40 protein-coding genes, 4 pseudogenes and 1 riboswitch are annotated in these 48,378 nt (G+C 40.2%); of the genes and pseudogenes, 12 read left to right on the top strand and 32 right to left on the bottom strand.

What is annotated here, in order from left to right:
* Positions 1-107 precede the first annotated feature (107 nt).
* A complete protein-coding gene (locus JCM10596_RS19050; RefSeq protein WP_025028495.1) occupies positions 108-725 on the top strand; it encodes a hypothetical protein in 618 nt (205 codons plus the stop codon).
* Between the two features lie 110 nt (positions 726-835).
* A complete protein-coding gene (locus tag JCM10596_RS19045; RefSeq protein ID WP_025028494.1) occupies positions 836-1,225 on the top strand; it encodes a hypothetical protein in 390 nt (129 codons plus the stop codon).
* A 675-nt stretch (positions 1,226-1,900) separates the two neighbouring features.
* Here JCM10596_RS19045 and JCM10596_RS28220 read toward each other — a convergent pair.
* From JCM10596_RS28220 to spoVAE, 12 genes and pseudogenes are all read right to left on the bottom strand, one after another.
* Positions 1,901-2,584, bottom strand: coding sequence for a putative bifunctional diguanylate cyclase/phosphodiesterase (locus JCM10596_RS28220; RefSeq protein ID WP_051541384.1), 684 nt, complete (start codon positions 2,582-2,584; stop codon positions 1,901-1,903).
* Positions 2,581-3,597 (bottom strand): sensor domain-containing protein, encoded by a 1,017-nt coding sequence (locus JCM10596_RS28215; protein ID WP_051541383.1) that lies wholly within the window; start codon positions 3,595-3,597, stop codon positions 2,581-2,583. The genes JCM10596_RS28220 and JCM10596_RS28215 overlap by 4 nt, the downstream gene beginning before the upstream one ends.
* A gap of 161 nt (positions 3,598-3,758) precedes the next feature.
* Positions 3,759-4,370 (bottom strand): orotate phosphoribosyltransferase, encoded by a 612-nt coding sequence (gene pyrE / locus JCM10596_RS19035; RefSeq protein ID WP_025028493.1) that lies wholly within the window; start codon positions 4,368-4,370, stop codon positions 3,759-3,761.
* The gene (pyrF, locus tag JCM10596_RS19030; protein WP_025028492.1) at positions 4,370-5,104 is read right to left on the bottom strand and encodes an orotidine-5'-phosphate decarboxylase; all 735 of its coding nucleotides are present in this window, start codon (positions 5,102-5,104) and stop codon (positions 4,370-4,372) included. The genes pyrE and pyrF overlap by 1 nt, the downstream gene beginning before the upstream one ends.
* Positions 5,094-8,308, bottom strand: a pseudogene (carB, locus tag JCM10596_RS26485) (carbamoyl-phosphate synthase large subunit). Before carB ends, pyrF begins: the two are co-directional and overlap by 11 nt.
* Positions 8,295-9,412 (bottom strand): annotated as a pseudogene (locus tag JCM10596_RS26480) (carbamoyl phosphate synthase small subunit). The pseudogenes carB and JCM10596_RS26480 overlap by 14 nt, the downstream one beginning before the upstream one ends.
* A gap of 1 nt (position 9,413) precedes the next feature.
* Positions 9,414-10,712, bottom strand: a complete 1,299-nt coding sequence (gene pyrC, locus JCM10596_RS19015; RefSeq protein WP_025028491.1) for a dihydroorotase — start codon at positions 10,710-10,712, stop codon at positions 9,414-9,416.
* Between the two features lie 20 nt (positions 10,713-10,732).
* A complete protein-coding gene (locus JCM10596_RS19010) occupies positions 10,733-11,653 on the bottom strand; it encodes an aspartate carbamoyltransferase catalytic subunit (RefSeq protein WP_025028490.1) in 921 nt (306 codons plus the stop codon).
* 238 nt (positions 11,654-11,891) lie between these two features.
* Positions 11,892-13,199 carry a solute carrier family 23 protein gene (locus JCM10596_RS19005; RefSeq protein ID WP_025028489.1) on the bottom strand — a complete coding sequence of 436 codons (1,308 nt, stop codon included), beginning with the start codon at positions 13,197-13,199 and terminating at the stop codon, positions 11,892-11,894.
* A 40-nt stretch (positions 13,200-13,239) separates the two neighbouring features.
* The gene (pyrR, locus tag JCM10596_RS19000) at positions 13,240-13,785 is read right to left on the bottom strand and encodes a bifunctional pyr operon transcriptional regulator/uracil phosphoribosyltransferase PyrR (RefSeq protein ID WP_025028488.1); all 546 of its coding nucleotides are present in this window, start codon (positions 13,783-13,785) and stop codon (positions 13,240-13,242) included.
* A 271-nt stretch (positions 13,786-14,056) separates the two neighbouring features.
* Positions 14,057-14,761: a DUF421 domain-containing protein gene (locus tag JCM10596_RS18995; protein ID WP_025028487.1), complete on the bottom strand. Its 705-nt coding sequence runs from the start codon at positions 14,759-14,761 to the stop codon at positions 14,057-14,059.
* Positions 14,762-14,797: 36 nt separating this feature from the next.
* A pseudogene (spoVAE, locus tag JCM10596_RS26475) lies at positions 14,798-15,153 on the bottom strand (stage V sporulation protein AE).
* Between the two features lie 110 nt (positions 15,154-15,263).
* On the opposite strand from spoVAE, the gene JCM10596_RS18985 reads away from it, so the two are divergent.
* Positions 15,264-15,980, top strand: a complete 717-nt coding sequence (locus tag JCM10596_RS18985) for an endonuclease/exonuclease/phosphatase family protein (protein WP_025028486.1) — start codon at positions 15,264-15,266, stop codon at positions 15,978-15,980.
* A gap of 43 nt (positions 15,981-16,023) precedes the next feature.
* On the opposite strand, the gene spoVAD is transcribed toward JCM10596_RS18985, so the two are convergent.
* The 12 genes from spoVAD to JCM10596_RS18930 all read right to left on the bottom strand — a co-directional run bounded on the left by spoVAD (position 16,024) and on the right by JCM10596_RS18930 (position 28,076).
* On the bottom strand, positions 16,024-17,058 hold the full coding sequence (gene spoVAD, locus JCM10596_RS18980) for a stage V sporulation protein AD (RefSeq protein ID WP_025028485.1): 1,035 nt from the start codon (positions 17,056-17,058) through the stop codon (positions 16,024-16,026).
* Between the two features lie 4 nt (positions 17,059-17,062).
* A complete protein-coding gene (gene spoVAC, locus JCM10596_RS18975; RefSeq protein ID WP_025028484.1) occupies positions 17,063-17,539 on the bottom strand; it encodes a stage V sporulation protein AC in 477 nt (158 codons plus the stop codon).
* A 13-nt stretch (positions 17,540-17,552) separates the two neighbouring features.
* Positions 17,553-18,209, bottom strand: a complete 657-nt coding sequence (locus tag JCM10596_RS26470) for a DUF421 domain-containing protein (protein ID WP_051541382.1) — start codon at positions 18,207-18,209, stop codon at positions 17,553-17,555.
* A gap of 13 nt (positions 18,210-18,222) precedes the next feature.
* Positions 18,223-18,411: a DUF421 domain-containing protein gene (locus JCM10596_RS28210; protein ID WP_051541381.1), complete on the bottom strand. Its 189-nt coding sequence runs from the start codon at positions 18,409-18,411 to the stop codon at positions 18,223-18,225.
* A 61-nt stretch (positions 18,412-18,472) separates the two neighbouring features.
* Complete coding sequence (locus JCM10596_RS18965) at positions 18,473-18,682, bottom strand: DUF1657 domain-containing protein (protein ID WP_025028483.1); 210 nt, start codon at positions 18,680-18,682, stop codon at positions 18,473-18,475.
* Between the two features lie 115 nt (positions 18,683-18,797).
* On the bottom strand, positions 18,798-20,612 hold the full coding sequence (locus tag JCM10596_RS18960; RefSeq protein WP_025028482.1) for an ABC transporter ATP-binding protein: 1,815 nt from the start codon (positions 20,610-20,612) through the stop codon (positions 18,798-18,800).
* The gene (locus JCM10596_RS18955; protein WP_025028481.1) at positions 20,612-22,366 is read right to left on the bottom strand and encodes an ABC transporter transmembrane domain-containing protein; all 1,755 of its coding nucleotides are present in this window, start codon (positions 22,364-22,366) and stop codon (positions 20,612-20,614) included. Before JCM10596_RS18955 ends, JCM10596_RS18960 begins: the two co-directional genes overlap by 1 nt.
* Positions 22,367-22,500: 134 nt before the next feature.
* Positions 22,501-22,854, bottom strand: coding sequence for a hypothetical protein (locus tag JCM10596_RS18950; protein ID WP_025028480.1), 354 nt, complete (start codon positions 22,852-22,854; stop codon positions 22,501-22,503).
* Positions 22,855-23,012: 158 nt separating this feature from the next.
* Positions 23,013-23,591, bottom strand: a complete 579-nt coding sequence (locus JCM10596_RS18945) for a glycerol-3-phosphate responsive antiterminator (protein WP_034681772.1) — start codon at positions 23,589-23,591, stop codon at positions 23,013-23,015.
* Between the two features lie 16 nt (positions 23,592-23,607).
* Entirely contained in the window at positions 23,608-25,110 is a 1,503-nt protein-coding gene (gene glpK / locus JCM10596_RS18940; RefSeq protein WP_025028478.1) for a glycerol kinase GlpK, read from the bottom strand.
* A gap of 94 nt (positions 25,111-25,204) precedes the next feature.
* Positions 25,205-26,029: an MIP/aquaporin family protein gene (locus tag JCM10596_RS18935; RefSeq protein ID WP_025028477.1), complete on the bottom strand. Its 825-nt coding sequence runs from the start codon at positions 26,027-26,029 to the stop codon at positions 25,205-25,207.
* Positions 26,030-26,387: 358 nt separating this feature from the next.
* Entirely contained in the window at positions 26,388-28,076 is a 1,689-nt protein-coding gene (locus JCM10596_RS18930) for a glycerol-3-phosphate dehydrogenase/oxidase (RefSeq protein ID WP_025028476.1), read from the bottom strand.
* A 334-nt stretch (positions 28,077-28,410) separates the two neighbouring features.
* Here JCM10596_RS18930 and JCM10596_RS18925 point away from each other — a divergent pair, with 334 nt between their 5' ends.
* From JCM10596_RS18925 to JCM10596_RS18900, 6 genes are all read left to right on the top strand, one after another.
* On the top strand, positions 28,411-30,105 hold the full coding sequence (locus JCM10596_RS18925) for a methyl-accepting chemotaxis protein (RefSeq protein WP_025028475.1): 1,695 nt from the start codon (positions 28,411-28,413) through the stop codon (positions 30,103-30,105).
* A gap of 107 nt (positions 30,106-30,212) precedes the next feature.
* On the top strand, positions 30,213-31,463 hold the full coding sequence (locus tag JCM10596_RS18920; protein ID WP_025028474.1) for an MFS transporter: 1,251 nt from the start codon (positions 30,213-30,215) through the stop codon (positions 31,461-31,463).
* Positions 31,464-31,626: 163 nt separating this feature from the next.
* A complete protein-coding gene (locus JCM10596_RS26465) occupies positions 31,627-32,169 on the top strand; it encodes a TetR/AcrR family transcriptional regulator (RefSeq protein ID WP_051541380.1) in 543 nt (180 codons plus the stop codon).
* Positions 32,170-32,253: 84 nt separating this feature from the next.
* Positions 32,254-33,108 carry an ABC transporter ATP-binding protein gene (locus JCM10596_RS18910; protein WP_025028473.1) on the top strand — a complete coding sequence of 285 codons (855 nt, stop codon included), beginning with the start codon at positions 32,254-32,256 and terminating at the stop codon, positions 33,106-33,108.
* A complete protein-coding gene (locus tag JCM10596_RS18905; RefSeq protein WP_025028472.1) occupies positions 33,105-33,809 on the top strand; it encodes a fluoroquinolone export ABC transporter permease subunit in 705 nt (234 codons plus the stop codon). The genes JCM10596_RS18910 and JCM10596_RS18905 overlap by 4 nt, the downstream gene beginning before the upstream one ends.
* A gap of 38 nt (positions 33,810-33,847) precedes the next feature.
* Positions 33,848-34,537, top strand: a complete 690-nt coding sequence (locus JCM10596_RS18900; protein ID WP_025028471.1) for an Rv2686c family ABC transporter permease subunit — start codon at positions 33,848-33,850, stop codon at positions 34,535-34,537.
* A 17-nt stretch (positions 34,538-34,554) separates the two neighbouring features.
* Here the strand turns inward: JCM10596_RS18900 and JCM10596_RS18895 are convergent, their stop codons facing one another.
* From JCM10596_RS18895 to JCM10596_RS18860, 8 genes and pseudogenes are all read right to left on the bottom strand, one after another.
* Positions 34,555-35,382: a PRD domain-containing protein gene (locus tag JCM10596_RS18895; RefSeq protein ID WP_025028470.1), complete on the bottom strand. Its 828-nt coding sequence runs from the start codon at positions 35,380-35,382 to the stop codon at positions 34,555-34,557.
* Between the two features lie 81 nt (positions 35,383-35,463).
* Positions 35,464-36,893, bottom strand: a pseudogene (nagE, locus tag JCM10596_RS26460) (N-acetylglucosamine-specific PTS transporter subunit IIBC).
* A gap of 182 nt (positions 36,894-37,075) precedes the next feature.
* On the bottom strand, positions 37,076-37,525 hold the full coding sequence (locus JCM10596_RS18885; protein WP_025028469.1) for a PTS sugar transporter subunit IIA: 450 nt from the start codon (positions 37,523-37,525) through the stop codon (positions 37,076-37,078).
* 100 nt (positions 37,526-37,625) lie between these two features.
* The gene (locus JCM10596_RS18880) at positions 37,626-38,996 is read right to left on the bottom strand and encodes a PTS fructose transporter subunit IIC (RefSeq protein ID WP_025028468.1); all 1,371 of its coding nucleotides are present in this window, start codon (positions 38,994-38,996) and stop codon (positions 37,626-37,628) included.
* Positions 38,997-39,009: 13 nt separating this feature from the next.
* A complete protein-coding gene (gene pfkB, locus JCM10596_RS18875; protein ID WP_025028467.1) occupies positions 39,010-39,969 on the bottom strand; it encodes a 1-phosphofructokinase in 960 nt (319 codons plus the stop codon).
* The gene (locus JCM10596_RS18870; RefSeq protein WP_369345671.1) at positions 39,966-40,751 is read right to left on the bottom strand and encodes a DeoR/GlpR family DNA-binding transcription regulator; all 786 of its coding nucleotides are present in this window, start codon (positions 40,749-40,751) and stop codon (positions 39,966-39,968) included. Before JCM10596_RS18870 ends, pfkB begins: the two co-directional genes overlap by 4 nt.
* A gap of 363 nt (positions 40,752-41,114) precedes the next feature.
* Positions 41,115-42,890 carry a phosphomethylpyrimidine synthase ThiC gene (gene thiC, locus JCM10596_RS18865; RefSeq protein ID WP_439644867.1) on the bottom strand — a complete coding sequence of 592 codons (1,776 nt, stop codon included), beginning with the start codon at positions 42,888-42,890 and terminating at the stop codon, positions 41,115-41,117.
* A gap of 127 nt (positions 42,891-43,017) precedes the next feature.
* Positions 43,018-43,133, bottom strand: a riboswitch (TPP riboswitch).
* 97 nt (positions 43,134-43,230) lie between these two features.
* Complete coding sequence (locus tag JCM10596_RS18860; RefSeq protein WP_234410566.1) at positions 43,231-44,925, bottom strand: formate--tetrahydrofolate ligase; 1,695 nt, start codon at positions 44,923-44,925, stop codon at positions 43,231-43,233.
* 279 nt (positions 44,926-45,204) lie between these two features.
* Between JCM10596_RS18860 and JCM10596_RS18850 the strand changes: the two genes are divergently transcribed.
* The 3 genes from JCM10596_RS18850 to JCM10596_RS18840 all read left to right on the top strand — a co-directional run bounded on the left by JCM10596_RS18850 (position 45,205) and on the right by JCM10596_RS18840 (position 48,214).
* On the top strand, positions 45,205-45,756 hold the full coding sequence (locus JCM10596_RS18850; RefSeq protein ID WP_025028463.1) for a hypothetical protein: 552 nt from the start codon (positions 45,205-45,207) through the stop codon (positions 45,754-45,756).
* A gap of 192 nt (positions 45,757-45,948) precedes the next feature.
* Positions 45,949-46,527, top strand: coding sequence for a hypothetical protein (locus JCM10596_RS29625; RefSeq protein ID WP_025028462.1), 579 nt, complete (start codon positions 45,949-45,951; stop codon positions 46,525-46,527).
* 31 nt (positions 46,528-46,558) lie between these two features.
* Positions 46,559-48,214 (top strand): glycosyl hydrolase family 18 protein, encoded by a 1,656-nt coding sequence (locus JCM10596_RS18840; protein ID WP_025028461.1) that lies wholly within the window; start codon positions 46,559-46,561, stop codon positions 48,212-48,214.
* The last annotated feature ends 164 nt before the right edge of the window (positions 48,215-48,378 follow it).

Here is a 48,378-nt window from a genome sequence, read left to right as displayed (position 1 = left end):
CTAGGAAGGATAATTCTAGTAATATACGGCCGTATCTACTTTATACTAGTTGAAACCGACCTTTGAAAATTAGTTCTATTTTATATCTAAATAAGGAGTGAGTTATTTTGGTACAAAAAAAACTACTATTAATTATGTTAATGATAGCTCTTGTTTTTTCAACAACATCATCAATAACACTTGCTGAAGAAATTAACAAAGAACTTTCAACAGAAAAAAATATAGACTTTAAAGAATATACAGTAAATTATAATGGAGTTGAATTTGCTAGTGATTTCGAATTAACCTCTGAGGATATAGAATTTATATACAATATAGCTTTGAACAACAATAAAGAAGATGAGCTTTCAATAAATTCAGTTGATGGTGGTGGAAATTCAGGTACGATTACATACGGACCATTCGAAGATAAAATAGACAATAGTGGTATAAGAGTTTTCATTGACACTGTGGTTGCCCGCATGATGAAATATCTTAAACTTCCAGCAAAGGTTACCGAAAAGTTTTGGAGAAATTGGGCCTTTAATCATGTAACTGGATGGGCTTCAGGAAGCGTTGCACCTGATCACTATGTTAAACATTGGTTATGGGAAAAATTTGAATATCCTAATAACAGTAGTTGTAGAAGCGAGTATAATACTATAGTTTTCTATGACCAAGATTTTACTTTTACTAAACCTAAAAAAGTAGAAGTGCTCTGGGTAGCGACAAATTGCAAAAGATAAATAAGGTAAAAGTATATTAAATTTAACTAAACAAACACTTTGCGTAACAACAATCGACGCTAAGTGTTTGTTTAACTTTAGATCTAACTCTTTTAAATGGAGCTGATAATATGATTAAGAAAACTCTACTCCTGTCCTTTAAAACCATCTTACTTGTTGGCATAGCCATTATCTTTATCAACGATTTTTTTCCACAATATATCTTAAATCAGGTGTTATCGAATAAATTAACGGCTATATTAATGATTGCTTTTGCTCTTATATTTTCATTACTTCCAATTTCGTGGGAAAGAAAAACAGAAAAAGAAGAAATAATAGATTCTATTAAGTCTGATGTTTTGTTACTTCTATATATTGTAGCGTTAGCGGTCATCTTAAATTTACTAGGAGGGACGTCTCAAGTAGGGATTACGTTTAAAAATCCAATAGTTCTCCTTATTTTATTATGTGCTTTTGGAGAAAATATAAGGAAGGTACAAAAGTTAAAAAAATTGCGCTGATTATAGGGTGATGCTTACATCATCTTCTCTCTCATTTTTTAGGAAAATATACTTTTTTTGTAGATGGCCGAATCAATTTCATAATGCATTTTATTAAAAATGCTTGTAAGAGGAGAATTTTTATTACGAGGTTTATAAAAACTTAGGCAGTCTGATCAGTAGTTTGTAACTTAAGGTGGATACGATAACACGCTAGTGAATCTGAGTCAATAATTTGGACACAAAAAAGTTAAGTTCTAAGCAATCAGCTTACAGTGGTCTTCAACAGCCTGTGAAGCCCTAAAACCAAGGCGATCAGGTATTCTCTTTCTGCTATACCATCCTTAAAATAAGCCCCATCTTAGATTGCTGTGTTTGACAGGCGTTCTTTAATGCTCGAACCACTATATCCGTTGTCATTGTACGCTAAAATGAATACCCTACTATTTTATAGGTATATAAGTTTTAGCAGCTGGATACTTACCTCTTCGTAGTCACAATGGTCTTTCCTTTTTTCATTTTTGCGAACTTAATTTTACGTTATCGGGTTATTCAAAATGTTTCAAAAACACAAAAGGCCATCCCACATCATTCGCCTCATAGCCGCACTGGGATAGCCTTCTTTCTTTTCTTTTTAATTGTTATAATGCCCAACCTTGTCCACTTTTTCTCTGGCAATTCAATCTGTCTTCCCACTCAAGCAGTGCCCTTGTCCTGACAATTGCATTGCCAATTCTTCAAAAAAAGCTTTAACTCATCCATACAGACCGGCTTACTAAATAGATAGCCTTGCATTTTCATACAATCCTTCGAGAGAAGAAAATCTAGCTGTTCTTGCGTTTCAACACCTTCAGCAATGACATTAAGCTTAAGGCTATGCGCTAACCCAATAATCGCTGTTGAGATTAATCCATCGTTATATTGAGATGCAATATCGCGAACAAATGAACGATCGATCTTGAGCGTATCAATTAATAGATTACGCAAATAGCTTAAAGAGGAATAGCCTGTCCCGAAATCATCAATCGCAATGTGAATCCCCATTTCTTTTAGCTGTTTGATTTTCCTTAAGGTTTCATCCACATTTTCGATGATCACACTTTCTGTTAATTCAATTTCTAAGTATCTTGGGTCTAGTCCTGTTTCTTCTAAGGTTTGCTTGACCATATCGACAACATCTACTTGCTGAAATTGAGTAGAAGAGAAATTAACGGCAACTCTGATTGGAGGATAGCCTTCATCCTGCAAAGCTTTATTTTGTTTACAAGCAGTAGCGAGTACCCATTTACCCAGCGGTACAATCAAGCCTGATTCTTCAGCTAGCGGGATAAATTCCGCAGGTGAAATCATACCTCGCTGTGGATGCACCCAACGAATCAAGCTTCCATACCCATGATTTGTTTCGTTGTGAAATCTACTTGAGGTTGAAAATAGAGAATGAATTCATTCTGCTCTATGGCTTTTCTAATGCTGCTTTCCATGGACAGCTTTTCAAAGGAGCGTTTATTCATCGATGGATTATAAAATTGATAATTATTTCTCCCTAACTCCTTCGCCCGGTTCGTCGCAATATCTGCGTGCCTGACAAGAGAATCTATATCCTCTCCATCATTGGGAAACAAGCTTATTCCGATACTCGCTGATAAATGGAACTCATGTTCATTGATCACCCATGGTTCCTCTAAGCAGGTTAAGATTTGCTTCGCTTTCTTTCCAGCGTCCTCAGAGCTATCCAAGTTGTCCAAGAACATGATAAACTCATCTCCACCAAATCGCGCAAGCGTTTCATTCGATTCCAAGAATGCAGATAGACGATCCGCTAAGCCAAGCAGAATTTGGTCTCCGATTTCATGCCCTAAGCTATCGTTTATTTTCTTAAAGCGATCTAAATCAATAAATAGAATCGCAAATTTCTTTTTCTCTTTTTTCGCTCTCAAATAAATGGTATTCAAGCGATCTAAAAATAAGAAACGATTAGGTAAGTTGGTTAATTGGTCATGATAAGTGATATGATCAATTAATTGCTCAGCTCTTTTTTGTTCGGAAAAATCTTCTACAATGGCAAGCCCACCCGTAATTTGGTCATTTTCTTTTATCGGAGCAAACTTCACATTTAGCGGGATGGTCTTGTTAGAAGTAATGGTCCTATACTCACCATTAAAATGACTAATCTCTCCAGAAAGTACCTTCTTTATACAATACACCACTCGCTCATCAGGTAATTCCAATAAGTTAAGCCCGATTATTTTTTGTTTAGGAGAATTTAATATTTTTTCAAATCCTTCATTACAAACAGTGATGATCCCATCCCTATTAAAATGAAATACACCAACAGGAATATGTTCAATAAGCAATTCATATAGAGCTTCCGTTTTTGATTGTTTCTCCTGCATGATTTGGCCTCCTAAAAAATAGGGAATGTACAGTAACGAACTTTAGCCCATATTCTCATTATCGGCTTATAACTTCAAAATGTTTACTAAAAAACTAAAAACTATAGAGTGCATTAAGAAATATTTTCTAATGCATCCTATAGTTCTATAAAAAAGGTTTTTTATGTATGAAAAGGATTCCACTTTTGAAGCTGAGATAATTCCTCTTCCGTCAGCTTTCCTTCTTCTTGTGCTACCTTGAGCAGCTCTTGGTACGAGGTTAAGGTAACATATGAGGATTTTATCTCATGAAATGCTTGCTCTGCTTGCTGAAATCCATAGGTGAATATCCCAACAACCCCTAAGACCTCTGCTCCAGCTTCTCTTACTGCCTGAACCGCCGCTATAGAGCTTTTGCCCGTGGAGATTAGATCCTCAATGATGACTACCTTATCTCCTGGTTCGATTTTCCCTTCAATTTGGTTTTGCTTTCCATGCCCCTTAGCACTGGAGCGAATATAACTCATTGGAAGTTCAAGTAGATCAGCCACCCAAGCCGCATGAGGGATGCCAGCCGTAGCCGTTCCAGCAATCACCTCAGCCTCTGGATGATGTTGTTTGGTCAACTCAGCCAACCCTTGAGCAATTTCTCTTCTTACAGCAGGATAAGCCAGAGTTAGTCTATTATCTGTATAGATAGGGGATTTTATCCCCGAAGTCCACGTAAAAGGGTCCTGAGGTTTTAGCTCGACAGCCCCTATTTCAAGTAAATGCTTGGCAATTCTTTGTTTCATCATCTGCTCTCCCCCTCGATTTGTTTCAAGATTTCAGCATACATTTGGGCAGGATCGGCTGCTTTCGTGATCGCTCTCCCGATCACCATATAATCCGTTCCTAATTGAGCCGCTTCCTGAGGAGTAGTCACTCGTGTTTGATCATCTAACGCTGTTTCCTTTGGACGTATTCCTGGTGTGATTGTTAGAAAGCCCTGACCAAGAGATTCCTTGATCAACGTGATCTCTAATGGAGAACATACTACCCCATCCAATCCACTTTTTTGAGCTAGATTGGCATAATGTAAGACCGCCTGCTCCATTTGTCCAGAAATGCCGATCTCCTGATTTAGTGTTTCTTGACTTGTACTTGTCAGTTGTGTCACCCCAATCAGCAGAGGCTTTTTCTGCCCTGGTATTAACGCCTGTTCTATCCCTTCAACAGCTCCCTGCATCATTTTGATCCCACCAGCACAATGAACATTAAACATATCGACCCCTAGACGAGTCAAGGATTGAGCAGCTCCCTTTACCGTATTCGGAATATCATGCAGCTTTAAGTCTAGGAAAATAGAAAACCCTCTTTCCTTGAGCTTATAGATGAGCTGAGGTCCTGTTTGATAATAAAGCTCCATCCCTATCTTTAAATAGGGATGGTATGGCTCCAGAATGTCAACGAGTTGTAATGCTTTCTGTTCATTTGGAAAATCTAAGGCGACAATGACTGTGCTCCTGCTCTTGATATTACTTTCCATGGAGAACTGGCTCCCTTGTTTCAAAGCTGGGCATGGATCGAGTAGAGAAGGTAATAGATTCTAATACTCTTAGCATAGCTCGAGCCGTATCGAGTGAGGTAAAGACAACAACGCCATTCTCTACAGCCTCACGTCTAATTTTAAAGCCATCTCTCGCAGGCTGCTTTCCTTTGGTTAGTGTATTGATAATAAAACTAACCTTCCCACTACGAATCACATCTAGCAAGTCTGGTTTTTCTTCACTAAGCTTGTTGACTCGCTGAACAGGGATTTGCTCCTGCTCTAGACGATGTGCTGTGCCTGATGTCGCCCATATTTTAAAGCCTAATGAGTGGAAGCGGTGAATTAATTCAATGGCTTCTTCTTTGTCTTTGTCTGATACCGTTACTAAAACAGAGCCATGAGTCGGAATATTCATCCCTGAGGCAACGAGCCCTTTATAAAGTGCTTTCTCTAGATTCACATCGCGCCCCATCACTTCTCCGGTAGATTTCATTTCCGGTCCAAGAGTGATATCAACTTGTCTTAATTTAGCAAAAGAGAATACAGGTACCTTGACTGAAACAACAACATCCTCTGGATGATACCCTCCCTTGTATCCTAGGCTCTTTAGACTCTGCCCTAAAATGACCTTAGTTGCCAAATTAGCCATTGGAATACCCGTAATTTTACTTAAGAAGGGAACGGTTCTTGACGATCTAGGATTTACTTCTAGCACATACACTTCTTCCTTATAGATGACAAATTGGATGTTTAGCAACCCCTTAATCTCTAAACCTAAAGCAAGCTTGGTTGTCATCTCGATAATCAGATTCTTTACTTTAGAGCTGAGAGTCTGTGGAGGGTAGACAGCAATAGAGTCACCTGAATGAACCCCAGCTCTTTCGATGTGCTCCATAATTCCTGGAATGAGAACTTCTTCCCCATCACAAATGGCATCCACTTCAACCTCTTTGCCTAGAAGGTAACGATCGATCAGAACAGGGTGCTGAGGATTAATCTTAACGGCATGCTCCATATACCCTAAAAGCTCTTCCTCTGTGTAGACAATTTCCATCGCTCTTCCGCCAAGAACATACGATGGACGAACAAGAACAGGGAATCCTAAGCCCGTTGCTGCTTCAACCGCTGCTTCAACAGATGTTACGGTTTTTCCTGGAGGTTGAGCAATATTCAATTGCTTCAAAAGCTTTTCAAATTTCTCTCGATCCTCAGCAGCATCAATATGAGCTAAATCGGTTCCAAGAATACGAACTCCTTCTTTTTCTAAAGCCTCTGTCAGGTTAATGGCGGTTTGTCCGCCAAATTGAACAATCACTCCATAAGGCTGCTCCTGTTCGATTACATGCAATACATCTTCCACATATAACGGTTCAAAATATAATTTATCGGAGGTACTAAAATCGGTAGAAACAGTTTCTGGATTATTATTAATAATGATCGCTTCGTACCCCGCTTCTTTGATCGCCCAGACGGCGTGGACAGTAGCATAGTCAAATTCGATTCCTTGTCCAATTCGAATCGGTCCTGAACCTAAGACCACTACCTTTGGTTTGCCTGTGGACTCGACCTCATTCTCCTCTTCATAGGTTGAATAATAGTAGGGGGTTGCCGACTCAAACTCAGCCGCGCAGGTATCCACCATTTTATATACAGGACGAAGCTGAAGATTCTTGCGCAGACTCCTTACCTCTGCCTCTGTTGTTTCCCATAGTTCAGCAATGATACGATCCGTAAAGCCCTTCTTCTTGGCTTCTTCTAATAATTCAGCATCAAATCGGAACTCTTTAAGCGATCTTTCCAATTCAACCATCTTAGAAAACTTATGCAGGAAAAACAAGTCGATTTTGGTCCATTCCCAAATCTCATGAATGGTATATCCTCGGCGTAATGCCTCTAAAACAGCGAATAATCGTTCATCATCAGCTTCGATACATTTCTCCTTAAGCACTCGATCCTCAAGGGTTTTCAATTCTTTTAACTGCAAATGATAGGCTCCCGTTTCTAACGAACGAACCGCTTTTAACAAGGACTCTTCTAGGTTTCGACCAATCGCCATTACTTCACCTGTTGCCTTCATTTGTGTACCTAATCGACGATTGGCAGACTCAAACTTATCGAAGGGCCAACGAGGAATCTTAGACACAACATAGTCTAAGGCTGGTTCAAAGCTAGCATACGTACGTTTAGTTACAGGATTAATTAGCTCATCTAAACGGTATCCTACCGCAATCTTAGCTGCCATCTTCGCAATGGGATAGCCTGTTGCTTTAGAAGCCAGAGCAGATGAACGGCTGACACGAGGATTGACTTCTATTAAGTAATATTGGAAGCTGTCTGGATCTAAAGCAAATTGAACATTACAGCCTCCTTCGATTTTTAGAGCACGAATGATTTTAATCGCCGAAGAACGCAGCATTTGGTATTCACGGTCAGATAAGGTCTGGCTTGGAGCAACTACGATACTATCTCCTGTATGAATTCCCACTGGATCAATATTCTCCATATTACAGACGACGATACATGTATCGTTAGCATCCCTCATCACTTCATACTCAACTTCTTTGAATCCTGCAATACTTTTTTCTAACAAGCATTGGGAAACAGGAGAATATTTTAATCCACTCGCTACGATCTCTCGTAGCATATCTTCATCCTTGGCGATTCCTCCTCCTGTACCTCCAAGAGTATAGGCAGGACGAATAATGACTGGATATCCTACTTGTTCCACAAAAACAAGAGCTTCTTCAATGGAATGAATGATTTCACTTTCAGGAACAGGCTCCTGTAATTCATTCATAAGACCACGGAATAGGTCACGGTCTTCAGCGTTCTGTATAGCTTCCAAATCGGTTCCCAGCAATCTAACATTCTCTTCTTCTAACACTCCTGCTTCTGCTAATTGAACTGCCATATTTAACCCTGTTTGCCCTCCAAGTGTAGGCAGGATTCCATCTGGTTTTTCTTGTCGAATCACCTGAGTAACAAATTCGAGTGTAAGCGGCTCGATATACACTTTATCTGCGATATTTGTATCCGTCATAATAGTGGCTGGATTGCTATTAACGAGGACAACCTCATAGCCTTCTTCTTTCAAGGCTTGGCAAGCTGGGTACCTGCATAGTCAAATTCGGCAGCTTGACCAATGACAATAGGTCCTGAACCAATAACTAAAATCTTTTTGATATCATTAGATCTTGGCATGAGTTTTTTCCCCTTTCTCTATATGAGCCTCTACTAATTCCATAAATTCATCGAATAAATGATTGCTGTCAAAAGGTCCAGGTGCTGCTTCTGGATGGAATTGAACTGAAAATGCAGGGAAGTCCAGATGTTTTAATCCTTCAATCGTTTTATCATTGACTGCTAAATGGGTCACCTTTAGGCGCGTTCCTTCCAATGAGTCCCGACGAACGGCATATCCGTGATTCTGTGAAGTAGCATTGTCACGTCTTTTTCTACATCAATGACAGGGTGGTTAGCCCCTCTATGACCAAACTTCATTTTTTCTGTATCAGCGCCACAAGCTAGGGCAAATAATTGGTGACCTAAACAAATTCCGAATAGGGGGAACTTCCCCATAATTCCTTTGATCATCTCAATCGCTTCCCCAACATCCTTAGGATCACCAGGTCCATTGGAAAGGAGCACTCCATCAGGACGCAAACGAATGATTTCCTCTGCTGTAATGTTATACGGGACGACTCTGATATCGCAATGACGATTGGTTAATTCTCTAAGAATTCCTGCCTTCGAACCAAAGTCCACCAGAACTACTCTATGCTTTCGACCTGGGCAATGAAACGAGTTTTTGGTCGATACCTTAGCTACTTGATCTGTCATTAGCGGAAGCTCTTTCATTTGTTGAACAAGCGACTCGACGTCTTCTACTGTGTTACCTGAGATAATCATCCCTTTCATCGTTCCTTGCTCACGGATGATTTTAGTTAATTTTCTCGTATCGATATCATAAATACCTGGGATTCCATATTCCTTTAACAACTCATCCAAGGTGGTTTCTGTTCTCCAGTTGTTTGGAAACTCGCTATGCTCTTTTACTATAAAGCCGTGAATATAGGGAGCAATTGACTCAAAATCATCTCGATTGATCCCATAGTTCCCAATGAGTGGATAGGTCATAGTAACAATTTGACCACAGTAGGATGGATCAGAGAGCACCTCCTGATAGCCTGTCATGCCTGTATTAAAGACAACCTCTCCCATTGTACTTGTTGAAGCTCCAAAGGATTTCCCCTTCATCACCGTTCCATCCTCTAGGACTAGATATGCATAATTACGTTCACTCATGTTATACTAACTCCCTTCTCTTAAACCCTTCTGCTTCACTCCAGATGATGTTGCCTCCAACCACAGTCATAATCGGCCAGCCTTGACATTTCCAGCCTTGGAATGGAGTATTGGATGCTTTAGAGGCAAACGTTGCGGCGTCAATTTCTCTTTCTGCTTCTAAATCGACAATTGTTATATCTGCCACCGCTCCCTCTGTTAACCTACCGGAAGAAAGACCAAACAAGTCGGCTGGCTTGGACGTCATTCGTTCAATCAGTCCTGTAAGTGATAAGACTCCAGTTTTTACAAAATGGGTGTACAATAATGGAAAGGCAGTTTCCAGTCCAACAATTCCAAATGGAGCTAATTGCATTCCCTTTGCTTTTTCCTCCGCTGTATGGGGGGCGTGATCTGTTGCAATGATGTCAATGGTGCCATCCAATAATCCTTCTATCAGCGCTTCTCGATCTGCTTTTGCTCGTAATGGCGGGTTCATTTTGAAATTAGGATCAAGTCCAGGAATATCATCTTCTGTGAGTAATAAGTGGTGAGGACTAACTTCGGCAGTCACTGAGATTCCAGCTTTTTTTCCTTCTCGGATTAGACGTACTGATTCTTTGGTGCTCACATGGCAGACATGGTAATGAACCCCTGTTGCTTCTGCTAATAGGATATCTCTACCTATGTGGATTGATTCAGCTTCTGAAGGAATGCCTTTGATTCCATGCCTTCTGGCAAACTCTCCATCATGGACAGCTCCACCGATTAATGTGTCATCTTCACAGTGTGCTACAACTGGTAAACCAAGGTCTCTTGCCATCTGCATTGCTTGTTTCATCATCAAGCTTGATTGGACACCTACACCGTCATCTGATACAGCTACAATCCCTGCTTCTTGCATGGCTCTAAAGTCCGTATGCTCTTTTCCTAGTTGATTGAGTGTAATCGCTCCTATGGGAAGGACATGAACATATCCTTCCGTCTGACGTTTGTCATGGACAAATTGAATTCGTTCTTTCGTATCTAAACAGGGTCTGGTATTGGGCATACAAGCGATCGTAGTGAATCCGCCTTTTGCCGCCGCTTTTGTCCCTGTTTCAATTGTTTCTTTCGCTTCTCCTCCTGGCTCTCGTAAATGAACATGCATATCAATAAACCCTGGAAAAATCCATTTCCCTTGGCAGTCAATCACTTGATGTCCTTCCATAGATAAGCCTGAACCTTTTTTGACAATTCGATCCTCTTCAATCAAAAGGTCTAAGATAACAGGCTCTCCACAATGATTTAACATAAATCCTTCCTTTAATAAGATTCCCATTTCGTATCACTCCCCATTTTTTAGATCAACATTTCTTTCTTGGATGGTATTAGAGCCTTCTCTAGTACAGCCATTCGGACAGCCACACCATTCGATACCTGTTTAAAAATCCTTGATTTAGGAGATTCAATTAAGCATGAGGCGATCTCGACATCACGATTAAAAGGAGCAGGGTGCATGATAATCGCTCCTTTTTTCATAAATTTTGCTCTTTTTTCTGTCAATCCATATAAGTTATGATACTCATTTTGACTGATATCAAGTCCTCGATCTTGATGACGCTCATGTTGGATACGCAGCATCATAACGACATCAGCCTCTCCGATCGCATCCTCTATGGGCAGCCAGGTACTTCCTTCACGAAGCTCTGGATCATACGGTTTGTAGGCATCTGGACCAGACAAAATTACCTCTGCCCCGAGCTTTTTTAAGCCATAAAAATTAGAGCTTGCCACTCGACTATGCTTGAGATCACCAATAATAGCGACCTTCAGACCCGCGATCTTCCCAAACTCCTGCTTCATTGTCAGCATATCTAATAATGCCTGTGTGGGATGCTCCTCATTCCCGATTCCGGCATTAATCAGCTTGACTTGCAGGCGCCCCTGTAGATCCTCTAACAGACCATTCTGAGAATGGCGGATCACAGCGGCTTCTACTCCCATTGATTCAATGGTTTTGATCGTATCGTATATCGTTTCACCCTTCTGCGTGCTGGAGCTGGACTCTTGAAAATTTAAGACATGAGCCCCTAATCTTTTTTCTGCTACCTCAAAGGAAAATCTTGTTCTTGTGCTATTTTCGAAAAATAAATTGACAACAAATCGGTTTTTTAAGATGTCGATGGAGGATAATGGCTCGTTGATAAATTCCTGTGCTCTTGTTAGTATCTGTTCAATTTCAAGTGCCTCTAGATTCTTTAATCCAATTAAACTTGTCATATCATCGCCCGTCTCCTTTTTCTAAATCATTGTTACTCTTATTGTTCATTTCTTCTGACAAAAAAACACCTTACCGCAGGTGGTAAGGTGTAGACGAGTCCCTTGTAAAAAGGACATAGCTATAGTGCTCTCTGTTTCTGCTGTTCTCAACAGTACATACTCATAGAAAACACTCTTTTCACCTTACCAGCCTCTCTGGACTGTCTGTTAAAGGTTCTATTATTCGATTGTCATCACACTATTTCGTCGGAGCCCCTACTAAGTCATCTGTAAACATTGGCTTTTGCCCATAGGATACATCCTTTTCAGGAAGAAAGAGATGCAAAACGATCCCTAAGATAGTGGCTGTTGCCATCCCTGAAAAACTCACCACTTGTTGTTGATTCAAAATCGTCGTTCCAATACCTGAAACTAAAATGACAGAGGCAATAATAAGGTTACGCTTATGAGTAAGGTTTACCTCTGAATCGATAAGAACTCGTAGTCCTGAGGAGGCGATTAATCCAAAAAGGAGAATAGTCACTCCTCCCATGACAGCCACAGGAATCGTGGTGATAAAGGCATTAATCTTCCCACTAAAGCCGAAGAAAATGGCTAGGACAGCAGCTCCTCCTACAACATACACACTAAACACTCTGCTTAAAGCGAGAACCCCTACATTTTCTCCATAAGTCGTATTAGGAGGACCACCCATAAAGGCAGCAAGCGTTGTAGCAATTCCATCACCTAATAAGGTTCGATGGAGTCCAGGGCGTTGTAAAAGATTACGGTCCATCACTTTACTTATTACCATCATATCTCCTGTATGTTCTACTAAGGTAACAAGGGCAACCGGCATAATAATGGCAACGGCTGTCCATGAAACCACAGGCGTCACAAATTCAGGTATCGCAAACATGGACGCTTCTCTTACTAAATTGAAGCTGATCTCACCTATAAAGAACGCTGTAATATATCCTCCAATAATTCCAATCAGGATAGGAATAAGTCCGAAAAATCCTCGGAAGAAGATCGCACTGACAATCGTAATGATTAAAGTAATACTGGCAATGAGTAGCTTCGTTTGGTCAAAAATAGCCGTTCCATCTTCTAGCTTGGTCACGACCGCCATATCTAAAGAGATACTTGCCAATCCTAATCCAATGACCATAATCACGGGTCCAATCACAATCGGGGGGAAAATCGTTTTCAGCCAGCCTACCCCAAATCGAACGATCAATAGAGAGATCACACCATACAAGATCCCTGCAAATAGAGCTCCAAACATGGCTTGTCCTACACCCTCTGTTCCAACAACCGTAGCTAATGGGGCAATAAAGGCAAAGGAAGAGCCTAAATAGGCTGGTACCATTCCTCGTGTCACAACTAAGAAGGCGAGCGTTCCAACCCCACTTGCAACCAACGCCACGGCTGGACTAATACCGACTAAGAAGGGAACCAGTATCGTTGCTCCAAACATCGCAAACAAATGCTGTAAGCTCAGAGGCAGCCACTGCGCTAACGTAGGTCTTTCATGAACATCTAAGACCATTTTCTTTTGATCCATATTGACTCCACACCTTTCCTGCTCTTTCCTATGTACGATCCTATCCTTGATATAAGTCAACCTGATCGATTTTATCGACCTCTTGCATCTGCACAGCGATTTTTTCATGTTTGGAAGTAGGCACATTCTTCCCGACAAAATCAGGTCGAATCGGCAATTCGCGATGACCTCGATCAATGAGGACAGCCAGTTGAATTACCTGAGGTCTGCCATGATCAATCAAGGCATCAAGGGCTGCTCTCACAGTCCTTCCTGTATACAACACATCATCCACAAGAATGATCTTCTTCCCTGTGATATCAACAGGTAGCTGTGTTCCCTGTAGCAATGGATTTTCATCCTCCGTGCGATAAGTCAAATCATCACGATACAAGGTAATATCTAACTCACCTACTGGAACTGTGATCCCTTCAATTTCATGAATCTTTGTGGCTAACCGCTCAGCTAAATAGATTCCACGAGTTTTAATCCCTACTAACACACAATCCTCTACACCCTTATTTCGTTCAATAATTTCATGAGCAATTCTCGTCATCGCTCTCCTAAATGCATCTTGATCAATAATAGTTCGAAGCTGCTCCTTCATAGCCTATCACCTCAACTTTGGATTATTCTTCTTCCTAGCTTATTCTTTGTTTTTTTGCACAAAAAAACCTCTTGTCGCTGACAAGAAGTTTTGCGTACACAAACAAACATGTGAATCTAGGATCAAACAATATCACTGATCAACTAGTACACATACCGTGCTCCGTAGTTCCTTGTCAGCCTCTCTGGACTGATTTAAAGGGGTCTATTCACTTGCATTAAGTATGCCATCATTGTCGAATGAAGTCAATCCTTTTTGTTTATCCCACGCTTTATTTTCTACTGGTGAAAATATTTCCACCCTCATCCATCGTCATCAAGAATACTTCTCCCACACTGTTAAATCCTTTCTTTTTAATCTGATTCTCAAGCCAACTGACTGTCCCCTTTTTTTCTAAGTTCTTGTGCACGATTGCACCATCCATGATAAGGACACTTGGATACCCTTTGATCGGGCGCTCAGGTAATAATAGATCTGTGGAGGTAACCGGTTCTGCCTGGCTTTTTTTGATCACACTAATCTGCCCGTTTGATTCTAGGATAGCGTAATCCACAGTAGAAAGGTCAGAGGCGTTACGCAGACGGAGATCCATCATTAATGATTCTATTGTCACCTTGGTTTTTTTCAGTTGTTTATGTAAGATTCGCCCCCGTTCTATTAATATAATCGGCTCATCCTCAATCACTCTCCTAAACCGCGGAGTTTTTAAGGCGATGTAGGCTAGGGAGAGATGGATACAAGAAATAAGTGCTGCTGCCGCTAGAGGACCTTTCAAAGGAAGCTCACCAGTGGAGAGAGGCTCCCCTAGAACATCCCCAATAATCACACCAAATAAAAAGTCTAAAGGGTTAAGTGCCCCTAAGGATCTCTGTCCTAAAACCTTAAGAATAATGAAAATATACAGATAAACAATAACGGCTCTGATGAGAAAACCTGTAACTGATAGATGTTCTGACCCCGTCCAAAAATCGAACATATTCGTGAATCTCCTTTCAATGTTTCTTTTGGGGAGTTATCCTTTTGGTTTAAAAACTAATGAGGCAAAAAAACCAAAAATAATTGCCGCAGAAATACCAGCACTGGTTACTTCAAAAATTCCTGTTATAATCCCTACAATTCCATGGCGTTCTGCTTCTGCCATGCACCATGAACCAAAGCATTACCAAAGCTCGTAATAGGAACCGTTGCTCCGGCTCCTGCAAAATCAATTAAAGGTTCATACAAGCCCAAGCCATCCAAAATCGCCCCTAAAATAACCAATGTACTCATCGTATGGGCTGGAGAAAGCTTCAAGATATCAAACATGATCTGTCCTAACATACAGATCAGACCACCAACAACAAACGCCCAAAAAAAAGTACCTGCCATGCTTTATATCCCCTCTGCTTTCCTAAATGTTCATCCTTTAATATGGCGCTTTCTTGTTTTAAATATGTAAGGAAGGAAATACTCGATAGTAGAAAGAGAGGGGACTTGTTATGGAATTTAGGGTAATGACCTTTAATATTCATCATGCGAGAGGACTTGATGGTTGCGTCAGTCTTGAACGAGTATTGAGGCTGATTCGTTCAGCCGGCCCCCTCGATCTTATAGGTCTAAATGAAGTAGATGTCTGCTATGGAAAAAGAAGCGGGTGGCTAAATCAGGCAGAGTATTTTTCTCAGGAGCTCAAGATGGATTATCTTTTCTCCCCTTCGATCTCTTCTACAACTGGCTATTATGGAAACCTCCTTCTATCTAAGTACCCGATACGAGAAGGGAAGACTCACCTAATAACAGGGGCATATGCAGAAAACAGATCATTTATTGAATGTGAAGTCAAGATCAATCAACACTTTATCAAAACCTATGTGACCCATGTAAGCTTAAGTTCAGTTACACAGGCTATACAAATGAAACAACTCTCTCATCACATTTTAGAGGATCAATTAGAGAATAAACATGTGCTTCTCATGGGGGACTTTAATTTTTCACCCTCACACTTCTATTATCAAAAGCTAACGAAACAATTAAAGGACGTATGGAAGACTCTTCATCCGAACAAAAAAGGAGCTACCTTCCCTTCGGTCTGCTCCTTTTTTCGATTTGATTATATTATGATTACCCCAACCATGGAAGCCACTTCAGCAACCTTGATCAAAAATTCAAGAATCGCATCAGATCACTTGCCACTCGTAGCTACTATAAAAATCTAATCTGTTAACCAACTATCAGATCGTTTCATCGACTATAGGGAATTCAGGAAAGAAGTGTTTCATCAACTTCAATGGCTACTGCATGACAAATACAAGGAATGGACTCCTTTTGTTGAAAGCTGATAGGGGATAGCAAAGCTCCGGTAGCAGCCACCAAAATCTTCTTTAACTTCCCTTGTCTCATGAGATTAAATAAATGACCATACGTCACTGTAGCCGAACAAGCACAGCCGCTTCCACCCGACAGCACAACAGATTGATTCCCGTAAATAAGCACACCGCAATCCTTATAGACACCGACAGGAATCTCAAAGCCATGCTTTTGCATCAAATCATGACAGATGTCATATCCTACTCTTCCTAAATCCCCCGTGACAATCAAGTCATAATCCTGAAAGCCAACGTTAAAATCTCGAAAGTGAGCTGTTAAGGTATCCACTGCCGCAGGAGCCATTGCTCCCCCCATATTAAAAGGGTCACTAATGCCCATATCCACCACCCGTCCAATAGTCGCTCCAATTACCCTTAATGGGGATTTACCTGCTGCTTTCTCTTCAGCTTGAACAATAGCAGCTCCAGCACCAGTGACAGTCCATTGAGCGGTTGGAGGTTTCTGTCCTCCATATTCAGTGGGGTAACGAAATTGTTTCTCAGCAGAGGAATTATGACTTGCTGTCCCGCACATCACAGTGTGTGCATTGCCACTATCCACGATCATCGAAGCTAACGCCAGACCCTCCATAGAAGTCGAACAAGCCCCAAAAATACCTAAAAAAGGGATGGATAATGTCCTGGCAGCAAAGTTGCTTGAAATGATTTGGGACATTAGATCTCCTCCCAAATAAAACTGCACTTGATCCTTCTCCAGTCCCGCTTTCTCAATCGCCTTTTCGCAAGCACCCTCTAATAATTTTTTTTCTGCCTTTTCCCAACTGTCCTGTCCAAGCCATGTATCACCATGTATGACATCGAAATCTTCAGCTAGCGGTCCTTTTCCTTCAAACGGTCCAACTACAGCAGCCGATGAAGTGATCACCGGCTTTGTTTTGAACATCCAGCTTTGATGACCATGTAGCATGTCGTTATCCTCCTAACTTGAGTATGGTAACTTTGATCAAAGCCACAATAAAGGCTGCCACTGTTCCAAAAACAATGACTGAGCCAGCTAGCTTAAACATGTTTCCTCCCACGCCGAGCACATAGCCCTCACTCCGATGCTCAATCGCAGCAGAAGCAATCGAATTGGCAAATCCAGTAACAGGTACAGCCGTTCCAGCACCAGCCCATTGGGCAATAGAGTCATAAACACCAAACCCAGTTAACAACACGCCAATAAAGATTAAAGTAGCTACTGTAGGGTTTCCTGCCGTTTTTTCAGTAAAGTCGAAGTAAGTCATGTAGAAAATGCTAATGGCTTGCCCAATGGTACATATCGTGCCTCCGACCACAAAGGCTAGGAAACAATTACGCAGTACAGGGCGTTTGGGTTCTCTCCCCTTCATAAAGATATGGTATTCCTGTTGTGTAGGGGTTAAATTTTTTTTCTTTTTATCTGACATGAACATTCAACTCCTAGGTTTTCAGATGAGGTTCAAGTCTAGAGGATATCTCCTTCATCTCAGCAGCATAGTGACTATATTTTTGCTTCCATTCTTGGTTTTTTGTTTCTAAAGCATATGTCATAAAATCAGCTTCTATTTTCTTTAATGTGGCTAAAAGTAATTGTTTCGAGCTAGGTGGGGGAAGTTGAATGGAATCATCAAATAGATCCACATATAATTCCCCCATGGAGTCTACTTGAGCTATAAAAATATTTTCTGCAGAAATTCCGATCTTATCCAATTCCTGTTTCATCCATTTTCGATTTAGGCCAAGATTTGTGAGGGGTTCGTCCATTATTTTTCCATCTAAGATAACTGTTTGCGGTTCTTTCATGGCACTTACATTTATTCGCATATCCTTAGGTGTCAAGGGTTGCTTTTCTCTTTTTAATAGGGTGGTAATATCACCATTCGCTTCCATAACAGCAAACTCTACATCTGCTAAGTGAAATACGTTCTTTCTTCTTAATTGAGAAAGCAATTCTTCTCCTGTCAGTCGAGCAGAATGGAGGTTTTCCTCCATGATTTTCCCTTCTTTGATAACGACAATTTCCTTGCCGTAAATATGATCATGAGCCACTTCGACTTCTGGGTTAAGAATTGGACAACGAGGATAGAAAATGTCCATAGAAATAACCCCATCAGCCTACCATGGCATTTGGGATCAAATTAAGCGCAATTAGCGCAATCATCCCTGCTGTCACCATACCTGCTATGTAGTCAAACGTCGTCATCCCTGAAAGAGGCCGACGCCCGAAAAAAGGGATGACTAATAAAAGTAATATAAAAAGTCCAACCGTTCGATACAAAATCACAAGCCACTCTGCCATTTTCCATTCACCTCTCTGATTTAATGTAGCCCAAGAGGCTTCTCTCTTGGGCTAGACAACGTTATGATTGGTTTTTAAATTGAGGCTCTTCCTCAAGAATTTGAGAATATCTACCTTCCAATTGGGTCACAATGTTTTTTTGTTGAGTGGCAAGCTGTTGGAATAATTGCTTCGCCTGCTGATTTTGAGTTTCTAAGGAAAATTGAGTTAAGCTTGCCTCAACACTTTGGGCTGAAGCGATGGCTTGTTGTATTTGAGTTTGAACAGTCATGATGTCACCCCTTTCCAAAGATTAATCTTGCCTGATGCTCTCCATTTCATCCTTGGAAAAAGATTCAAAATCCAATTTTCTATTTCACCTATACACTTTAAATCCTTCGTCTTAACTAACTTGTTATTTCTGCCTCTCCTAGCAATTCTGTAATTTCTTCGGAGGCTACGCTTCCTTGCTGAAGTAGGTACATCTTGTAGTAAAGTCCCTTCTTTTCTATCAGTTGTTGATGGGTTCCTCGCTCCACAATCTCTCCACGATGTAAGACAAGAATTAAATCAGCATCCTGAATCGTAGATAATCTATGTGCAATAGCGATGGTGGTTCGTCCAAGCCGCATTTTTTGTAAGGCTTCTTGAATATATTCCTCTGTTTCTGTATCAACATTGGCTGTTGCCTCATCCAAAACCAAAATCTTCGGCTTCTTCACCATTGTACGTGCAAAGGATAGAAGTTGGCGCTGACCACTAGAGAAGGTAGCTCCTCGTTCTCCCACTGGTTCATTGTATCCCTCAGGTAATTTTGCAATAAATTCATGAGCCTGAACAAATGTTGCTGCTTCAATAATCTCTTGTTCTTCTATCGTTTCATTGCCGAGATGAATATTATGCTTTATATCACCGACGAATAGAAAAGGATCTTGAAGAACCAAGCCCATTTTGTTTCTTAATTCACTCTGACTGAATTCCGCTAATGGAATATCGTCGATCAGAATTTCTCCTTCACTTGTCTGGTAAAAATTCATCAATAAATTTGTAATCGAGCTTTTTCCACTCCCTGTATGTCCTACCAATGCTACAGTTTCACCAGGGTGAGCAACAAAAGAAATGTTTTTGAGCACCTGTGTCTTGCCATCATAGGAAAAGGAAACATCTTTGAATTCAATTTTCCCATTCTGAATCGATTGATTTTCTTGACCTACCGATTGCGGAGCATAGCGCTTCTCATCTAATAGCCCAAAAACCCTTTCAGCAGAAACGGTTGCTTGTTGAAACTGAGCTAATCTCATCATCATCATGTTAATTGGCTCGAAAAAACGATCTAAATAGGTAATAAAGGCATAGATGACCCCGATTTGAATGGGACTATCCATTGATTTTATACCAAAGAAGCTCATTACTAGAATAATCGCCAAGAGATAAACAAGGTCGGTTGCTGGTCTTAAAAGCAAACCATTTAATTTAATATTTTTGATCAGCGCTCGATTATGTTCCTCATTTATTTTTCCAAACTCAGCTCTCAACCTCTTTTGTTGCCTCAGCGCTTGGATCATATTCATCCCTTGTAATGATTCATTTAATTTTGCATTTAATTGACTTAATTTCTCCCGAGATAAATGATACACTTTTGAACTAAAATAACGGTATCCAGCCATCAAACTAAAAATGATAGGGACAAGAAATAAGCAAAATAAAGCAAGTTGAACATCAAGATAAAACATGGCTATGAAAATACCAATTAAAAACACGATAGATTGTAAGAAGGTAGATAAAACACTCACGTACAAATCCTTGATTGCCTCTGTATCATTCGTGATTCTCGAAACCAGACTTCCTACAGGTGTCTGATCAAAAAAAGACAAGCCCAGCTTCTGCACTTTAGCAAAAACATCAATTCTGATCTGACGAATAATCCATTGGGCAATCTTTTGAAAGGAAAATAACTGATAGTAATTTAAACCTACTGCTGTAAAATGTAACAGGAGGTACCCTCCCCCTAATAGGAGTAAAGAATTGCGATCAAAAATCCTAGGTGTTAAATAATCATCAATGTAAATTTTAATCAGGATTGGTCCTATTACTTCTGCTGCTGTTGCCATCAGTAAAAATATAAAAGCAAGCGACAAGTGCTTCCAGTGGGGCTTCATATACGCAAGCAGGCGTTGAAATGCATGCTTCTTGGAGATATTCTCCTTATGAGTTGGATTCATTATTTTTGCCCTCCTTGCGTCACCACTGATTCTAATTGCTGCTGCTGATACATAGAAGCATACCAGCCTTCTAGAAGCATGAGCTCCTCATGTCTTCCTCGTTCCACTACTTCTCCATCATCTAAGACTAGGATCAAATCGGCATGCTGAATGGCACTAAGACGATGAGCCGAAATGATGGTTGTCTTGTCTTTTCTTGTTTCCTTTAATGCTCGAATGATCGATTCTTCTGTTGACGCATCAACAGCGGATAGAGAATCATCTAAAATCAGTATTTCTGGATTGATCAGCATCGCTCGAGCAATAGAAATTCGTTGTTTCTGACCTCCTGATAAGGTGACTCCCCGTTCTCCAACAATCGTCTGATAACCTTCTTCAAAGCGCTGGATATCCTCATCTATACAGGCGATGGATGCCGCCTTTCTGATCTCTTCCATTGTCGCTTCCGGTCTAGCAAAAGAGATATTGTTAGCAATGGTCGTTGAGAATAAGAAATGGTCTTGAGGAACATAACCAATCGCACTGCGTAAGCTATCTAATGTAACGTCATAAATGGATGTAGCACCCATTCTAATATCTCCTGTCACACCGTCAAACTCTCTTAAAAAGAGCCTTAATAGCGCGGTTTTCCCTGATCCTGTTTTCCCTACTATCCCGAGAGTTTGCCCTTGATGTAAATGAAAGTGAATATGCTGAAGATCAGGATTCTCTTTTCCTGGAAAAACAAAGGATTGAATCTCACAATGAATATCCCCAGAAGGTGTGTGGGCAATCGCTCCTGCTCTATCAACAATATCAGGCTGAAGATCGAGCAAAGACTTCACTCGATCATAAGAAGCCCTTCCTCTTTCGACAATATTAAATAACCAACCAAAAGCAAGCATGGGCCAAATCAATAGCCCTAAATACATCGTAAAGGTTGTCAGCTGTCCTAAGGTCATTCTTTCTTCTACGACAAACATAGACCCAACGCTAATTGAAAGGAAAAAGGAGATGCCGACGATCAAGCTGATCGTTGGATCGAATAGGGCATCTACTCTGGCTACGGCAATATTTTTATCAACCACATCCTGAGATTGTTTCTTAAAGGCTTCTACTTCATAATTTTCTTGACCAAAAGCCTTGATCACTCGAACTCCTGATACATTTTCTTGAACCTTGTCATTTAATTCAGAAAAAGCAGCTTGTGCTTTATGAAAGCGTTGATGCAGTAATGTACCATAGTAGCTCGTTGCCCATGCCATAAAAGGCATAGGAAGCAGGACAATCAGGGTCAATTGCCAATCAATAGCTACCGCCATCATCAGAACCACCAGACTACCCATCGCAATGGAATCAACAAGAGTCAACACACCTTCTCCGGCTGTTCCTTCGATTGCCTGAATATCATTAGTGGAGTGTGCCATCAAATCTCCTATTCTTCTTTTATGAAAGAATTGGGGCGACATTTTGGTAAATTGTTCATAGAGTCGGTTTCGCAATAATTTCCCTAAGCGAACAGCCGAACCAAAAAGTAAAATTCTCCAGATAAACCGCAAAACATACACAATAATTCCAATCGCTAACAAGATCCCACCCCAATATACAAGGCGATCTTTTGTCAGACTCCCTGCTTTGATCTCATCAACAATGAGTCCTACTACATAGGGAGGGATTAGGGTAAGAAGGGTCACAAAAATAAGAACAATAACACCCGTTATGTAACTCTTTTTTTCTAATTTAAAATACCACCATAAATCTTTAAAAATACTCATTCGATTACACCAGCCCCGTAAATTAGTGAAATGAAAAAGAAGCCAATTTTTCTATTGTATGGCTTCTATATCAGCTTCTTAAAATATATTACGGGAATCTAAATAAGTAAAGTCTTAAAAATTCAAAATAATATTTACCTTTTTTCAATACTGATAACCTTATTCAAGGGAATCAGGATACGCACTCTTTGATTTCCGTTTTTTTCAATGATTTCTATATAATCTTCTCCAATTTCTCTCAATCCGGCTTGAAATGTGCCTCGAAAAGTAGAGCGAATAACGACGGGAATCGTTCGAACTCTAGTCAAAGTATTAAACAATACAAGCTGATTCACAGATAGAGGAACAAAAAATTGACCACTCACACGGATAAATTTTTTTCCCACTGCTTGTAACAAACCAGGTTCACTTTGGAAGTCTTGCGCAGAAATAGCTAACCTCCTACCAATATGAGCTCGTAATCTCTGTTGTAAGCTGATCCTTCTCATAGAACATCCTCCTTCTATTCACTTTTACCTTACTATATGGAGAAAAGTGAACAACGGTTCTAGGGAAGGAAACCAAATAAACCATCATCCCCTCCTAACGTTGTAGAAAGACGATGATGGCTAAAGGAGGCAAGAGGACCACTAGTGAATCCCTATCCTTAAATACCTACATTCCAGAGGGAAGGATCACTAATTGAGGTGGCTAACGCTCCTGCTTTTAACGCATCTAATATTTCTTGTTTATCTCTTATCAATCCACCAGCAATGACTGGTAAGTGGGTTTTTTCAGTAATTTCATAAATAACCCTAGGCATTAAACCTGGTAAAACCTCTATGGCGTCTGGTCGACAGGATTGAATCATTTCAATTCCTTTATTCAGAGCCGTTTGATCGAGTAGAAAGATCCTTTGAATTGTTAATAACCCTGCTTCTTTCGCCGTTTTTATGAGCTGACTTTTCGTCGTAATGATGCCATCAGGCTTCCATTCTTTCGCAATATATTCTACTGAACTTCTATGATTAGAGAGTCCATCAATAAACTCCATATGAATAAAGACTCTCATTCCTGCTTCCTTAAGCTTCGTTACATATTCACTCACTGACAGGAGATCACCTGTCAATAGGAAAGCCATATTCGCCTCGCTAGCGATGGCTTTTTGCACGGATTCAGGTTTACTAATGGTTGCAATCACCTGTGATTCAACCATGTTAACAATAGATCTTTCCACTCTGATCATCCTTTGTTCTATTAAATTATTCTTCTTCTTTTTCCCAGTCCATTGTACGCTTCACAGCTTTTTGCCATTTCTTATATAGCTTAGAACGCTTCTCTTCTTCCATATAAGGTTCGAACACCTTATCTAAGGAGGAGCTATTCAAGATGTCTTCTTTATTCCAGAAGCCTACGGCAAGCCCTGATAAGTAGGCAGCTCCTAGTGCTGTTGTTTCTGTTACAGCAGGACGCTCAACTTGAACCCCTAGAATATCCGATTGGAACTGCATTAACACATTATTCGCTACGGCACCACCATCTACTCTAAGTGATTTTAAAGTGATACCCGAATCCTTTTCCATCGCACTTAACACATCTTTTGTCTGATAGGCAAGCGAATCTAATGTTGCGCGAACGATATGCTCTTTCTTCGTTCCTCTTGTTAAACCAAAGATCGCACCACGTGCATACATATCCCAATAAGGAGCTCCTAATCCAGCAAAAGCAGGAACAACGTAGACTCCATCGGTATCTTCAACCTTGCCAGCATAGTATTCTGAGTCTGGAGCGGAATCTAATATCTTTAGTCCATCTCTTAACCATTGGATAGCAGCTCCCGCAATAAAAATACTACCTTCTAATGCATATTCTACCTTACCATCAATCCCCCAAGCAATCGTTGTTAATAATCCCGAATGAGAAGTGACAGCTTCTTCACCTGTATTCATCAGCATGAAGCAGCCTGTTCCGTAAGTATTTTTTGCCATTCCTGACTCGAAGCAGGTTTGCCCAAATAAAGCCGATTGCTGATCTCCTGCCACGCCCGCTATTGGAATCTCAGCTCCTCCGAATGTTTGAGGGTCTGTTACACCATAGACATAACTAGAAGGCTTCACTTCAGGCAGAACAGAACGAGGAATATTTAACTTATCTAAAAGCTTTTGATCCCACTCTAGTTTCTTAATATTGTATAACAACGTTCTTGACGCATTAGAGTAGTCTGTTAAATGCTGCTTACCCCCTGTAAGCTTCCAAATTAACCATGAATCGATTGTACCAAATAATAGATCTCCTCGCTCTGCTTTTTCTCTAGCTCCTTCAACGTTATCAAGAATCCACTTCACTTTGGTTCCTGAAAAGTAAGCGTCCACAACAAGCCCCGTGCTTTCTTTTATATACGCTTCCAATCCTCTTTCTTTTAAATCATCACATATTCCAGCTGTTCTTCTATCTTGCCATACTATCGCATTATACACTGGCTTACCCGTTGTTTTGTCCCAAACCACTGTCGTTTCTCTTTGGTTGGTAATTCCAATGGCTGCCACTTCCACAGGCTTAATATCTGACTTCTCAAGAACCTCACGAGCTACTCCACTTTGTGTACCCCAGATTTCCATCGCATCGTGCTCAACCCAACCTGCTTTGGGATAGATTTGTGTAAATTCCTTTTGAGCCACTGCCACAATTTCTCCAGCTTTATTAAATAAAATCGCTCTTGAGCTTGTTGTTCCTTGATCCAATGCTAGTATATATTTCTTTTCCATCATGATAAACCTCCTATTATTAGAAAATCTAGTAATACAACTCTCTTACCTCTTCTATCTATCTCTATACTATTTCCCAGTCATTATGCTTTCGTTATGCTGCTTCTTCATGGGAAGCTGTGGATTTCGTTAGTTCCTTTGAACGGCTGTGAACAAATAGAATCATCGCTACTAGAACCACTGCACCAATAATTAAACCCTGATTAGCATTCCCAGTAAAGATGGTTTGATGGAATAAAGCACCTAATACTCCACCAATGACAGGTCCTACAACTGGAATCCAAGCATAGCTCCAATTGGATGATCCTTTTCCCGCAATAGGAAGAAGAAAATGAGCAAGCCTTGGTCCAAGGTCACGCGCTGGATTAATGGCATACCCCGTCGTTCCTCCAAGAGAAAGACCAATTGCTACAATTAAGAAACCTACAATCAAAGGATTTAAACCATGTGCAAACTCGTTAGCTCCGATCGCTAAAATACCAAATACTAAGATAAAAGTACCAATAATTTCACTTACTAAATTAGAAGGAGTGTGCTTGATTGCTGGACCTGTAGCAAATACTCCGAGTTTTGCTCCCTGATCTGCGGTTGCTTTCCAATGAGGAAAATATTGTACCCAAATGATCGTTGCCCCCAGCATCGCTCCTAGAAACTGAGCGATTATGTAGGATGGAACCTCTGCCCAAGGAAATTCACCTATAGACGCTAAGCCTAATGTAACTGCAGGATTGAGATGGGCTCCACTGATTCCTCCTACAGCATATACAGCGATTGCTACTGCAAATCCCCAACCAAAAGTGATGACAATCCAACCTGAACTTTTGGCATAGGCCTTATTTAGTGAAACGCCTCCACATACACCTGCACCAAAAATGATAAGAATCATTGTTCCAATAAGTTCACCTAAGAATGGTGTCATGCTAATTTCCCCCTTAACTTTACTATTCATCTGTTTTCAATAAAGGTTAGAACGTGATAAAACTTTTTTCTAGTCTACTCTTCTATCCTATTTTTGGATGCGTTTTCATTTTTCTTATAACCACCACCTTTATTTTTTCTGAAGAATAATAAGGATTAAGTCACGTAACAAAGGACAAAGAAAAAAGAAGACCGTCATAAATACCGCTGAATATTCTCAGCGCATACTTATAAGGTCTTCTCCTAGTCTCCACCTTTATTATATTAACTTAATATTATACGGTGTTCACATTTCTGTCAATATCTTATTTTGTTATCTTATTTCCTTATTTTCGCATGTTATATCGTTAGCTAGCTCTTTATGAAATAGCTTCATTCTTCATAGTTGGCTCTTGAGGAACAATGGCATCATGAATCGCCTTCTCCAATTCAAGCGTGTATTGTTTGCTCTGTTCCTCTGACCATTCAAGGACTTTGGACATATATTTGATGACTGGTTTTTGATATTTGTACACATAATCAATATCGAAGAGTAAGGTTCCAGTTCTTCTATTGAAATAATCAATTGGCTTAACCGTCATCTCTGCTTCGATACTATATAATAAAGTCACAAATACATTCAAAGGAAGATCAAGCTCTTTGGCTTCTTGATCATATTTTTTGCTTAATTGATAAATGAAATCAATGTTGGAACCATACTTGCGTGCTAAGGCTTCGGCTTGAGCTAGAGTAAATCCGTAACGAGTTCCCTCCTCCGCCTTTTTTGAAACAAAAGATTCAAAATTTGTGGAGCCTCCTACATGCCCACCCGAAATCGGCATATTTAGCGTCATGGAAGGATTCGTTCCTTTAAAGCCTTCGTTTTTCAGCAGGTCGATCACTAGATCCATAACCATCTCCGCCATCTTACGGTATCCAGTTAATTTTCCACCAGCGATCGTAATAAGTCCAGACTTCGACTGCCAGATCTCATCTTTCCTAGAGATTTCTGATGGACTTTTACCATCTTCATGAATTAATGGACGTAGACCAGCCCAGCTAGATTCAATATCCGACTCTACAATCTTTAGCTCTGGGAACATATCATTAATGGCATTGATAATATAGACTCGATCTTCTTTGCTCATTTTTGGGTTAGCAATATCCCCTTTATACACCGTATCTGTTGTTCCTACATAGGTTTTTCCTTCTCGTGGAATGGCAAAGACCATACGTCCATCTGGTGTATCAAAGTAAATGGCTTGTTTTAGCGGAAAACGACTCTGATCAAAGACAATATGAACACCTTTCGTCAGCTGCAAGGATTTCCCTTGCTTCGAACGATCCTTCTCTCGCAGGGAGTCAACCCATGGACCCGCTGCATTAACCATTTTTTTAGCATAAATGTCCACAGCTTTTCCATTCATTTGATCTACAACCTTCGCACCAACTACCTTGCCATCCCGATAGATAAACTCTTCTACTTTGGCATAATTTACAGCATGTGCTCCATGCTTTACGGCTTCTTTTACTACCTCAATGGTGAGTCTGGCATCATCAGTCTTATACTCGACATAATATCCACCACCCTTGAGCCCATTTTTCTTCAATAATGGCTCTCTTTTTTGAACTTCTTCTATATCTAGCATTTTTCTGCGTTCACTCTTTTTTACACCAGCAAGGAAATCATATACACGTAAACCTATAGAGGTACTGAACTTTCCAAATGTTCCTCCTTCATAGAGTGGAAGTAGCATCCATTCAGGCGTTGTTACATGCGGACCGTTTTCATACACAATCTCCCGTTCCTTCCCTACCTCTGCAACCATTTTCACTTCAAATTGTTTTAAATAGCGCAGACCTCCGTGGACTAATTTTGTTGAACGACTTGACGTTCCAGCCGCAAAATCCTGCATTTCAACAAGCACTGTATTTAATCCCCTTGTCACTGCATCTAAGGCAATACCACAGCCCGTAATTCCCCCGCCAATGATTAAGAGGTCAACCTCTTGTTGATCAAGTTTATCTAAAATTTGTTCACGGTTATAAGTAGAAAATGATGGTTTCATTATGATTTCCCCCTTGTTCTATTCAAAGTTGATAACAAAAAAAGACCACAACAAATTTTATAGGTATCATTGTACCTATAAACTGTTGCGGTCTCTCCTAATCTCCAACCTGACTATTCATTTGCCAAAATCATAACATAATCATCTGGATACATCAATACTTTTTTGAAAGCATTATCATTTTTCAAAGAAAAAGAAAATAACCATGTTAAAGTAATTATTGGAATTTTCTAAAATATATATAAAATTTAGGTTGTCTGTTATATAATAGCTTTACTTGGCAGTTTCTTTCTCAATCATAGTCATTTATACATCTTAGAAAGGGGAAAAATGTATGACGATTACTAGGTTATTGAAAATGATGGGGGGATTGTTCTCCATCCTTGCTTGTCTGGTTATTTTTTCGATTATCATGGTAAATGTAGGCGTAAAAAATGAACGAGATGCTGTCAGATTGCAAGCAGAGTTTAAACAACTAGGAATTGATTTAGCCAATGCCTCTGATTATCTGACCAATGAAGCCCGACGATATGTACAATTTGGAGACAAGGTTCACTATGATAATTATTGGAGAGAAGTAAATGAAACTCAGACACGAGATAGAGTTGTTAATCGTCTTATTGAATTAAACGCCCCTAAAGAAGAGCTTGATTTCATTGAATTGGCCAAAAAAAATTCTGATGCACTTATTCGTACTGAAGATGCAGCCATGGAAGCCGTTGAAAAGGGAGATTTAGAATTGGCTAGAAAATTAATGTTTGATACCAATTACGATCAAAACAAAAGCATTATTATGGAGCCTATTCATCAATTTCAACAAGCAATGAATACACGTGCTGAACTTGCTGCTATGGAAAGTCAGAAGAATTTAAGCACTTACATTGTTCTTTCTGCTGCACTCAGCATCCTCATGATTGTTATGATTCTAATCACCTTCATCATTCTGTATAAAAAAATAAAGCCACTAGCCCTTGTTTCACATCAGCTTGAAGCTCTCGCTAATAATGAGGGAGATTTAACCATGCGTCTTCCGGTAAATGGGAAGGATGAGATCGGGAAAATATCCTCTTCTTTCAATGCGATGCTCGAAAGCTTGCATGCATTAATTAAGGAAGTCCAACAAACCTCTCTTGAAGCCTATTCTTATTCGAAAGAGCTTGATCATAATGCCCTTGAAGCTGTATCCTCTTCTCACTTAACTACTGACGCAATCCAAGAGATTTCAACTGGGGTACAGGTTCAGCATACAAACTCAAAGGAACTGGTCAAAGTGATGGATGAAATGGCGATTGGAACACAAAGCATTGCCCAGAACACTTCATCGGTTTCTGATGCATCATCCGAAATGTTAAAAGAGGCCGAAGCAGGGCATAAACTCATCCAAAATACAGTCCAACAAATAAAGTCCATCCGTTATATTGTAAAAGATTCTGTAGATATTACCAATAAACTTGGCGAGCGTTCGAAGGAAGTTGAACAAATTGTGTTACTGATTCAAGAAATCGCCAATCAAACAAATTTACTTGCTTTAAATGCAGCGATTGAAGCCGCACGTGCGGGAGAACATGGTCGTGGCTTTGCTATTGTTGCTGATGAAGTACGAAGATTAGCAGAACAAACAGCAGGAGCAACCAACAATATTGCCCAGCTCATTCAAACCATTCAAAACGACTCCACCTCTTCCATTACTCATATGAACAAAATAAATACAGAAGTAGAAAATGGAATGTCATTGATTGATCAGACGGGAATTGCTTTTGAAAAAATCTTAGAGCCTATTCGAAAAGTTGCTATCCAAATGGAGGAAATATCTGCTACAACTCAGCAGCTATCTGCATCCGCTGAAGAGGTAACTGCCTCTGTTGAAGATATGTCTGCTATAACCGAAGAATCTGCTGATCGAACACAGCAAGTAACAAATCAAACCAAGGATCAGCTTGAAAGGTTTCAAGAGATGTCCAATTCAGCAAAGGTACAAAGCCAATTATCTCAAAGATTACAGGATTTAGTTTCAAGATTTAAGCTCTAGAAATTTCGGAAATAGCATATTTCTTGACCCGAATAAATATATACTCTACTATTGAAATAAAAACTATTCCCATCAAAGAATGGTGATTCAGAAAGTAGAGTCGATACATGTGGAAGAATAAAAATGTTTGGATTATTTTATCTGGTGAACTCATTGCAGGTCTTGGTTTATGGACTGGAATCATTGGGAACCTTGAATTTCTGCAACAACATGTTCCATCTGACTTCTTTAAATCCGTGATTTTGTTTATTGGTTTGACTGCTGGACTTCTTGTTGGCCCATTTGCAGGTAGGATCATCGACTCTACCTCCAAAAAGAAAGTATTAATTCTGGCTGGTTGCGGACGAATCGTAAGTATTTTCTTTATGTTCTTAGCATTAGAATTTAATTCGATTCTCTGGATGATCGTTTTCATGATTTCGATTCAGCTCTCGGCAGCCTTCTATTTTCCAGCCCTGCAATCCCTTATTCCACTGATCGTTAAGGATCAGGATTTACTGCAAATGAATGGGGTACATATGAATGTATCCACAATTGCTCGAATATTGGGAACAGCTCTTGCAGGGGCTATGCTTACAATCATGAGCCTATATTCTCTTTATATGGCATCTCTTATCGCCTATAGTTTACTGCTTCTTTCTACTTTCTTGCTGCAAGTAAAGGATGGGAAAGATGGAACAGATGAAGCCCAGGAGCCAGCAGAAAAACAGAAAAAGGATTCTACTCAAAAGAAAGCTCCCTTTAAAGAGATTATCCCTGTCTTAAAAAATGTGCCTATCGCCGTTGCAGCGCTTCTATTAAGTATCATTCCTATGCTTTTCATCGGGGGATTTAATCTGATGGTCATAAGCATCAGTGAAATTCAGGAGCATGCAAGTATTAAAAGTTATTTGTACGCCATCGAAGGAATCTGCTTTATCCTTGGTGCCTTTCTCGTTAAAAAAGTAAGTGAAGGAAGAAACCTTGTTCAGCTTCTCCTGCTCTTTTCATTTTTAACTGCTTTGGCACATATTTCTCTCTTTTTTGTGGCAAGCAATTGGTTCGTCCTGCTTTCCTTTGGATTGTTTGGTTTAGCAGCGGGATGCTTCTTTCCCATTTCGTCTACCATCTTTCAGACGAAAATTCCAAAGGAATATCACGGCAGATTTTTCTCATTTCGCGGGATGCTTGACCGCCTTTTGTTTCAGGTCATCCTGCTAGCTACAGGACTATTCCTTGACTTGCTTGGATTAAAATACACGGTTTTACTTTTAGGAAGCATTTCTTTTGTTCTCGTTATCTACTATAGTATCTATTATTTTCGTACACCCTTTGACCTTGAGGCAACTGAAACGCAAGCACAAGGTCAATCATTGTAAAGTAACCTTTATCAGGTAGGAAGCTGTTTGTAACACAAGTGAAACGAGTCCCCTTTTTTGGTGGACTCGTTTTTATTTTTTAATCATCAGCACAAAATACCCTTGCTTTCTATCCTTCCTCCATGATAGTATGAATAAAAAATAAAAATATTCATATGTTCATATGGAGGGATCTATTATCGCTAGAAAGTTTAATGATGAGGAAAAAATATATCTTCGTCAGAAATTAGTAACAGAAGGTAAAAAACAATTTGGTCAGCTAGGTCTTAAAAAAACGAGTGTCGCTCTTTTAACAGAAGCTGTAGGGATTGCTCAAGGATCATTCTACCTCTTCTATGAATCGAAAGAAGAGCTTTATTTTACGATTTTAGAAATGGAAGAAGCAGAGCTTCGACAACAGCTCTTACATTCCGTTAATCTTGAAGAAAAATTAACGAAAGAAGCTCTGAAAACGTTCCTTAAGAAAGGAATTGCTCTGATTGAAAACAATCCATTTTTTCAACAGCTTTATACGGAAAATGTGCTTGAAATCGTGATGCGCAAATTACCTACCAGTAGATTAGAGCAGCATTTCCAGCAGGATTCTGATGTTTTCTTTCCAATCATTCTCTCTTGGCAAAAAAACAATGACTTGATCGATCACGCACCAGATGTCATCTTAAGTGTTTTTCGTTCTCTCATTATTCTTTCCTTTCAAAAAAAATGATCGGAGAACATCTCTATCACGCTACTTTTGACTTGCTACTGGACTGTGTTGCTGAAGGACTACTAAAAAAGGAGGAAGGATCGAATGATTAGTGTTCAAAGCTTAACGTATCGTTATCCAAATAACCTAGACGATACCATCAAGGGGATCGATTTTCATATTGGAGAAGGAGAAATTTTTGGTTTTCTGGGACCTTCCGGAGCAGGAAAAAGCACCATTCAAAAAATATTGATTGGGATTTTGAAAAACTATCGGGGAAAGGTTCTGGTCATGGGGAAAGAAATTTCTAACTCAGGAGCGGAGTATTATGAACGAGTAGGAGTCGCTTTCGAATTTCCTAATTTCTATACAAAATTTTCAGCTCTAGAGAATCTGCGCTTTTTTCGTTCTTTGTATTCCTCAAAGACGGAAGAGCCTCTTGCCTTACTTGAACGTGTAGGACTCGAAAAATACAGTCAAACCAAAGTGTCCGATTTTTCTAAAGGGATGAAAATGCGCCTGAACCTATGCAGAGCGCTTCTTAATCAGCCTGATTTGATCTTTCTAGATGAGCCTACTTCAGGGCTTGATCCACGAAACACCAAAATGATCAAAGAGCTTATTCTAGAGAAGAAAGCAGAAGGGAAAACAGTCCTGATTACGACCCATAATATGAATATTGCCGAAGAGATCTGTGATCGGGTTGCCTTTATTGTGGATGGTCAAATTGCTTTAATTGATTCCCCACGCCAGTTAAAACTAGAAAAAGGAAGTAAAACCGTACAGGTCGAATATAAGGACTCTCATGGTTTATCAGCTGAAATTTTTGATCTACAGCAAATTGGTGTAAATCCATCTTTTCTTACCCTTCTAAAAGAAAAGGATGTTGAAACCATCCATACTCAAGAAACAACACTTGAACAAATCTTTATTGATGTTACAGGCAGGGAACTGGTATGAGAAACAGATTTCTGTCCATTCTCCAAAACGATGTGAAGTTTCAGGTTCGACATGGATTTTATGCAGCGTATTTATTCGTTACGATCATGTATATTTTATTGCTCTCTTTTCTACCAGAGCAATCCAAAGCAATGCTTATCACCATCATTGTTTTCTCTGATCCTAGTGCCTTAGGTTTTTTCTTTATCGGAGGGATTGTTCTCTTGGAAAAAGGGCAAAGCATCTATGATCATTTATTTATTACACCACTTACGATTCAAGGCTATATCATTTCAAAAGTACTTTCGCTAGGATTTCTTTCTGTCCTTACAAGTATCATCATTCATGTTGTCGTTCTTGGCGTCCAGCAGACCACTCTGCTGTTTATTATAGGTGTATTACTCACTTCTATTTTCTTTACTCTAATTGGGCTTGGTATAGCTGTACAATGTAAAACCTTAAATGGTTTCTTTCTTATCGCACCACTTTATACCATCCTATTTTGTCTTCCCCTGCTTGGTTATCTTGGCATCTATCACACATCTTTGTATTATTTATTACCTACTCAGGCGTCTTTGCTTTTGCTCCATTCTCCTTTTCAGACACTTGAACCTTGGTATGCTACTTGTCTTATTTTATCTATCAGTGCTTGGATTGGCATTGCCTATATCTGGACACTTCATTCTTTTCGAAAGCACATTATTTATAAGATCGGGGGATAGTTTTTTATGAAGCGCTTGATTATGCTGCATTTGCCGATATGAAGAACGTACGTCGTGATCCGATTCTATTGATGATCATAGCAGGAACTTTGCTTCTAGCTCTTGTTTTTCGATTCACACCACCTGCACTTAGTGAATGGCTCTTCGAACACTATGCTTTTGATCTAGTTCCCTACTATGACCTGATGCTGTTATTTATCCTACAGCTTACACCCCTTATGATTGGGATGGTTTCGGGATTTCTGATTTTAGATGAGCGAGATGAGCACATCATCCCACTATTAGCGGTTACACCCCTTCAAAAAAAGGGGTACTTAATGGTTCGACTAGTATTTCCCATGTGCCTGACAGCCGTGATGTCATTATTCCTTATCTTCTACACAGAGCTAAGTCCTATAACGGGAAGCACCATTCCCCTACTGCTTATTCTGCTTGCCTTAGAAGCACCTATGTTTGGTTTGTTTCTTGTTGCTTTTGCTTCCAATAAGGTGGAAGGGCTTGCTTTAGCGAAAGTGTCTGGGATACTAACGATGACTCCCCTTGCTGTTTACTTTATCTCTTGGCCTTGGCAAGGTATATTCACAGTACTTCCAACCTATTGGATGGCGCAACTATTCGAACTTCAAGAATCTCTTATACAGACTCTAGGTATCTTTATGGTGGGTCTTTTTTTACACATGGGAATCCTATGGTATTTGTATTCCCGTTTCAATCAAAAAATTGAGTAGAAGGAAAGAAGCTCTCCTTATCTAGTCTTGTGCGGAAGACGTTCAAGATGTAGGGTGAGGAAGCCTAACTCCTTTTCAGATACCTCTTGATTCAAATGCTCGGCAATAATTTGTCCAATTTTACAAGCTTGTTGAAATCCAGCTACATACTGTTCTTTAATATTTTGTACTAACGGATTTTCGATATGCTTACCCGTCTTCACTCGATCAATCAACGCTTTCAGATGCGAAATCAAGCGAATGGTAGTAAAGGATTCATCCATCTGATAGCCATCTTCCTTTAGTTGCTCTAAAACTTTAGAAACAATTCGAGCAGCTTCTAGCGTTACTTTTTTGGTAGTGAACGTTCGAGCAGAATGAAAATGACTAGCTAGAAAAGCCACCTCCTCCTCGGGAAAATTAACCTGTAGCTTCTTATTTAAATAGCTCACCGCTTCCTCCGCTACTTTGTACTCCTGCGGATAAAGCTGCTTAATCTCAAAAACAAAAGGGTTACTTAGATGAATCCCTTTCTTAGTTCGTTCAATAGCGAAATTAATATGGTCAATAAGAGCGGCATGAATCGTGTCTGAGAACGTTCCCGATAAGCTTCGAATCGCCATCGCAATCACCTCTTCTGTTGCCACAATCACTGGAACATTAACCATCTTTAAGACTTGTTGATAGTGTTCGATGGCTTCCGGAGTATGAAGAAGAAACTCCTGCTTAATACTGGATGATTTGATTTTGTCACCAGGTAACATCTTATAACCAATGCCTTTTCCAAAAACGATGGAATTATTTCCTGATGATAATTTTGCAAGCACGACATTGTGAGATAAAACCTGCACAACTTTCCGTTCCATTTTCTACCTCCGAAGAATTAATCTCCTCTACACCTCTTACCTGTACAAAGAAGTGTAGAGGATTCATGATTCAGTTGGTCTTTAATTCAGCTTTGGGATCAATTCTTCCTTGATCAGCTCTGAGTCCGTTCCAAAAACGATCTGTACGTTTCCTTTCCCTAAACGCATGATACCCGCTGCTCCTAGCTTCTTGAGCTCCACTTCATTAACATGTGCTTCATCTACTAAAGTTAAGCGTAAACGTGTGATACATGCATCCACCTTGATAATATTGGCTGCTCCTCCAATGAGGGGAAGAATCGCTTCAGCCTTTTCTCTGATTCCTTGGTTCTTCAGTGGATTGGTAGATTGACTAGCCTGTTCAGAATCTTCCTCTTCTCTACCTGGGGTTTTTAAGTGAAATAAACGGATCGAAAAACGAAAGACGAAATAGTACACAATAAAAGTAATGATACCAAAAGGAATAAGCCATAGAGGGTTAGTGCTAAATGCCAATTGATGAGATAGTCGATAAGCCCTGCTGAAAAGCCAAAGCCTAATTTCATTCCAATAGAGTACGTGAGAGCCATCAATAAACCAGTTAATAAGGCATGAATCAAGTATAATGCCGGTGCTAAGAACATAAAAGCAAATTCAATTGGTTCCGTAATTCCTGTTAAAAACGAAGTAAAGGCGGCGGATAAAAGCACTGAGGAAACCATCACTCGTTTTTCAGGTTTCGCCGCATGAATCATGGCTAAACACGCCGCTGGCAGACCAAACATCATCACTGGAAAGAAGCCTGTCATAAACATTCCTGCTGTTTTATCCCCTGCAAAATATCGAGTTAAATCTCCATGAACAACCTGCCCAGTGCTATTGGTGAAATCGCCAATTTGAAACCAAGCAATTGAATTTAATATGTGGTGAAGCCCAAAAGGAATCAGCAAACGATTGAGCACTCCAAAGATAAAGGCTCCTAAACCTCCTGCTGAAACAATCCACATTCCCACAGCTTGGATTCCCTCTTGAATCGGTAACCAGATAAAACCGAAAATGATACCTAAGAATACCATAACTAATGAGGTGATAATAGGAATAAATCGTCTACCTCCAAAAAAACCAAGAGCTTTAGGCAATTCAATATCCTTATATCGTTTATATAGATATGCAGCCACGCCTCCTGTTATAATCCCTCCTAGAACACCCATATTTAATTTAATCAGCACTTCACCATCTGGTCCTACGACATTAAAGGTAGCTAAAACATGAGTAAGCACAAAGTAACCAATAGCCGCTGCTAGTCCAGCTACCCCAGCACCATTTGCTAATCCTATAGCAACACCTATCGCAAATAATAAGGGTAAATTGTCAAAAATGGCTCCTCCTGCTGCTAAAAAAATCTGTGCAATCTTCACCATGACCGGATTCGTAAATGACATCGCCCCAATAGCTAATAAAATTCCTGCGGCTGGTAAAATGGCGATGGGTGTCATTAATGAACGCCCAATGCTTTGAAGTCCTCCTAGAATATTCATTATTTTTCCTCCTTTTCCTACTTACATGCACAAAAAGGGCATAAGCATAGAAACCACATTGGTTTCTAAAGCTTATGCCCTATTAAGGTAACATGCTCCGTAGTCTATGATATTTTATATCTTTAATAGTAGGAGATCAAACGAGCTTTGTCAATCTTTTTTGTAAGCACTTTCACTTATTTTGCAATCTCCTCTAAAATATCCTGAGCTGTTCCCGCCACTAGTAGTTTATTTCTAAATTCTTCATGAATCAATTTGCGGGAAATAGAGGAAAGAATTTGCAAATGCTCATTTCCTGCTTGTTCTTCAGGTACTGCGATGAGGAACACAACGGACACAGGATTTCCATCTAAGGATTGCCAATCAATCGGCTGTTTTAATCTGCCGAAGGCTAAGCCAGGCTTTGTTGCCCCGCTTGATTTTCCGTGGGGAATCGCTACACCAAAACCAATTCCTGTAGATCCTAGTTCTTCACGCTCGATTACACTCTGGTAATACACTTTTTTGTCATGCACTACTCCATTATTTTCAAGAGTAGCTGTTAGCTTCTCAATACACTCTTCTTTCGATACGGCATCTAATGATAGAATAATGGTTTCTTCTGTCAGTAATTCTGATAAATTCATTTCTCTCGCACTCCTTTGTATATATCTATTTCGTCATTTTGAATGACCCATTATTATTTTAATAAGCATGTAGTATCTTTCTTTTGATACTGATTGGTTTCTATGCTTTATTTTTTTTCAAAATATGAAGCATGATGGCTGTCACAATCGTCCCGATGATAATGGCAAGAGCATACATCCCTAAGTTCCCCACTGCATTTGGAATAGGAAGGACGAATATGCCTCCATGTGGTGCTCTAAGTGTCGCTCCAAAGACCATGGATAAAGCTCCTGTAACGGCTGAACCAGCTACAATAGAAGGTATGACTCTAAATGGGTCTGCCGCTGCAAACGGAATGGCACCTTCTGTAATAAATGAAATTCCTAGAACACCTGCTGCTTTTCCTGCTTCTTTTTCCTCTACTGTATATTTCTTTGGACCAATTAAGGTAGATAACCAAATTCCAAGAGGAGGAGTCATCCCTGCTGCCATTACAGCTGCCATCGGGGCATACATATCACTTGCCAGTAGCCCTACAGCAAATGTGTATGCTGCTTTATTCACTGGACCTCCCATATCGAATGCCATCATAGCGCCTAGAATTAATCCTAATAGTAACGCATTTGTTCCAGATAGACCTGTTAACCAAGCAGTAAGAGAATCCATGACATATTTCACTGGTTCTCCAATCACATAAACCATAAGAAGCCCTACAATTAATGAGGCAAAGAAAGGAATAATGAGTACGGGTACTAAACCTTGAAAATTTCTTGGTAATTTCACATAATCTCGAATCCATTTGGCTACATAACCTGCTAAGAAACCGGCTACAATTCCACCTAAGAAACCTGCACCAATGTTTGAAGCTAACATTCCTCCGATTAATCCAGGTGCTAATCCAGGCTTGTCAGCAATAGAGTAAGCAATGAAACCGGCTAAAATTGGAACCATTAAAGCAAATGCGGCTCCACCACCAATGCTCATTAGGGCTGCGGCTAAGGTCCCTTCTTCTTTAAAGGCTTCAATTCCAAAGATAAAGGAGATAGCAATGAGTAATCCTCCTGCTACGACAAGCGGAATCATGAACGATACACCATTCATTAAGTGCTTATATGGTCCTTTTCTTTCTGAGCCTTTCTCTGCTTTTCTTTTTTCTACTTCTGCCACAAAATCCTGATTATTAGAAGGCTTTAGCGCTAATGCTTTGGTTATCAATCCTTTTGGATCTTTGATTGCTTCACTTACTCCTGCTCTAATGACAGGCTTACCAGCGAATCTTTCCTCATCTGCATCTGTATCTGCGGCAATAATAATAGCGTGGGCTTCAGCTATATCTTGCTCTGTTAGCGCATTCTCTACTCCAACTCCTCCCCTTGTTTCAACTTTGAGCTGAATGTTTTCTTCTCTACCAGCCTTTTCAAGGGACTCTGCAGCCATATAAGTGTGAGCAATTCCTGTAGGACAAGCCGTTACTGCTAAAATCTTTTTCATGTCAAATCCTCCTCTACGCTAGTTCTTTTTTATTTTGTATTTTTGACAGATGCACTTTTTCTAGTGAGTCCTTCACTTCTTGAAAGGTGCATACTTGTGTCCCAGACTTAGATGCTGTTATGGTCCCAGCTGTTGTAGTCCATACAGCCATTTCTCGTAAAGAAAATTGTTGAAGTAGGGAATAGGATAAGGCTCCTACCATAGAATCTCCTGCCCCTACCGTACTCTTGGCAGTGATAGGAAATGGAAGAATACGATAGGCTTCGTGTTGGTCTAAACAAAGCGCTCCTTGAGCCCCCATCGAGATGATCACGATAGATATTCCTTGATCAATTAGCTTCCTACCCGCTTGAATGATTTCTTCCTCACTTTCCAAGGAATAACCCACCAGTTGTTCAAGTTCATGAATATTTGGTTTGATCGCATAGGGTTTCGCTTTGATTCCTTCTCGAAGGGCAATCCCATCTGCATCCAAAATGGTTCGAATCCCTTTAGAATGAGCTAGTTGTATATATTCTTGATAAATGGTTTGGGGAACTCCTGGAGGAAAGCTTCCTCCTAAAACAAGCAACGATGCTTGATCTAAGATTCCATTTAATTTTTCTTTAAGCATTTCCAGTTGATTCTCTGTGATATCAAAACCATTTTCGTTAATTTCAGTAGTGATGGAAGTGCTTTCGTCAATCACTTTAAGATTGGTTCTTGTTTCCCCTTGTACTTGAACAAAATCCAGAGGGATCTCTTCTTCCTCCAAGTATTGTAATAGTTGTTTCCCCTGTATTCCCGCGATAAATCCAGTAGCTAGGACCTTCATGTCAAAATGTTTCAATACTTTAGCTACATTGATTCCTTTGCCTCCGGGATCTGTCCTAGATTCGAGAACACGATTCAAGCTCCCGAGCTCTAGTTGTGGAACCGTGATCGTCTTGTCTATGGCAGGATTTAATGTGACTGTAATGATCGGTAAACTCATACTATCTCCTCCGTTACTTCCGCGATGTAAACATCGACCCCAATCTCTTCTAGCTGCTGAACGAAATGAGGGGATACTCCTGAATCTAAGATGCACTTATCTACTCTTTCTATATCTGCTACTTTGGCAAAGGTTACTTTTCCAATTTTGCTGCTGTCGGCGAGGACAATAACCTGCTTAGCTGAGTGAAGCATTTGCTTTTTGGTTTCCGCCTCCATTAGATTGGGAGTGGTTAAGCCTTCTTGTACATCTAAGCCGTTTGTCCCAATAAAGGCTTTATCGACTCGAATCATTTGCAATGACTGGTTTGTCACAGGACCTACCAAGGAAATAATATCTCTGCGTAACGCTCCGCCAAGCACAATCACATCAATCGTAGACATTTGTTGAAGCTCTAAGGCGGTTACGAGTGAATTTGTCACAACCGTAAGCCTTGAAAAATTCTTTAGCTCTTCAATCATGTAAAAAGTCGTTGTCCCTGAGTCAATGAGAATGGTATCTCCCTCTTCAATAAGCTCTGCCGCCTTTTTTGCAATCGCTTTCTTTTCTTGCTTAAATGTATCTTCTTTCTCCATAAAAGAAGGCTCGAAATTGACACTTTGTAACGAAACGGCACCACCATGTGCTCTTTTAATCAGTTTTTCTTCTTCTAATTCTTTCAGATCTCGTCGGATGGTTGATTCAGAAACATCATAGGTCTGACACAACTCTTGTACTGATGCTCTTCCATGCTGATTCACAAACTCTACAATTTGTTTTTTTCTCTCTTCTCCATACATCATGCGCTGTCTCCTCGCATTTTCTATGATTGATTTTCTCTCTTATCTTACTCCTGTGATCGTTTTATGATCATTTATGACCGTTTTTGATCATTTGTGATCTACTTTGATTATATGAAAGCGAATTCAAGATGTCAACAAGAATTTCTGGAATACCTATGTCTATTGTTTGTCCATATTTTCTTCTTATTCGGTTCCCCATAAATGGACAGGAAGAACGAAGAAAACAGATAAAGAAGCGATCCACACTCACCCTTGGATGATCATTGTGGATTCGCTTCTTCACTACACTCTATTCAATCATTCTCTATCTTTCTTAAATATTTCTCCAAATCTCTAAGATGTTTCTTATTCGACCTTGGAACTTTATTTATATATCTTAGATCCATGTTCTACAAATTCATTCGCTTTCTGTTTCAAGCCTTCTTCAATGATCGCTTTTTCGGTCAACCCCTTTTCTTTTGCGGTACTGCGAATTTCATGAGAGATTCTCATGGAACAAAATTTAGGACCACACATGGAACAGAAATGTGCCGTTTTCGCCCCTTCGGCAGGAAGTGTTTCGTCATGATACTCACGAGCCCTTTCTGGATCAAGGGAAAGGTTAAATTGGTCATTCCAGCGAAATTCAAATCGAGCCTTAGACAAGGCATCATCACGAATTTGAGCACCTGGATGACCTTTGGCTAAATCGGCTGCATGAGCGGCTATTTTATAGGTAATAACCCCTTCTCGAACATCGTTTTTATTAGGCAGACCTAGGTGCTCTTTGGGCGTTACATAACAAAGCATTGCTGTACCATACCAGCCAATCATCGCTGCACCAATAGCAGAAGTAATATGATCGTAACCTGGAGCGATATCTGTGGTTAGCGGACCCAAGGTATAGAACGGTGCTTCCTTACATATTTCTAGCTGCTTATCCATGTTTTCCTTAATTAAGTGCATCGGAACATGACCAGGTCCTTCGATCATTACCTGTACATCATGCTTCCAGGCAATATGAGTCAACTCTCCTAAGGTTTCAAGCTCGGCAAATTGAGCCTCATCATTGGCATCTGCTATGGAGCCAGGTCTTAATCCGTCTCCAAGCGATACCGAAATATCATAGGCTTTTAGGATTTCACAGATATCTTCAAAATGAGTATAGAGAAAATTCTCCTCATGGTGAGCCAAGCACCACTGAGCTAGAATCGATCCCCCGCGTGAAACAATTCCTGTTCTTCGATGAGCAGTTAAGGGAATATAGCGCAATAAAACACCTGCATGAATAGTGAAATAATCAACACCTTGTTCCGCTTGCTCAATTAATGTATCTCGGTAAACCTCCCAAGATAAATCCTCTGCGACACCATTCACTTTTTCCAGTGCCTGATAAATCGGAACAGTGCCTACTGGGACCGGAGAATTACGAATAATCCATTCTCTTGTGGTATGTATATTTTTTCCTGTTGAGAGATCCATAATCGTATCGGTTCCCCATCTCGTTGCCCATGTCATTTTCTCTACTTCCTCTTCAATAGAAGAAGTGACAGCAGAATTCCCTATATTCGCATTTATTTTCACATGAAAATGTCTTCCTATAATCATAGGTTCACTCTCTGGGTGATTGATGTTAGCTGGGATGATGGCTCGACCTAGGGCAATCTCATTTCGAACAAACTCAGGATCCATATTTTCTCTTATAGCCACAAATTCCATTTCTGGCGTGATGATTCCACGACGTGCATAATGCATTTGGGTTACATTTTGTCCTCGTTTTGCACGGAGTGGCTTTCGATTCACATGTGGAAACCATTCTAGATTCGCTCTAGGATCACCTGGCATGAATCCGTTATCCTCAGGCTTGATTTCTCTCCCTGCGTACGCTTCTACATCTTCACGTTCCAAGATCCATTTCTGACGAAGGGCAGGCAATCCTGCTCTAATATCGACTATATAATCTGGATCCGTATATGGACCACTGGTATCATAAACTCTAACAGGCTCATTCTCCTCTTCTCCAAAAGTAGTACGCGTGTCCTCGAGCTTAATTTCTCGCATGGGGACCTTTAGATCAGGTTTCGATCCTTCGACATACACCTTCCTACTCCCTGCAAACTGTGATTTCAACTCGATCTTTAACTCTTTTTGACTTGACATCATTCATCCTCCTCCATTTTTGGATCTGTTATACCAAAAAAAAATCGAGCTCTGTCTAAACAGAACCCGATGGGATGAGCAAAAAAGAAAAATAAGTAAAATACGAACTAAAACTCTCGTTGTTCAATTTTCTTTTTTCCTACTTCCCTACGCTGGTATAACCCAGATCAGGTTCCAAGGGTCAAAGAATTTTAACGCATTCTTCTCTCAGTCCAAGCTTTCCGGACTCCCCTAGTAGATTTTTCCAAACTTATTATACCTTATTTTCTCATTAAAATAAAGTAGAGTTCTATCAGATGGATTTTATACTCCACCTGATGATTGGAACAGGATATCTTTTTTAAAACAATCCTAAGGCTCTTCCTTCGCCATCCACATCCATTTGTAGGGCGGCAGGGGACTTTGGAAGGCCTGGCATGGTCATAATTTCTCCTGTAAGAGCCACGAGAAACCCTGCTCCAATTGAGGGTTTAAATTCCCTGATCGTGACTTTAAAATGGGTTGCTTTCCCTAATCGAGCAGGATCGTCACTTAAGGAATACTGTGTTTTCGCCATACAAACCGGCAATTGATCCCATCCACGTTTGGTATACTCTTCTACTTGCTTCATTGCCTTGGAAGACAATTCAATCCCATCTGCCCCATAGACCTTCGTTGCTATGGCATGTAATTTTTCTTCAATTGACGAAGTAAGAGAGTACGTATGAATCAGTTTTCTTTGCTGCTTCTCTTTCTGTTCGATGAGAGGAAGTAGCTCATGGACCAATTCTTCTCCCCCCGCTCCTCCTTGTTTCCAAACATCTACAAGAGCAACTGGATATCCTTTCTTTTTACACCAATCTTTGATGACTTGAACCTCCATATTTGTATCGGTATGGAAACGGTTAATCGCTACGACAAAAGGAAGCTCAAATCCTTGAATTGTTTCCGCATGCTTTTCGAGATTGGCTAATCCAGAGGACAAGGCAGTGATATTTTCTTCTGTGAGAGCCGATTTAGCAACTCCTCCATGCATTTTCAAGGCACGAATCGTCGCTACAATGACAACAGCACCTGGATCTAATTGAGCTACTCGTGATTTGATATTTAGAAACTTTTCCGCTCCTAAATCAGCCCCAAAACCTGCTTCTGTCACTGTATAATCTGCTAATTTCAATGCCATTTTTGTCGCAATGACACTGTTGCAGCCATGAGCAATATTAGCAAAAGGTCCTCCATGAATAAGGGCAGGTGTATTCTCCAGGGTCTGAACCAGATTCGGTTTAATCGCTTCTTTGAGTAGTAAAGTCATCGCTCCTTGAGCGCCTAAATCTCCTACCGTAACAGGTTCCTTGGAGAAAGTGTAGCCAATAACGATTCTAGACAAGCGATTCTTTAAATCTGTGATGTCTTTACTCAAACAAAGGATGGCCATCACTTCGGAGGCGACTGTAATATCAAAACTATCCTCTCGAGGCATTCCATTCGTTGGTCCGCCTAAGCCAACTGTTACTCTTCTTAAGGCACGATCATTTAAATCTAAGACCCGCTTCCAAATGATCCGCCGCGGATCTAATTGCAGGGTATTCCCTTGATGAATATGATTATCGATCATGGCAGCAAGTGCATTATTCGCCGTTGTAATCGCATGCAAGTCTCCTGTAAAATGAAGATTAATATCCTCCATAGGAACGACTTGTGAATACCCACCACCCGCAGCTCCTCCTTTTACTCCCATTGTAGGTCCTAATGAGGGTTCACGAAGAGCAATGATCGCTCGATGTCCCAAACGATTTAATGCTTGACCTAATCCAACTGTGACTGTAGATTTCCCTTCACCTGCTGGCGTAGGATTAATAGCTGTCACGAGTATCAACCGGCCTTCCTTTTTATCTTTCAGCCTTTCTAGCACATCGAGATTAATTTTTGCTTTATAGTGCCCGTAAGGTTCGAAGTCTTCTTCACCCAACCCAAGCGATTGGGCTATGTCTTGTATTTTCTTCATCTTCGCTTTTTGGGCTATTATGATATCGCTTTCAATTTTTTCTTCAATCATGTGGATGCCTCCCATATTCAGTCACTAACCATCTAAGTATACTATATTTTTATTCAAACTCCCATTTCCTTCACCATTTTCGAATCCTTAGAAAAACACACCTTATTCTAGATTAAGTTTAGCTTGTTTCGGGTATCTTTTTAGTATAGAGGAGGTAATTCACTATGAAAAAAATGATCTTTATTCTATTACTAACAACAGGGTTTGTCTTAACTGGATGTGCTACAAGTCCCGCTGTAGAGGAGCAGTCCTATCGACACTGAAGATTCACAGCTCGAAATGGAGGACAACGAGAACGCCCAAGACAATCAGCAAACCGGAGAAGAGAATACAATCTCACCTAAGCAAGTCGCAGACACAGTCCTTCTAGCTCTAAAAAATAAAGACATGCAGGCACTTTCTTCTTATGTTCATCCTACTAAGGGACTCTTATTCTCCCCCTATGGTTATATTGTCACGGACACGGCTCAAGTATTTACAGGTCAACAAGTCGCTGGCTTATTAAATGATTCCACTCTCTATCATTGGGGAGAATTTGATGGAACTGGCGATCCTATGGAAATGACTTTTGCCGATTATTATGAGCGATTTGTTTATGATCAAGACTACGCCAATGCTGAACAGACATCCATCAATGAACGTCTTGGACAGGGAAACACCATTGATAATATCCTAGATGTTTACCCTGGGGCAACCACTGTTGAATATCATTTCTCTGGCTTCGACCCACAATATGAAGGAATGGATTGGAGAAGCTTACGAATCGTACTTGAAGAAGAAAACGGTGAGTGGTATATCGTTGCTATTGTGCACGATGAGTGGACGATATAATTTTACAATAAAAAAAGGGGGACTATTATAGTCCCCAAAGCCAAGGAAGAATTTTGCACATGGTAATATTTTTTTACCTTACGCAACTTTCTTCTTTTATTATAATTTATATTTTTTTCCATGTCTAGCTTCTTAGTTTATTTTTTTCTGTTAAAAACATATACCTTACCCTATGTCACTGGAGGTGAAATGATGCGTATCTTCCTTATTCCTATTTTAGGGCTCCTCATGTTTCTTTCAGGCTGTTTTAGTACGCCTAGTGAAGACGCTCGGTTTCAGCCCTATGAAGAAAATAGGTCAATAGAACACCCGAACCAACACCAAACAATGGTAGAAAATGCCCCTATCTTGTTATTTGAAGAATTTATGCAGAAATGGAATGCGATCTCCGCTGAACATACGGGGGATTTTTTTATCCACTCATTTGAACAAATTCATTCTGAAACAGATCAAGTATATCGTACGTCTCTAGGAAAGCATTTAGAATTACAGGTCACTGTTGCTAACAGCCATGTCATCAAAGCGCAATTGATTGGTAGTCCTCCCTCGACAAAAGAAAGGTTTACTATGATCACAAGCTGGTGGCAATTATTCCTGATGACCAATTCAACGATTGCCGTTCATGATATTGATCTGCTATTCGCAGAGCTTGGGATTGGTCCAAATGCGGATTTATCAGAACTTACCTCCAGAACGTTTGATTACAATGGGATCACTTATTCCATCCATGAAGAAAATAACAGATATCTATTCGAAGCAGCATACCCGTAAAACAAATCACACAGATTGGAAGGTTTTAAACATGAAACAAGTAAAAGCGCTTGTTCCTATTCTTTTTATTCTGTTTCTCAACACTTCTTTCTTACCGTCAGCTCCTGCTCAAACAGATTTCTTTAATATGTCATATGTTTATTTTGGAAGCCCCAATTCATATAGTAAACAAGTAGACGCAACGAGAGGCAGCCTAAAGGTGGTATCCCCTAATTACTTTGATATCACCCCAGCAGGAGAGCTAGAAATCACGTGGCGTTTACAGACCTCATTTATTGATGAGATGCATAGAAGGGGAATGAAGGTGGTTCCCTTTCTTGCCAATCATTGGGACGCAACGGCTGGTCGAAATGGGTTATTACATCGTGAAAAGCTGGCACAGGATATTGCCGCTGCGGTCGAACGTTATAAACTAGATGGAGTGAATGTAGATATTGAAGGAGTCAGTCGATCAGGAGAGCATTCCGGCTACCTCAGAAGCTATAGAGATGAACATACGGACTTCATTCGTCTCTTGCGACAATACATTCCAAAACACAAGGAGGTTTCGGTTGCTGTAGCTGGAAACCCAAGTGGATGGCAAACCGGATGGCATGGTTTTTATGATTACATGGAATTAGCGAAGTATGCCGACTATCTAATGTTGATGGCTTACGATGAGTCATGGGAATCACCGGAAAGCCCGATAGGTCCCGTATCCAGTCTAGCTTTTTTTGAACGGTCGATCCTATATGCTATTCAAAGTGGCGTCCCCAAGGAAAAAATTGTGGTTGGACTTCCTTTTTACGGTCGAATGTGGAAGCTAGACGGTCCCACATTGGAGGGAAGAAACATTACAGGTCTTGGACTTTCGAGTACCCGTATTGCCCCCCTGATCCGCGAATTTAAGGGTAAAAGCCACTACGATAAAAGCAAAGAATCCCCTTATGTCACCTTTACGATCCCAAAAAATCAGCATGGATTTATTGGAACCACAAAATTAACAGAAGGTCAATATGTCATTTGGTTTGAAAATGAACAGTCAATCAAAGCCAAGCTACAACTCATTTCTAAATATGGCATCAAGGGAACAGGCTCTTGGGCTTTGTTTCATGAAACACCTGAAACCTGGGAATATTACTCTCATTGGTTAAATGGTACGTACTTTAAAGATGTTGCATTGGGACATTGGGGACGAGAAAACATTCTTTCCGTATCCAACCGTGGCTGGATAACGGGTACTACTTCAACCACCTTCTCTCCTAATGCCACACTAACGAGAGCCCAAGGAGCATTAATCCTGATAAGAGCATTAGGTTACGCTCAGGCATTTCCAAAAGAATTTCTATTTACTGATATAAAGGGGCATTGGGCAAGACGCGAAATTGAGGTAGCTCGTGAATTAGGGATGATTCATGGGTTAGACCTGAACCGCTTTGGACCCGATGAGCCACTAACCCGAGAGCAATTGGCAACCATTCTTCAGAATATCTTTCACTTTTCCTCAGTGGAAGTGAAAGAAAGCCCCTTTCCTGATCTAGGGAAGGAGCGATGGTCATACGGCTCTATCCTCCCCATCTTTCAACGAGGGTATATCACAGGATTTGATGATGGTACGTTCCAGCCTACAGCTAAATCCACAAGGGTACAAATGGCAACATTGATGGAACGCATGGCAGAAGATTTTGAAAACATGGGGCTTAAGTAGTTTTATCACGTTCTAACCGTCAGGTGGAGTAATAACTCCATCTGATGGAAGTCTACTTTATGTTGCGTATTTCACACATGTAAAAGAGAGCGATGGTCAGTTTGACTATCGCTCTCTTTTACAACATGCTTTGATTGGCAAATTTTATCCCATTCTAATCGTCT

Origin of the sequence: Caldalkalibacillus mannanilyticus JCM 10596, from assembly GCF_000615945.1 — a bacterium.
Lineage (GTDB): Bacteria > Bacillota > Bacilli > Caldalkalibacillales > JCM-10596 > Bacillus_AT > Bacillus_AT mannanilyticus.
The sequence above is the reverse complement of the archived record's forward strand: the minus strand, read 5'-3'. Positions and strand labels throughout refer to the sequence as shown.

Bases quoted from the DNA above. Each gene is read 5' to 3' on its own strand.
- JCM10596_RS29625 (WP_025028462.1), top strand. From the start codon at position 45,949: ATGCGTATCTTCCTTATTCCTATTTTAGGGCTCCTCATGTTTCTTTCA.
- JCM10596_RS26470 (WP_051541382.1), bottom strand. From the start codon at position 18,209: ATGGACATTTTCTATCCTCGTTGTCCAATTCTTAACCCAGAAGTCGAA.
- JCM10596_RS18985 (WP_025028486.1), top strand. From the start codon at position 15,264: ATGGAATTTAGGGTAATGACCTTTAATATTCATCATGCGAGAGGACTT.
- JCM10596_RS18945 (WP_034681772.1), bottom strand. From the start codon at position 23,591: ATGATCAGAGTGGAAAGATCTATTGTTAACATGGTTGAATCACAGGTG.
- JCM10596_RS18905 (WP_025028472.1), top strand. From the start codon at position 33,105: ATGAGAAACAGATTTCTGTCCATTCTCCAAAACGATGTGAAGTTTCAG.
- thiC (WP_439644867.1), bottom strand. From the start codon at position 42,890: ATGTCAAGTCAAAAAGAGTTAAAGATCGAGTTGAAATCACAGTTTGCA.
- JCM10596_RS19005 (WP_025028489.1), bottom strand. From the start codon at position 13,199: ATGGATCAAAAGAAAATGGTCTTAGATGTTCATGAAAGACCTACGTTA.
- JCM10596_RS28215 (WP_051541383.1), bottom strand. From the start codon at position 3,597: ATGCAGGAGAAACAATCAAAAACGGAAGCTCTATATGAATTGCTTATT.
- pyrC (WP_025028491.1), bottom strand. From the start codon at position 10,712: ATGGGAATCTTATTAAAGGAAGGATTTATGTTAAATCATTGTGGAGAG.
- pyrF (WP_025028492.1), bottom strand. From the start codon at position 5,104: ATGGAAAGTAATATCAAGAGCAGGAGCACAGTCATTGTCGCCTTAGAT.
- JCM10596_RS18960 (WP_025028482.1), bottom strand. From the start codon at position 20,612: ATGAATCCAACTCATAAGGAGAATATCTCCAAGAAGCATGCATTTCAA.
- JCM10596_RS18850 (WP_025028463.1), top strand. From the start codon at position 45,205: ATGGAGGACAACGAGAACGCCCAAGACAATCAGCAAACCGGAGAAGAG.
- JCM10596_RS18995 (WP_025028487.1), bottom strand. From the start codon at position 14,761: ATGTTCGATTTTTGGACGGGGTCAGAACATCTATCAGTTACAGGTTTT.
- pyrE (WP_025028493.1), bottom strand. From the start codon at position 4,370: ATGAAACAAAGAATTGCCAAGCATTTACTTGAAATAGGGGCTGTCGAG.
- JCM10596_RS18895 (WP_025028470.1), bottom strand. From the start codon at position 35,382: ATGGAACGGAAAGTTGTGCAGGTTTTATCTCACAATGTCGTGCTTGCA.
- JCM10596_RS18950 (WP_025028480.1), bottom strand. From the start codon at position 22,854: ATGAGAAGGATCAGCTTACAACAGAGATTACGAGCTCATATTGGTAGG.
- JCM10596_RS28210 (WP_051541381.1), bottom strand. From the start codon at position 18,411: ATGGCAGAGTGGCTTGTGATTTTGTATCGAACGGTTGGACTTTTTATA.
- spoVAC (WP_025028484.1), bottom strand. From the start codon at position 17,539: ATGTCAGATAAAAAGAAAAAAAATTTAACCCCTACACAACAGGAATAC.
- JCM10596_RS18935 (WP_025028477.1), bottom strand. From the start codon at position 26,029: ATGACACCATTCTTAGGTGAACTTATTGGAACAATGATTCTTATCATT.
- JCM10596_RS18885 (WP_025028469.1), bottom strand. From the start codon at position 37,525: ATGAATTTATCAGAATTACTGACAGAAGAAACCATTATTCTATCATTA.
- pfkB (WP_025028467.1), bottom strand. From the start codon at position 39,969: ATGAGTTTACCGATCATTACAGTCACATTAAATCCTGCCATAGACAAG.
- spoVAD (WP_025028485.1), bottom strand. From the start codon at position 17,058: ATGCTACATGGTCATCAAAGCTGGATGTTCAAAACAAAGCCGGTGATC.
- JCM10596_RS18880 (WP_025028468.1), bottom strand. From the start codon at position 38,996: ATGAAAAAGATTTTAGCAGTAACGGCTTGTCCTACAGGAATTGCTCAC.
- JCM10596_RS18860 (WP_234410566.1), bottom strand. From the start codon at position 44,925: ATGATTGAAGAAAAAATTGAAAGCGATATCATAATAGCCCAAAAAGCG.
- JCM10596_RS18920 (WP_025028474.1), top strand. From the start codon at position 30,213: ATGTGGAAGAATAAAAATGTTTGGATTATTTTATCTGGTGAACTCATT.
- JCM10596_RS18955 (WP_025028481.1), bottom strand. From the start codon at position 22,366: ATGAGTATTTTTAAAGATTTATGGTGGTATTTTAAATTAGAAAAAAAG.
- JCM10596_RS18930 (WP_025028476.1), bottom strand. From the start codon at position 28,076: ATGAAACCATCATTTTCTACTTATAACCGTGAACAAATTTTAGATAAA.
- JCM10596_RS18900 (WP_025028471.1), top strand. From the start codon at position 33,848: ATGAAGAACGTACGTCGTGATCCGATTCTATTGATGATCATAGCAGGA.
- JCM10596_RS18910 (WP_025028473.1), top strand. From the start codon at position 32,254: ATGATTAGTGTTCAAAGCTTAACGTATCGTTATCCAAATAACCTAGAC.
- JCM10596_RS19010 (WP_025028490.1), bottom strand. From the start codon at position 11,653: ATGACAAGTTTAATTGGATTAAAGAATCTAGAGGCACTTGAAATTGAA.
- JCM10596_RS18925 (WP_025028475.1), top strand. From the start codon at position 28,411: ATGACGATTACTAGGTTATTGAAAATGATGGGGGGATTGTTCTCCATC.
- pyrR (WP_025028488.1), bottom strand. From the start codon at position 13,785: ATGAAGGAGCAGCTTCGAACTATTATTGATCAAGATGCATTTAGGAGA.
- JCM10596_RS18965 (WP_025028483.1), bottom strand. From the start codon at position 18,682: ATGACTGTTCAAACTCAAATACAACAAGCCATCGCTTCAGCCCAAAGT.
- glpK (WP_025028478.1), bottom strand. From the start codon at position 25,110: ATGGAAAAGAAATATATACTAGCATTGGATCAAGGAACAACAAGCTCA.
- JCM10596_RS18840 (WP_025028461.1), top strand. From the start codon at position 46,559: ATGAAACAAGTAAAAGCGCTTGTTCCTATTCTTTTTATTCTGTTTCTC.
- JCM10596_RS19045 (WP_025028494.1), top strand. From the start codon at position 836: ATGATTAAGAAAACTCTACTCCTGTCCTTTAAAACCATCTTACTTGTT.
- JCM10596_RS18870 (WP_369345671.1), bottom strand. From the start codon at position 40,751: ATGATGTATGGAGAAGAGAGAAAAAAACAAATTGTAGAGTTTGTGAAT.
- JCM10596_RS26465 (WP_051541380.1), top strand. From the start codon at position 31,627: ATGGAGGGATCTATTATCGCTAGAAAGTTTAATGATGAGGAAAAAATA.